Here is a 57671-nt window from a genome sequence, read left to right on the forward strand (position 1 = left end):
ACATGGCCTGCGTGCGCGATTTCGGCTTCATCGTCACCGCGCAGGACTATTTCTCCGAGGAGAAGCGTGATTGCGATCACAGCGTGCAGGCGATCGAGGACGGTGTTCCGGCCTTCCGGCTCATCAATACCGCCCGTGACGGCCGCTATCGTATCACCAAGACGATCTTTTCGGATCCGGAGCGCGAGGTGGTGCTGCAGGACATCCGCTTCGAGGCGTTGACGGGCAGTCTTTCCGATCACCGGCTGCATGCGCTGGTCGCCCCGCATCTCGTCAATGGCGGCGCCGACAACACCGGCTGGTACGCTAATTTCAAACGCAAGCCGATGCTTTTTGCCGAGGGTTCCGGGCGGTCGCTCGTCATTGCCGCGTCGGTGCCCTGGCTTGCCCGGTCCGTGGGCTATGTCGGCTTTTCCGACGGCTGGCAGACATTGTCGCGCGGCGAGGGACTGCGGCAGGACTATTGCTGCGCCACGTCGGGCAATATCGCACTGTCGGGAACACTTAATATCGAGGCTGGCGAGGGAAGGGCGCTGATCGCCATCGGCTTCGGCACGCAGCCGGAGGAGGCTGCCCTGCGCACGCTGCTCAGCCTGGAACAGGGTATGGAGCCGGCACTGAAGCATTACCGCAACGGCTGGCGGGAGTGGCAGGCCGGTCTGCTGGCGCTCGACGAACCGCATGACCCTGACAAGCTTAACCGCTACCGCGTCAGCACCAGCGTGCTTGCCACCCATCGCGACGATGCCTCCGGCGCCATCATCGCCAGCCTCTCCATCCCCTGGGGCTTCAACAAGAGCGATGACGACCTTGGCGGCTATCACCTCGTATGGACACGCGATCTGGTGGAGACGGCGGGCGGGCTGCTTGCGGCCGGGGCGGCGGCGGACGCACGTTCGGTGCTCGACTATCTCACCGTCATCCAGGAAGCGGACGGCCATTGGGTGCAGAATGCCTGGCTCGACGGACGGCCCTATTGGAACGGCATCCAGATGGACGAGACGGCCTTTCCGATCCTGCTCTACGACATGCTGCTGCGGTCAGGCGAAATCGGTGCCTCGGAGGCCCGCCGCTACCTGCCGATGATCGAGGCGGCGGCGGGCTATATCGTTCGAAACGGTCCCGCCACGCAGGAGGATCGCTGGGAGGAGGATGCCGGCTATTCGCCCTTCACGCTTGCCGTCGAGATCGCCGGCCTGCTCGCGGCGGCCGACGCTGTGGAAGCGGCAGGGCGGCTGGATGCGGCGCATTATCTGCGCGAGGTGGCCGATGGCTGGAACGAGCGCATCGAGGAGTGGACCTACGCCACCAATACCGAATTGTCGCGCCGTCTCGGCGTCGAAGGCTATTATGTGCGCATCGCTTCGGCGACCGACGGTAGCTTGTCACTGCGGCGTGACTTTATTCCGATCCGCAATCGGGACGATCTCGGCGAAGTGGTTGAAGCGGACCTGCTGATAAGCCCGGATGCGCTGGCACTGGTGCGCTTCGGCCTGCGGGCCGCCGATGACCCGCGCATCCTTGGCACGGTGGCGGCGATCGATGCGCAGTTGCGGCGCGACCTTCCGGCCGGGCCGTACTGGTATCGCTACAATGACGACGGCTATGGCGAGCGCGTCGGCGGCGCCCCCTTTGCCGGCAGCGGCGTCGGCAGGCTCTGGCCGCTGCTGACCGGCGAGCGCGCTCATTACGAGCTTGCGGCGGGGCGGGCGGACGAGGCGCGGCGGATGCTGGCTGCGCTCGAAGCCTCGGCAAGCGAGGGCGGGCTGTTGCCGGAACAGATATGGGATAGCGAGGATGTGCCGGAACGCGAGCTTTTCCTGGGTCGCCCCTCCGGCAGCGCCATGCCGCTGGTCTGGGCGCATGCCGAACATATCAAGCTGCTTCGCTCGCTTCGAGACGGCGTGGTCTTCGACATGCCGCTCCAGACCTTTGCCCGCTATGTCGCGGCAAGGCCTGCGCCGGCACCTTTCTCCTGGCGGCTGACTGACCGGCGCGAGCGGATTCCGGCGGGCAGGGTTCTTCGCATCGAACTGCCTGCGCCGGCAAAGGTGCGCTGGTCGATCGATCAATGGACAAATGCCTCGGATGCGCCATGCGAAGACAGGGGCTTCGGCACCTACGTTTTCGACCTGCATACTGAAATGCTTCCATCCGGCTCGATCGATTTCACGATCTTCTGGACGGATGCGCAGCGCTGGGAGGGGCTGAATTTCAGGGTCGAGGTGGTGTGAGGCGAGCCATCACTGCGGATCTTGTCGCAGTGAGTAACGCCGGGGCCGCAGACTTGTTTGAGTGAGGCCTCAAACATGATATCGGGGTACCGCCAACACCGAGGAATTCGAGAATGTTCGTTTCAAGCACGCTGATCCCGTTCTTCCTGGCGCTTCTTGCCCTGCAGCTCTCGCCGGGTCCTGACATGCTGCTGGTCATCGGGCGTGGCATCGGGCAGGGTCGGCGTGTGGCATTTCTGACTGCCGTCGGCGGAACCCTTGCCGCGGGGCTGATCCAGCTTCCGCTTTTGGCACTTGGTATCGCATCGATCATCCAGAGTTCGCCTCTCGCCTTTGCGATTCTTCGCTGGGTTGGCGCCGCCTATCTCATCTGGCTTGGTTTAAAGCTTCTGCTGAAAACGCGTGGAACGCTAGATCCGACCGTCGAACGCAATCCCGTCTCCAGCTGGACGGCACTACGTGAGGGCATGGTCAGCAATTTGACGAACCCGAAGGTACTGGTTTTCATGCTGGCTTTTCTTCCGCAGTTCGTTGATCCGCACAATGGCTGGCCAGTCGCCGCCCAGCTTCTGATCCTCGGAGGGATGCAGAAACTCTCCGGTTTTGTCGTGCTTGCGCTTGTGGCTCTTGGCGCTGGCGGTCTCGGCAACTGGCTTTCCCGCCGCCCGCATCTGTTCGTCTGGCAGAAGCGCTTTACCGGGCTCGTGATGCTTGGTCTCGGCCTCCGCCTGGCGCTGACGGGTGAGGCGCGCCCAGTCAGCGCGTGACGACGCTATAGGCTGCCGGGAAAGCGCCCGATATTACGACTTGTAGATTAGCCAACTCTTGGAGAATTCCTTCTGCATGCCGTCTTCATAGACGACGGTGCAGTTGCGCCCGGCGTTCTTTGCGCTGTAAAGCGCGATATCGCTCTTGGAATAGAGGTCGCCGGCATCGCCGGCATGCGAGGCCATGCAGACGCCGATGGAAACCGTGACCGGGCCGTAGTTCACGCGGGTGCGGGAATTCTTGAAGGGGGTGGATTCCAGCGTCCGGCGAATGCGCTCGGCAATCGCCGTCACTTCGTCCAGCGTGTTGCCGTCGATGATGAGGGCGAATTCCTCGCCGCCGGTGCGCGCGACGAAAACATCGCGGCGGACATTGGTGCGGATGACGGAGGCGACCGTCGCCAGAACCTTGTCACCGACTGGATGGCCGTAGGTGTCGTTGATCTTCTTGAAATTGTCGATGTCGGCCAGGAGCAGGGCCGTCACCGGACGCAACGTTGGGTTATTAAAGACGGCGGCGAGCCTGTCGTCGAAGGCGCGGCGGTTGGAAAGGCGCGTCAGCGAGTCGGTATTGGCGATGCGCTTGTATTCGTCGAGTTCCTTGCGGACCTGATCCATCTCCTGCGAGCGCTGAACCATGTCTTCGACGGTCTTTTCGCCGTGGGTGATCGTATCGCCGGTTGCCTGGGTGAGCAGGTCGATGGCGTTTTCGATGAGGTCCGCGCTCGTCGTGCTCTTGGAACTGATGCGCTTGCAGGTCTCGTTGAGCAGCCGGTTATAGCTTTCGAGCGAAGTCTGCTCCTGGCGCAGCACCCGCAGCAGGCCTTCCAGTTCCCCAGCAATGCGGCTGTGGGCGTCGTCGAATATCTTGGCCGGTGCCGTGTGGGCGCAGTGCTGAGCGCCGAGCGCATCGAGCTCGGCCTGCGTCGCCTGGCTGCCGAGCGCGGCAAGGTCGCGGGTGAGTGCGGGATTAGAGCCGATATAGGCTTCGTAGAAGAGTTCGTAATTGCGAGGAATGGGTGCAACGCCCATGGAGCGCATGGCATAGGTAATCTGACCCGCGACATCGGGAACCTGCACCTTCGGCGCAACAGCCGTATTCATTCCGGCAACTCCTCGTCCAACTCTTAAGCAATCTTCTATTTGTTATCCTAGATTTCTTGGGAAATGATTAAGGCGACATATACCAAAGATTACATGTGATAAGTTTGATAAGCGTCAATACTACGATCAGCCCTATGATTTTTCTCAAAGATTTGTAAGTTCTACTGTAATTGAGGCACCTCCTATGCGCGAGGTGTATCAAAAAAGTTCAATCCTCTTCTCTTTTCAGGGATTGTTTTGATTTTGTTGACGTTCGGTATCTGTTGTCTGGTCTACTGGCAGGCAGGGCTAAGTGACAGATTTTGTCTTAAGAAACCGGATTACGGGCGCTAGATAGCGCCCCCTGCCGAAGGCATGAGTTCATGGAACCGTCTCGCCACACCTCGCCCGCCATTCTTGCTCTCGCCATTACATTCGGCGTTGCGTTCCTTCTGCAGCAGAGCGGCTTTTTCAACGGCATCTTCAGCACAGACATCCTCGCCAGCGTGAAGGCAGAGGATGTCCTGAGCGCTGCCGATATCGCCGCAATGGAGAAGCAGCCAGCCCCGTCCATGACGGCCGTCAATCTCGACGGGCCTCAGGCGGCTTCAGTTCGGTAGAAATGGGATTTGAGGGGGCGATCCGGCACGCGGCCAATCGCCCTTCACCTCTCCTTAGCCCAGATTCAGCTCCTGGAAGAAGTCGTTGCCCTTGTCGTCGATGACGATGAAGGCCGGGAAGTCCTCAACCTCGATCTTCCAGACGGCTTCCATGCCGAGCTCGGGATATTCCAGAACCTCGACCTTGCGGATGCAATCCTGCGCCAGACGGGCGGCCGGGCCGCCGATGGAGCCGAGATAGAAGCCCTGGTGCTTTTTACAGGCTTCGCGCACGGCGCGCGAGCGGTTGCCCTTGGCGAGCATCACCATGGAGCCGCCGAAGGACTGGAACTGGTCGACATAGCTGTCCATCCGGCCGGCAGTCGTCGGGCCGAAGGAGCCAGATGCGTAGCCGGCGGGCGTCTTGGCCGGGCCGGCATAATAGACCGGGTGCTTCTTCATATAGTCGGGCATGCCTTCGCCCCTTTCCAACCGCTCGCGGATCTTGGCATGGGCGAGGTCGCGGGCGACGATGATCGTGCCCGTCAGCGACAGGCGCGTCTTGACCGGGTGCTTCGAGAGCTCGGCGAGGATATCGGCCATCGGCTGGTTGAGATCGACACGCACCATGGATTCGGAGAGTTTCGCCTCGTCGATCTCCGGCATGTATTTCGACGGATCGGTTTCCAGCTGCTCGACGAAGATGCCGTCACGGGTGATCTTGCCTTTGGCCTGACGGTCGGCGGAACAGGAGACGCCGAGGCCGATTGGCAACGAAGCGCCGTGGCGGGGCAGGCGGATGACGCGTACGTCATGACAGAAATACTTGCCGCCGAACTGGGCGCCGACGCCGAGGCTCTGCGTCAGCTTGTGGATCTCCTTCTCCATCTCGATATCGCGGAAAGCGTGGCCGCTTTCGGAGCCTTCGGTCGGCAGCTCATCGAGGTAGCGGGTGGAGGCGAGCTTGACGGTCTTCAGGTTCATCTCGGCAGAGGTGCCTCCGATGACGATCGCCAAATGGTAGGGGGGACAGGCTGCCGTACCTAACGTGAGGATCTTCTCCTTGAGGAAGTCCAGCATGCGGTCATGCGACAGGAGCGAGGGCGTGCCCTGGAAGAGGAAGGTCTTGTTGGCCGAGCCGCCGCCCTTGGCGACGAAGAGGAAGTCGTAGCTGTCGGTACCTTCCTCATAGATGTCGATCTGCGCCGGCAGATTGTTCTTGGTGTTCTTCTCCTCGAACATCGTGATGGGGGCGAGCTGCGAATAGCGCAGGTTCTTCTTCTCATAGGCGTCCAGCACGCCCTTCGACAGAGCAGCGGTATCGCCGCCTTCCGTCCAGACGCAGCGGCCCTTCTTGCCCATGATGATCGCCGTACCCGTATCCTGACACATGGGCAGCACGCCGCCGGCCGCGATATTGGCGTTCTTCAGGAGGTCGTAGGCAACGAAACGGTCATTGTCGGTCGCTTCTGGATCGTCGAGGATCGCGGCAAGTTGCTTCAGATGTCCGGGGCGCAGCAGATGGTTGATGTCAGCGAAGGCGGTTTCGGCGAGCAGGCGGATGCCTTCGGGATCGACAGAGAGGATCTCCTGGCCCTTGAAGCTGTCGACCGAGACGTAGTCGCTGCTGATCTTGCGGTAGGGGGTGGTGTCGGCGCCAAGGGGGAAGAGATCGTCAGCCATCGAAGTGACCTTTCTAGGTGGGATAGTTTGGAACGGGTCTAATTCTGCGACGGGGTAAAAGCAATTGGGAGGGTGCGAGATCGGCGGCGAAAATGACGCGTCTCCTCCTCCCATTCCTGTGTCAAGTACAGGAATGGGAGGAGAGGTGAGGCGCTAAGCCTCAGTGGTTATACTTCCCAAAATAAAAGGCCGGCTGAGCCGGCCTTCCTGGTGTCTCAACCAGCCCAGTCACTTCGGGCTGATCATCGTCTCCGGCCGGACGATCGCGTCATATTCCTCCGGGGTCACCATCCCGCTCGCCAGCGCCTCTTCCTTCAGCGTCGTACCGTTCTTATGCGCCGTCTTGGCGATCTTGGCGGCGGCGTCGTAGCCGATCTTCGGGGCGAGCGCGGTCACCAGCATCAGTGAACGTTCGAGGCCGGCCTTGATATTGTCCTCGCGGGCTTCGATGCCGACGACGCAATTGTCGGTGAAGGAGACGGCGGCGTCGCCGAGGAGTTGGACCGACTGCAGGAAGTTATAGGCCATCATCGGATTGTAGACATTGAGCTCGAAATGGCCCTGGCTGTCTGCGAAGGTGAGCGCTGCATGGTTGCCGAAGACGTGGATGCAGACCTGCGTCAGCGCTTCGCACTGGGTGGGGTTCACCTTGCCGGGCATGATCGAGGAACCGGGCTCGTTTTCCGGCAGCGCCAGTTCGCCGAGGCCGGCGCGCGGGCCGGAGCCGAGCAGGCGGATGTCGTTGGCGATCTTGAAGAGGGCGGCCGCCGCCGCATTGATCGCGCCGTGGGCGAAGACCATGGAATCATGCGAGGCGAGCGCCTCGAATTTGTTCGGCGCCGTCACGAAAGGCATGCCGGTGATGGCGGCGATCTCTTCGGCGACTTTCTCGGCAAAACCGACCGGCGCATTCAGCCCGGTGCCGACTGCGGTGCCGCCCTGGGCAAGTTCGCAAAGGCCGGGCAGGGTCATTTCGATACGCTTGATGGCCGAGCCCACCTGCGCGGCGTAGCCTGAAAACTCCTGACCCAGCGTCAGCGGCGTCGCATCCTGCGTATGCGTGCGCCCGATCTTGATGATGTGGCTAAACTCCGTGACCTTCATGTCGAGGGCGGCATGCAGATGCTTCAGTGAAGGCAGCAGGTGGTGGGCGATCTGTTCGGCGCAGGCGATGTGCATGGCCGTCGGGTAGGTGTCGTTCGACGACTGGCTCATATTGACGTGATCGTTCGGGTGCACCGGCTTCTTGGAACCCATGACGCCGCCCAGCATTTCTATGGCACGATTGGAGATCACTTCATTGGCGTTCATGTTGGATTGCGTACCGGAACCAGTCTGCCAGACGACCAGAGGGAAATGGTCGTTCAGCTTGCCGTCGATCACTTCCTGGGCGGCATCCACGATAGATTTGCCGATGCCCGCATCGAGCTGGCCGAGCGCCATGTTGGCGCGTGCGGCCGCCTGCTTGACGATGCCAAGCGCACGCACGATCGACAGTGGCTGCTTTTCCCAACCGATCTTGAAATTGCCGAGAGAACGCTGCGCCTGCGCGCCCCAATATCGGTCGCCCGCGACTTCGATCGGGCCAAATGTATCGGTTTCGGTGCGGGTGGAACTCATGGCTTCGTGCCTTCCTGTCACATGCTGTTAAGGGCAGTCTTTGAAGATGAAGGACTTATAGGGTGGAAAGCTCTCCAAGAAAACCGGACACAGTGCGAAATATTGAAAGCCATTGTCATGTTTATTGGCGTATTTCAGCGTGTTCTTTCGGCCACGCCGGGAAATTAATGCAGAGAGCAGCGGAAGGTGCCCTTTCTCAAGCCGGAAAATTCGGTAAAAAATTAACTAATAATTTCATAATTTTGTGTGAACTGACCAGCGGCGCTTGCGTTCGACCCCGTCACACAAAGTTGAGCTGAAAGCGCTGGCTGCGCGGGCCGGTTTCTGATGAATGGGCCGCGGCTGCCGGGAATCTGAAAGAATTGATCTGAGCCTTTTTGCTCGACAACAGCATGATACTGGAACTGGAAAACAAGATGAAGTTCGTTTTGAAAAGCGCGGTTTCCGCATTGGCACTTTCCTGCGTGATGGGCGCGGTTCCTGCGCATGCCTATACGCTGATGGACATGCTGCGCGGCGACCGGGCAAGAAGCGGCCAGAGCACGATCATCATGGACCCTTCGGCTCCGGTTCGCGGCAATCCCGGCAATCGCAACGGCCTTGGCGGCGATATCGATCCGGAAGCTGCGATGCCGAAGGTTTCCAGCCCGCGCTACTACACCTACAAGGCTGAGACGCTGCAGCTCGTCGATACGACGAAGTTTGCTGATCCTGTCGTCACCGGCGCGGTCGCCGACGTCTCCGGCTCGGCCACGACCGACGGCGCTCCGCAGCGCCACTTCCTAACGGAAGCCAAGGTTCGCGCCAATGCCGATGTCGCCAAGGCCCTGCAGGCCTATTATGGCGACGGCAAGAACCCGCTCATCTGGGTGTCCGGCGAGGGCGTCAACGAGCGCGGCAAGGCTGCGCTGACCGTGCTTGCCGACGCGGCAAGCGTCGGCCTCGATCCGGCCGATTATGCCGTCTCCGAGCCGAGGATCGATCCGGCCAATCCGGCTCCCGATGTTCGCGACCGGGCGCTGACGCAGTTCGAACTGGCGCTTTCCTCAAAGGTTCTCGCCTATGTGCAGGACACGACGCGTGGCCGTGTCGACCCGAACAAGCTCTCCGGCTACCATGATTTCCAGCGCAAGGTCGTCAAGCTCGATCCAGTGCTGAAGCTTTCCCGGATGAGCCCGGATGTTGCCGCCTATCTTTCCAGCCGCAACCCCGACAGCACGCAGTTCCTGGCGCTGAAGGCGGAGCTTGCCAAGCTGCGCGCTGCCGACGGCGGCAACGAAGCGCCGATCACGATTTCGCTCGATGGCCTGCTGCGTCCAGGCGACAGCTCGCCGGAAGTCGCCAACATCGTCAAGGCGATCCAGAAGAATGGTTCGGAAGAGCTGAAGACCGCACATGCGGCAACGTTTGCGGCCTATACCGGCGGCAGCGACTATTCGCCCGAGATCGTGTCGCTGGTCGAGGACTTCCAGAAGGAACATGGGCTGAAGCCTGACGGCGTGATCGGCCAAGCAACCGTGCGCACCATGACCGGCGGCGACACCAACGCTTCCAAAATCGACAAGCTCGTCGTTGCCATGGAACAGGCGCGCTGGCTGCCTGAGGATCTCGGCCCGCGCTATGTGATGATCAACCAGCCGGCCTTCATGGCCTATTACTATAACGACTCCAAGCAACAGCTTGCGATGCGCACCGTCGTCGGCGGCAAGAACAATCAGACCTATTTCTTCGACGACGAGATCGAGACGGTCGAGTTCAACCCGTTCTGGGGTGTGCCGCAGTCGATCATCATCAACGAGATGTTGCCGAAGCTGCGCTCCGACCCGAACTATCTGGACCAGATGGGCTACGAGGTTGAAGTTGGCGGCCATGCCGTTCCGTCCTCCAGTGTCGACTGGTACGGTTCGACGCAGAATATCTCGGTCCGTCAGCCGCCGAGCAGCGACAATGCACTAGGCGAATTGAAGATTCTGTTCCCGAACAGCCATGCCATCTATATGCACGACACGCCCTCGAAGAGCTTCTTCAAGCGTGACATGCGTGCGCTCAGCCACGGATGCGTGCGCCTGTCCGATCCGCGCGCCATGGCCGCTGCCGTTCTCGGCACGACGGTCGATGAGGTTGCCAAGCAGATCGCAACCGGCCAGAACCATGCCGTGAAGGTGCCGCAGAAGATCCCGGTCTATGTGTCCTATTTCACGGCATGGCCTAATAAGGATGGCGTGATCGAATATTTCGACGACGTTTATGGCCGCGATGCTTATGTGAACAAGGCGTTCGATGTGACGACGAAGTCACGTGAGGCGCAGATCTGACGCTTGGCGTTGGATGAGTGTTTGGCGGGCGGCCGTTGGCCGTCCGTTTTGTATTTGAGGGTGAGAATTGAGAATGAGAGGGTGTGCCGTGTGCCCCCTCATCCGCCCTTCGGGCACCTTCTCCCCGCAGGGGCGAAGGGGAGCAAGCCGCACGGTTGAGTTCCATGAAGACCGTTTGCGGATAGGATAGGATAGCCGTTGCCACAAGTCCCTTCTACCCATCGGGGAGAGGTGCCGGCAGGCGGATGAGGGGGCCAAGAGCGCAAACGCTTTGGTCTGCTCTACCAGTCCTCAAACAGCAACCTTCGCCGCAGAGCCCTTCAGCAAACTTTCCACCAGTTCCACCGTCAATTCATCATAGTGCGTGATGATCACATCCGGGTCCAAACTTGACACCGGCACATCCGAATAGCCGAAGGGCACGGCGATGGAGGGTACGGCGGCATTCTTCGCTACCGCAATGTCATTGATACTATCGCCGATCATCACCGAGCGGGAAACATCCCCGCCGGCGCGTTCGATGGTGCCAGTCAGATGCCGCGCATCGGGCTTGCGGTGTTCGAACGTGTCGCCGCCGGTGATGGCGTCGAAGTAATGCGTCAGGCCGAGGTTTTCGATCAGGCCGGTCGCCAGGCCCTCCAGCTTGTTGGTGCAGACGGCGAGGCGATAGCCCGATGCCTTCAGGCGGTCCATGGCAGCGACGAGGCCGGGGTAGGGCTCGGTATGACCGGGCATGTTTGCACTATAATGAGCAACGAAACGCTCCACCAGCGCCGGCAGCTCTTCCTGTGAGATCGGTTTTCCCTGCAGCTTGCAGGCGCGTTCGATCATCACACGGGCACCCTGGCCGACAAGGTGCGTGAGGTCGTCATAGGTGACGGGCCTGAGATCCAGCGCTGCGATCGTGTAGTTCAGGCTTTCGACCAGATCGACATGCGTGTCGAGCAGCGTGCCATCGAGATCGAAGACGACGAGGCCTTTATTCTTGGGAAGAGCCTGGCCGGCATTTTCGCGAGCGGTGGTCAAAGTGGTGCCTCTTTGCGGGATAGGATTCTTAGGGAGTAGGCGATGAACGGGCGAAAAGCAACGTCGGGACGGCAGACAGAAAAGCCGCAGCCGAAACGCGTGGCTTTCAATCGCAAGACGGTGATTTTGGCTTTCGTTTGCAATACGAGCCGTGTAAACAGCACATCCAACGCAATATCAGGAGCTGGCGGCGCATGGATGCCCGCGAAATGAAGATCAAGGCCGCCGAGGCCGCGCTTGTTCATGTCGAGTACGGCATGCGCCTCGGAATCGGGACCGGAAGCACGGCGGAGGAATTCGTTCGTCTGCTCGCCGAAAAGGTTGCAGCCGGTTTCAAGGTCGAGGGCGTGCCGACGTCCGAACGTACGGCGCGGCTCTGCGTCGAACTCGGCGTTCCCCTTAAATCGCTGGATGAGCTGCCGCAGCTCGATCTCACCATCGATGGCGCCGACGAGGTCGATCAGGCGCTTCGGCTGATCAAGGGCGGCGGCGGCGCTCTGCTGCGCGAAAAGATCGTCGCAGCAGCCTCGACGCGGATGATCGTCATTGCCGACGAAAGTAAGCTGGTGCAGACGCTCGGCGCTTTCGCGCTGCCGATCGAGGTCAATCCCTTCGGCCTCGTTTCGACGCGCATCGCGATCGAAAGGACCGCCTCGCGCCTTGGTCTTTCCGGCGAACTGACGTTGCGTCAGTCCGGTGACGGAGAGTTTACCACCGACGGCGGACATCACATCATCGATGCATCTTTTGGCCGCATTCCTGATGCAGAGGCGCTTTCGAGGGAGCTGAATTCCATCCCCGGTGTCGTGGAGCACGGGCTTTTCATCAATATGGCGGCGCTTGCGATCATTGCCGGTCCTGCAGGCGCCCGCACGCTGCAGGCAAACAGATAACAGGAGCATAGAAACTCATGATGAACATTGCAGGTCTTGGCCGTCTTGCCGCTGCGACCATCGTTCTTTCCGGGCTTGCCTTCGGCTCTGCCGCAAGAGCGCAGGAGGTTTCAGAGGAGCAGTTGAAGGCTGCCCGCGCGGCCATGGACGCCATCGGCGCAACCACTCAGTACGACAATATCCTGCCGGGTCTGGCAGAGCGTCTGAAGGCCGGCCTCATCCAGGATTCGCCGAACTATCAGGATGTCATTTCCGCGACCGTCGATGCCCAGGCGCTGGCTCTGGCACCGCGCCGCGCCGACCTCGAGAAGGAAGCCGCCCTGACCTATGCCAAGGCCTTCACGGTGGACGAGTTGAAGGCGATTGCCGATTTCTACAATTCCGACGTCGGCAAGAAGCTGTTGCGCGATGGCCCGGTCGCTTCGCGTGAAACCGCCAAGGCTGCCGACATCTGGGCACAGGGCATTTCCCGCGACCTCCAAAAGCAGAGCAATGCCGAGCTTTCCAAGGTCATCAAGGCTCCGCCACCGGCAACCGACACCCCGGTGCAGCCGGCTCCGGCCGCAGCACCGGCACCGGCCAAGCAGTAAGGCCGCCCTCACTTTTCGCAAAAGCCCGGCTTCGTCCGGGCTTTTGTTTTTCTGCTGCTCTCTCCTATATGTGAACCACCCATCCAGCGATTCCCTCCGGAGATCATCATGCCATCCTTCGACTACGACCTCTTCGTCATCGGCGGCGGTTCGGGGGGCGTGCGCAGTGCGCGCGTTGCGGCCTCGCTCGGCAAGAAGGTGGCGATCGCCGAGGAATATCGCTACGGCGGCACCTGCGTGATCCGCGGCTGCGTGCCGAAGAAGCTCTTCGTCTATGCTTCGCAGTTCCACGAGCACTTCGAGGATGCGGCCGGCTTCGGCTGGACGGTCGGCGAAAGCTCGTTCGACTGGAAAAAGCTTGTGGCCGCCAAGGACGGCGAGATCGCGCGGCTGGAAGGACTCTATAAAAAGGGGCTTGCCGGGGCCAATGCCGAGATACTGGAGACCCGGGCCGAACTCGTCGAAGCGCATACGATCAGGCTGCTGAAGACGGGAAAAACAGTCACTGCCAGGACCATCGTGATTGCGACCGGCGGCAAGCCGAACCCGCATGGCGCGCTGCCCGGCCACGAACTGTGCATTTCCTCCAACGAAGCCTTCCATCTGGAAGAGCTGCCGAAATCGATCCTGATCGCCGGCGGTGGCTACATCGCCGTCGAATTCGCTAATATCTTCCACGGGCTCGGCGTCGAGACGACGCTGATCTATCGCGGTGCCGAAATCCTTTCGCGCTTCGACGAAGACCTGCGTCGCGGCCTGCACGAAGCCATGGTTGCCAAGGGCATCCGCATCCTCTGCCAGGATGTGATGGAGAAGGTGACAAAGGGAGAAAATGGCCTCGTCATCGAGACGATGAAAGGCGAGACGCTCAATGCCGGTGTCGTCATGCTGGCGCTCGGCCGCGATCCGAACACGAAAGGGCTGGGCCTCGAAAAGGCGGGTGTTGCGGTGAACGAGCGCGGCGCCGTCATCGTCGACGATTATTCGCGCACCAATATCGACAACATTTATGCGCTCGGCGATGTCACCGACCGGGTACAGCTGACGCCGGTCGCGATCCACGAGGCCATGTGCTTCATCGAGACCGAGTACAAGAACAATCCGACCAAGCCGGACTACGACCTGATTCCGACCGCCGTCTTCTCACAGCCGGAGATCGGCACGGTGGGTCTGTCAGAGGAAGAGGCGGGCAAGCGTTACCAGGAGCTGGAAGTCTATCGTGCCCAGTTCCGGCCGCTGAAGGCCACATTGTCCGGCCGGGCCGAGAAGATGATCATGAAGCTGATCGTCGATGCCGCAAGCCGCAAGGTCGTCGGCGCCCATATCCTCGGCCACGATGCCGGCGAGATGGCACAGCTTCTCGGCATCACGCTGAAAGCAGGCTGCACGAAAGACGATTTCGACCGCACCATGGCCTTGCACCCGACGGCGGCCGAAGAGCTGGTGACAATGTATGCGCCGAGCTACCGTATCAAGGACGGCGCGCGGGTGTGAGGCCTGCGCGGCCATCAGCTGGTCAGGTCAGCCGGTCAGGCGCGGCGCCCGGACGACCTTGAGGAAAAGGGCGTTCATCGCATCGCTGATGCCATCGGTCGGGCTGACCTCGAAATAGTAGCCGGGGGAGGCGCAAGCTGACATGCGGGTCGGGATCGTGGCCTGGAAGGGTTTGATCCACTTATTGTACCAGTCGTTGGTCAGCAGCGGTAGATAGGTCGTATAAAGCACGGCGATCTTGATGCCCCGGTCCTTGAGCTTTTGGCAGAAGGTGATGTCGATCGGTTCCTGGCAGCGTTGACCCGTAACAGGTTCGGTGCAGGTCGTGGCCTTGTAGCTGTCGCCGACGCCGTCGGAGACGAAGAAGACGATCTTCTGCGCGTCGGCGGAACTCGTTCCCGAACCCACGTAGGTGATTTTGTTGTTGAGCAGGGTGAGGGCGTTGTCGAAGCTCGTCTGGGTGTCGTTATTATAGCCCTGCTGGGGAATGGTCATCAGGTCCAGGACATATTCGCTGTCGCCGGGCTGCGGGTTCAGCGTCTTTTCGGAAACCTTGTTGCCCACCTTGTCGAGATCGCTCGTCAACGACACGACCTCGGTCAGTCCCGCCGCCTCTGCCTTGACGCCGAAGGTGTAGACCGCCATGCGGAACTGATTCTCGGTATCGGCCTTGGCGGTCTTAGTCAGCGCCTGCGTTGCCTGGCGCACCACGTCGATGCGCATGGTGACGCTGTTCTTCTTGGCGAGCGCATAATAGTCCTTACCCTTGTTGGCGCCGCTTTCATGGCAGGCGAAGGCGCATGAGGCGTTCGATTTGTTGCTCGCGGTGAGATTGACCATTTTGGTGACGTCGGCGGGCGTGGCGCCGACGCCCATCGAAGGCGTGTTATCGACCAGGATGTAGAAGTCCATGAAGGAGGCGGTCTGGTATTCCGCCGTCGCCGTGCCGCTGATATCGACACTGTCCTTGCCGAAGATGCGCATGAACGAGGTCGGCACCGTCGCCTTGAACGTCACCTGCGAACGCAGTTTGTTGGCGGTCTTGGTGACGTCTATGCTGGTGTCGACGTTGAGCGCGGCAAGTTCCGGGGACATCTGCCCGAAGAAGATATCGCGCGCCTCGGTCTGGCCGACGCCGACCGTCCCGTCCTGCACCATGCTGGTTGCGGCCGCGGCGGCGCTGGATTTCTGGGAGACGGCGCCGACCGCAGCGGCGTCGGCCGCCGCGTAAAGCTCACTGCGCAGGCTCAAGGCATGGGAAAAATCGATCGCAAGGCCCGCCGCCCCGACCAGCGGCGCCATCAGCAGTGCCGTCATGATACCGAAATTGCCGGACCGGTCCGACAGGAAAGCGGACGAAAGGATACCCATGTCATGCCCCTAGTTTATTAGGGTATTCTGTACATAAGAAATCTAAATTAGCTGGAAAATAGCATGGTATATACCGCCTTAACGCCGGTTCGGCATGATGTTGGAGTGATCGGAATGGCGCTGCGAGCGGCCGACGGAAACTCTCCGAGGGCGCCCCGAGTGCCCTACTAGGCAAGGGGAGGTGAAAGGTTTATAAGCCGCCGGATTATTTAACGGGCAGGCATCCGGGATCAACCGGATGGAGAAGCAGATGAGCGACATGGCACAGAATTGGACCCCGAGCAGCTGGCGGAGCAAACCGATCCAACAGGTTCCGGAATATCCCGACGCGGCTGCGCTGGCGGCGACGGAAGCCGTGCTTTCCACCTATCCGCCGCTCGTTTTTGCCGGTGAAGCCCGTCGCCTGAAGAGCGCGCTCGCCAATGTAGCCGAAGGCAATGCCTTCCTGCTGCAGGGCGGCGATTGCGCCGAAAGCTTCCTGGAACATGGTGCCGACAATATCAGGGACTTCTTCCGCGCGTTCCTGCAGATGGCTGTCGTGTTGACCTATGGCGCCCAGCTTCCGGTCGTGAAGGTCGGCCGCATCGCCGGCCAGTTTGCCAAGCCGCGTTCAGCGCCGATGGAAACGCAGAACGGCGTTTCCTTGCCAAGCTATCGCGGCGATATCGTCAATGGTATCGAATTCACGCCGGAAGCGCGTATCCCCAGCCCGGAGCGCCAGCTCGACGCCTACCGTCAGTCGGCCGCGACGCTGAACCTCTTGCGCGCCTTCGCGATGGGCGGCTATGCCAATCTCGACAATGTGCACAAGTGGATGCTCGGCTTCGTCAAGGACAGCCCGCAGGGCGAGCGTTACCGCAAGCTTGCCGACCGCATCAGCGAAACCATGGATTTCATGAAGGCGATCGGCATCACTTCGGACAACAATCCGAGCCTGCGCGAGACCGATTTCTTCACCAGCCACGAAGCGCTGCTGCTCGGATACGAAGAGGCGCTGACCCGCGTCGATTCCACCTCCGGTGACTGGTACGCGACGTCAGGCCACATGATCTGGATCGGCGACCGCACGCGCCAGCTCGACCATGCGCATGTCGAATATTTCCGCGGCATCAAGAACCCGATCGGCCTGAAATGCGGCCCGTCGCTGCAGCCCGACAACCTGATCGAGCTGATCGATGCGCTGAACCCCGCCAATGAAGCCGGCCGCCTGACGCTGATCTGCCGCTTCGGTCATGACAAGGTGGCCGACAACCTGCCGAAGCTCATCCGTGCCGTCGAGCGCGAGGGCAGGAAGGTCGTCTGGTCCTGCGACCCTATGCATGGCAACACGATCACGCTCAACAGCTACAAGACGCGCCCCTTCGAGCGTATCCTCTCGGAAGTCGAAAGCTTCTTCCAGATCCACCGCGCCGAAGGCACGCATCCGGGCGGCATCCATATCGAAATGACCGGCAAGGACGTGACCGAATGCACCGGCGGCGCCCGCGCTGTGACTGCCGAAGACCTGCAGGATCGCTACCACACCCATTGCGACCCGCGCCTCAACGCCGATCAGGCGCTGGAGCTGGCGTTTTTGCTGGCGGAGCGCATGAAGGGCGGCCGCGACGAGAAGCGGATGGCTGCTGCCAACGCCTGATGCGGGGCGAATAGTGAGTAGTAAGTAGAGAAGCCCGGCTCGTGCCGGGCTTTCTTCTGCCTATGAGGACCCAATTCCTCATCCCTATGCGTATCATACGACCCAGCTTGCCCAAACCCTTGGGAAGAACACGGAGCCCTTGTGGTCAAGGCGCCCGCCATGTATGCAAGCTGCATGACCCATATACCGACCCTTTCCGGCCTGTATTACACGCTGCTCTCATAGAGCGGCGACGGTCATCTATTTGACGTCAAAAACGCCGCACGGTCGGCGGCGTGTGTTTCAGCAAAAGGTCTCCGGCCTGATCGGCCCTCATGGAGACCCTTATGACCATCAATTTTCAGCCTTCCACCAAGCTTCGATCGGAGTTTCTCCGTGTTCTCTCCGAGCGCGGCTTCATCCAGCAATGCACTGATATCGAAGCGCTCGACATCAGACTCAACGCAGGGACCGGCACAGCCTATAACGGCTTCGACCTGACGGCCGACAGCCTGCATGTCGGGCATCTCATCCCCATCATGATGCTGCGCTGGTTTCAGAAGACCGGAAACAGGCCGATCGCGCTGATGGGCGGCGCCACGACGCGGCTCGGCGATCCGAGCTTTCGCGATACGTCGCGGCCATTGCTCAGCGAAGAACAGATCGCCGCCAATCTCGCCGGCATCCGGCGCATCTTCGAGCGGTTCCTGACCTTCGGCGGTGGGCCGACAGACGCGCTCATGGTCAACAATGCCGACTGGCTTGGTAGCCTGAAATACCTGGATTTCCTGCGCGATGTCGGTCCGCATTTCTCCGTCAACCGGATGCTGACGTCCGAGAGCGTGCGCCAGCGGCTGGAGCGAGAGCAGTCGCTCTCGCTGCTCGAATTCAACTACATGGTCATGCAGGGATATGACTTTCACGTGCTTGCCGAGACGCATGGCTGCCTGCTGCAGCTCGGCGGTTCGGACCAATGGGGTAATATTCTCAGCGGCGTCGAGTTCGGGCGGCGTGCCGGCGGGCGAACGCTGTTCGGTTTGACGGCGCCGCTGCTCACGACCGCGTCGGGTGCTAAAATGGGCAAGAGCGCATCGGGCGCGGTCTGGCTGAATGCAGATCGGCTGTCGCCCTACGAATTCTGGCAGTTCTGGCGCAACACCGAGGATGCCGATGTCGGCCGCTTCATGCGGCTCTTCACCGAGCTGCCGCTTGACGAGATTGCGCGGCTTGAAGCTCTGCGCGGCTCCGAGATCAATGTTGCGAAGAAGGTGCTTGCCGACGCGGTGACACAGCTCTGCCATGGCGCTGACGCGGCGACGCAAGCCTCCGAGACCTCTCGCCGCATGTTTGAAGAGGGCGAGGCCGCTGCAGGACTGCCGACGGTGACCATCAAGGGTGATCTGCTGCGCCAGGGCCTGCCGCTGCCGGATGCACTTGTCGCATCAGGGCTTGCAAGGTCGAAAAGCGAGGCGCGGCGGCTGATCATCGGCGGCGGCGTGCGTGTCAACAGCAGCAACGTGTCCGATGAAGCCATGCGGCTTAGCGATACCGACATGGAGGAGGGCGTCATCCGCCTGTCGGTCGGCCGGAAGAAACATGTGCTGTTGCGGCCGGAACCGTAATGCCATCGCGAGTGGGCTGCCTCACACGGCAGGCGGCCCGCTCGCCGATGTCAAAGGGCATGGTGCTGACGGAAATGCCGCTGCAGGAAAGACCGGGCCTTGAGGAAGCTCCATGTCTTGGGCGCGTTGGGCAGGAAACCATCGTCGTTCAAGATATCACTCAGCGGTGACGCGAAGAGTTCGGCCGCCTCGTTGCGGTCTGGTGCATGATGGGCGCCATCGAGGATCGCGGCTGATGTGGAGCGGCTCGATGCCAGGATGAAAAGCTCCGGGTGGCAATGGACGGGATCGTAGGCGAGGCCGATCGCGAAGGCGGTGGAGCGATCGATATCGGTGACGGCAACCTCCTCGGCAAGTTCGCGGGCCGCCTCGTCGAAGAGATCGACTTCTTCGCTGGCACCCGGTTCCGCATAACCGCCGATCAGATAAAGGGCACCTGGATTCTGCTCCGCAGTCAGGCTCCGCTTGGTGACGATCACCTGCTGGTCCGCGGTAACAAGGATAATGGTGAGCCCAAGCGGATCGGAGCGCTCGGCGTCAGGGTGCTCCGCGGCAAAGCCGGCATGGCGGGTGACGACATAGGCGGAGAAGCTCGTGCTTTGGGCCATGATGGTCAATCCGCCATTCTCGGTGCGATGCTCGGCCAAGCGCAGGAGCTGCCCGTCGAAGGCCGTTGGGTGTCTTTCGAGAAAGCGATCCCAGCCGGCCCGCCGCAGCGCCTCGACCGGCTCGGAGAGCCGGAAGGTTCCGGCGCAGCGGCAATGAATATGATCGACTGATATTGTGAATGCCTGGTCTGCGAATGTCATGCGCGCAATGTCTTTCTCAGCAATTCGATCGTCTCGGTAACGGATGGCCCCTTTATCGGTGGCGGCTCGGCCCGCTCGCAGAATTCGCGCCAGATGAAGAAGGTCAGCTCGGCCCCATCGGTCGGCGTTTCGCCCGGGCCGTCGGCAAAAGTCTGCAGCAGACGGTAGCGCTCATCCTGCCAGAAGAGGTCTTCCACCCAGCCGTAGATCGGGATGATGTGGAAGTGGATGGGAAAGCCGGGCGTGTGGCCGTAGCGGCCAATATAGACGCGCTTTGCGCCGAGCACCTTACCGAGGGCATGCTGAGCTTTTGCCAATAACGGGCCGAGCTCGCACAAGGCTTCAGCCGACAGGTCTGCGAGATCGTTGGTGAAGCTTCGCGAGCTGACCATGAGATAGCCGGGCAGGGCGGAATTGATGCGATGGTTCACCAGCCAGCCGGATGTATCGGACACATGGAACTGTGCAGGAATTTCCAAGGATGCCTTCCTCTCTTGCGTGGGCATGCGCGCAGATTCGTAAATTGGCTGACGATGACGTGCTTCGGCAAGGGCCGTGACTTTCGCTTCTTGTCGGGGCAAATTGCGGACGCACCGAGAGGGAATGTCTTGACTGAAATTGCATGCGCCATTTTCTGGCGGGAAGGCCGGGTTCTGCTGGTCCGACGTGCAGGGCACAAAGAGCGCTTTCCTGATTGCTGGGATCTGGTCGGCGGCCATGTTGAAGCCGGCGAGAGCCCCGCGGCGGCAATGGTTCGCGAGGCAAAAGAGGAAGTTGGCCTGACCCCATCCCGATTTCGAAAGCTCGCCGAGCAGCCCGAGGAAGACACGATCTATCATCTCTTCCTCGTGAGCGAATGGCAGGGTGGAGAACCTGTATTGCTTGGAGATGAGCATACGGCGGCGCAGTGGGCCACGCCCGTTCAGGCCGAGGCGCTAGACGATTTGGGCCACCCACAATGGTGTTCGATCTTCCACGAGATTCAAGAACAGTCTCTTGCCGGTGATATGCGTGGCTAATCGAAGTCAATTGCCTGAGACCGGACAATACATATAGACATATCTATATTTAAAGTGCGGGCCGGATTCCTGAATAAACGCGGCCCGCAATGTCTTACAGGCTCGTCGCAAGATCCCAGTTGTAGACGCAGCGATCAAGGCCGATGGCGATTTCCAGCACGAGAACATCCTGTTCCACAGCTGGCCCCTTCTTCGGCTGCGTCCTGTAGCGCTCGGGAAAATCCGTGCGGCGCGAGATCGAGCAGACTTCCATCCACTTGTCGCCGTTATTCACCTCGACATCTTCAGTCGTCTGCGAATAAGCCGGCAGTCGGTCCGAGGGCACGATACGGGTTGGGAAGGGTATGATTGCGGCGATCATGCGGCGCACGGGCTCGAGCGAGACGGCATGATAGTCGTTGCCGCTGTCGGCCGTGTAGGCGCACTGGAATTCCAGCTGCCAGAACTCCTTCAGGCGCATGTGCTTGATCGGCTGTTCCTGTTCGCGCCGGTAGGACCGGCCAGCCTGCCAGACGCAGAGGGGTAGACGCGTTCTCGAATGATTGCCGAGAATGTGCTGCATGTAGACATAGGTCGAGGGCGTCGTTTCCGGCCTCAGCACCAGCGGTGCTTCGGTCTCGGTCAGTTGCTCCTGCGCCCAGATATCGGCATTGGTATAGGCGTCCGAAATGAGGGGCCGCGGCGTCAGCGCCGGCGCCTCGACCCGTCTGATATCCCAGGCCGGGTTGACCGATCGGAGGAAGCTTCGCACTTCTTCGGAAAAGAAACGGACCATATGGTCGCGCATGTTGATTTCGCGCTCTTCCCAGTGGACGAGCGAATTGACATTGAAAAGATTGAGCACGGTGCCTGTCTCCCTGGCAGCCCTGAGATAATGGTGGGGGCTTTACGTCCAGCAATTCGCCGGACGCATCACAGGCATCCGGACGTTACCGCTGGACGCGGAGACCTCGTCCGCCAAAAGCGCGCAGAACGGCAACCTGCAGGCAGGTGCGGTTCAAACGGGAGATGTGCGCGCTGTCGGAGTTCATGGCAACTTCGTACTTGCGGGTCTGGCGCTTGTCAAATCGGCTTTCGGCGTTGCGGCCAATAGTCAATCCGTGCAGCATCTGGCGCCGCACGGATGAGGGCTGGAAGATCGCGTTCCATCAGGGCACACCGATAAGCTAAGCCGACACGGGCACAGCATCGATGCCGGCATTGGCGGATGGTGCGCAAAGCATCAGCTTTCCTGAAGCCTTTGATCAGCGCTTTCGATTTGACCGCCGGGTGTACGGACGTCACTCTCCGAATAGTTCAGGGGGAACGGAAATGAGCGAATATCATGCGGGTGGGTGCCTGTGCGGTGCGGTGCGGTTCGTAGCGCGGGAGAAACCCGATGTCGTGGTCGGCTGCCATTGCTCACAGTGCCGGCGGCAGACGGGGCTTTATTATGCTGCGGCCGACGTACCGGTTTCGGCCGTTACGATTGCCGGCGAGGAAAAGCTGCGCTGGTATCAGTCGAGCGATGAGGCCAGGCGCGGTTTCTGCTCGCAGTGCGGCTCGGCGCTGTTCTGGCAGGGGCTTGGCCGCCCGGTCATTTCCATCATGGCCGGCGCTTTCGACGAACCGAACGGGCTCAGCTTCGGCTACCATATCTTCTGTGCCGACAAGGGCAATTTCTACGAGATCGCCGATGGCCTTCCGCAACATGCGGGCCGCGCTTAAGCTTTGACGAAGGCAAGCAGCATGCGGCCGGCGTTCTTCCGGCGCGGTATGCTCAAGGCCGAAAATGACGTGGCCAACAGGTAGGCTCTACCCCCACAAACAAAAGGCGCGCCGCAAGGACGCGCCTTCGCAAGTCTTCGAGAGAAAACTCAGCCCTGGATGAAGGCCAGCAGGTCGGGGTTGATGACCTCGGGATGCGTGGTGCACATGCCGTGCGGGAAGCCGGGATAAGTCTTCAGCGTGCCGTTCTTGAGCAGCTTGGCGGACAGCGGCGCGGAGTCGGCATAGGGAACGATCTGGTCGTCGTCGCCGTGCATGACGAGAACCGGCACGGTGATCTTCGTGAGATCATCGGTAAAGTCGGTTTCCGAGAAGGCCTTGATGCAATCGTAATGGGCCTTTGCGCCGCCCATCATGCCCTGACGCCACCAGTTTTCGATCACGCCCTGGCTGACCTTGGCGCCCGGACGGTTGAAGCCGTAGAAGGGACCGGTCGGGATATCGAGGAAAAACTGAGCGCGGTTGGCGATGAGCGCTGCACGAAAGCCATCGAAGACCTCGAGCGGCAGGCCGCCCGGGTTTTTGTCGGACTTGACCATGACAGGCGGTACGGCACCGATGATGACGGCCTTGGCGACACGGCCTTCCTTGGCGCGGGCGACATAGTGGACGACTTCGCCGCCACCTGTGGAATGGCCGATATGGACGGCATTCTTGAGGTCGAGATGATCGGTCAGTGCGGCGACGTCGGCCGCATAGGTGTCCATCTCGTTTCCTTCGAACGTCTGGGTGGAGCGCCCGTGGCCACGGCGGTCATGGGCGATGACGCGGAAACCTTTTTCAAGGAAGAACATCATCTGGTTGTCCCAATCGTCGGCACTGAGCGGCCAGCCGTGATGGAAGACGATCGGCTGGGCATTCTTCGAACCCCAATCCTTGTAGAAAATTTCAGTTCCGTCCGCGGTCTTGATAAAAGGCATGGTCTGGCTCCGATTTTCCGTTGATGTTGAACTGGTTGCGGCAAGCGCGGCTCTGGGTACGGTGAAAGCCGCGACCGCGGCACCTCCCGCCAGAAGGACATCCCGCCGCGTGGCATCCGCCGTCAGTGCAATGCTGCGTTCATTCATGATCCCCTCCATGTGATATGCTCGCCCCTTGCGGGCTTTTCCGCCTTGCCGAGAACAAGCTGACCCATCCCGGCGGCGATAGGAGTTAACGTCGTAAATTGATGCAAAATTATAATGACGGCGATGCGCCATAAGATTGTACGAACCTCATGAACACAATAGGTCATCCGCAAGTTTTTTCCTGTCGAAGCCGCGGAAGCTGCCATGGGCGAATGGGGCCATCGTGGCTGCGAGATAGGCGAGGCCCGTGAGAAGCAATGCGGCGGACGGGCCCCAGGCATCGACCAATGCGCCGCCGACGACCCCGCCGAAGGGGAGGAGCGCCCAGCAGAGCGCGGCATTCAGCGATGTGACGCGGCCTATCAGAGGCTTCGGTGTGCGCTCGAAGAGCACGGCCGAGAGGATGGGATTGAGAAAACCCGAGGCAAAGCCGCCGATGGCGAGGATTGCGAAGATCAGGGTGAGGGGTGAATCCAGGGCAAAGACCAAAAAGCGCGGAAAGCCCGTGAGCAGGAAGGCGACGGCGTAGACGAGAAGACGCGGCATGCGATCGCCGATCAGCGCTGCAATCGCTGCGCCGATCATGGATGCGCCGGAGAAGACGGCAAACAAGCTGCCGAGCAAGGCGGGGCCATGTCCTGAATCCTGGGTCCAGACAGGCAGCAGGACGGCAAAGTAGGCCTGATCGAGCAGGTTGGTCATCGCAACCATCAACACGATTGCGACGAGCACCGCATCTCGGCGCATGAAGTGCCAGCGTTCCGCCAGCTCTCGACCGTAGGCGGAGACGCCAGCCGCTTCGGCTTTCGGGGCAGGGGGCAAGGTGGGAATGCCGATCGCGGCGACCAGGGCGGCGGAAGCGAAGGTGAGGGCGTTGACAGCCAGAGCCTGGCTCGGCCCGACAAGGGCAATCAGCGCGCCGGCGCCGGCCGCTCCTGCGATCGATGCCAGGCGCTCGATGGCGCCGACGACGCCGGTTACGCGCTCCAGAGGCACGGAGGCGAGTTCCGCGATGTCGGGGACCATGGATTGCTTGGCGGCATCCGATGGACCACGCAGCACGCCCATGGCAAAGACGATCGGAAGCAGGATCGGCATGGTGAGCAGGCCGAGAAGATGCAGCAGCGGCACGAGTCCGACCGCGATCACCGAGGCGCTGTCGCAGATGATGGCTATACGCCTGGGGCCGAAGCGATCGATCAAGGGGCCGCCGAGAGCCTTGGCGACGACATAGGGCAGCATCTCCGTCATGGCGACGAGGCCGGTCAGTACGGGACTGCCGGTCGCACTCAAGACCAGCCACGGGATGGCGACACCGGAGAGCCGTGTGCCCGAAATGGAGAGCGTTTCGGCTATCGCGAGCGCGATGAAGGGGCGGCGGCTCACGGCTCGCTCTCGTCCTCGCCATGCGGCAGCCTGCCCGGATAGGGGAAGGCGTGCAGCATGAATGTGAAGGGCACCGTGTCCGGTGGCAATGGTTCGCCGAGGGGCGGCGCTTCGCGCATCGCCTCCATGAGGAGGTCATTCAGCCGCTTCGTCAAGGCTTCGGCCTTTTCCGATGTCAGCGGGATGATGATGTCGCTCGCGGTGCTGGCGTTCCTCCACGCAAGCGGCAGTTCCGCATATTCCTCCACCGCCTTCTGCATCTGACTGACGTGCTGAGAAAGGATCGCCTGTGTGAAGGCAACGTCGACATCGAAAGCCTCGCCCTCAGTTTCCGCCGGTCGCATAGAAGTGACCTCGTGGCAGGCCCTCCACCAACGATCACGGCGGGACGGGCCCGGTGCGTCCTCGACGAAGCCGTACTGGGCAAGCTGGCGCAGATGATAGCTCGTCGCGCCGCTGTTGAGGCCGAGCCGCGTCGCAAGCTGCGTTGCCGTTGCGGGACCGTCGATGCGCAGCATGCCGAGCATGCGCAGACGCACCGGATGGGCGATTGCCTTCAGGGCAGTGACGCTGGGGACGACCTGGCTAACATCGCGGGATGTCGATGACGCCGGCGTACGGACAGGTGTTTTCATTCCGGCAGGCTAGCATTATAAATGAATCTTTGCAAAGATTCCTTTGCGGAATTAGCTGCTGCTGTGCTTCCGGGATCAGGCTTGACCTCGCTCTGTCAGGATGGCGTTCAGGCGGGAGACATCCTCGCGCAACGCAGTCAGTTCCGTCAGCACCCGCATGTCGATCTTCTGGTGCAGCGACAGAACCTCAAGCTCGGCCTTCAGGTTCACCTCGTAATCCTTGGCGGCCTCGAAACGGTCCCGTTCGGCCTGCCGGTTCTGGGACATCATGATGATCGGCGCCTGTATGGCGGCGAGCATGGAAAGGATGAGGTTCAGGAAGACGAAGGGGTAGGGATCGAAGGCCCTGCTTAACAGTATCACCGTGTTGACGATCGTCCACACCGCGAGGAAGGCGAGGAAGGCCAGAATGAAAGACCAGGAGCCGCCGACGCGCGCGATACTATCTGCCAGCCGCTCACCGAAAGAGGCTTCGGCGGAAAAGGCGGCATTGACGTCGGTGGAGATAATCTTGCGCTCATGCGCCTTGGCGAGAACGCGCTTTTCGATGTCGCCCAGTTGTTCGGCTGGCTTACCGAAATGCAGGTGGACGAAATTTGGAAGATTATACATGGCATTGCCCCGAGAATGGATCGAATTGGCGCGCAGTATTCCGCCGTCGCCGCAAATTGCAATGCGTATCGGCGTCGCGCAAGGCAAACTGAGGGATGAGCGCGGGGACCGTCCTGCCTTCATCAAATTTTTGCGGCGGATGGCTACGGCTTTTCAAGCGGCTTATTGCCGTGCACGACGGGGCGGACTAAATGAATGGCATGACACAGGAAAATGCTCTCTCCCACACGTTCAACATCGCCATCGCCCAGCTCAATCCGACAGTGGGCGATATCGCCGGAAATCTTGCCAAGGCGCGCGAGGCGCGCGCCGATGCGGCGCGCCAGGGCGCGCATCTCCTGATGATGACCGAGCTTTTCATCTCCGGTTACCCACCGGAAGATCTGGTTCTGAAGCCGGCCTTCATCCATGCTTGCTGGAAAGCGGTCGAAAGCCTTGCGGCCGACACCGCCGATGGCGGGCCGGGCGTCGTCATCGGCTTCCCGCGCCAGGACGAAACGGGGCGTTACAATTCCATCGCCGTGCTCGATGGCGGCAAGGTCATTGCCATCAGAGACAAGATCGACCTGCCGAACTATGGCGAGTTCGACGAGAAACGCGTCTTCGACCAGGGCGCCATGCCGGGTCCGGTGAATTTCCGCGGCGTGCGCATCGGCATTCCGATCTGCGAAGATATCTGGGGTGATCTCGGTGTGTGTGAGACGCTGGCCGAAAGCGGGGCGGAAATCCTGCTCGTGCCGAACGGTTCGCCCTATTATCGCGGCAAGGTCGATATCCGCCATCAGGTGGTGCTGAAGCAGGTGATCGAGACCGGGCTGCCGATGGTCTATGCTGCCCAGCTCGGCGGCCAGGACGAGCTCGTCTTCGATGGCGCAAGCTTCGCCTTCAATGCCGACAAGTCGCTTGCCTTCCAGCTCAGCCAGTTCGAACCGGCGCTCGCCGTGACGACATGGAAGCGCACAGAGAACGGCTGGCATTGCGGGCAAGGGCCGATGGCGCGCATTCCCGAAAGCGAGGAGGCCGATTATCGCGCCTGCCTGCTCGGCTTCCGCGACTATGTGAACAAAAACGGTTTCAAGAATGTCGTGCTCGGCCTCTCCGGCGGCATCGATTCGGCAATCTGCGCGGCGATCGCCGTCGATGCACTCGGTGAGGAGCGGGTGCGCACGGTCATGCTGCCGTACCACTATACGTCCGAAGACTCGCTGAAGGATGCAGCCGATTGCGCCAGGGCGCTCGGCTGCCGCTACGATATCGTGCCGATCGAAGGGCCGGTGACCGGCTTTTCCTCGGCGCTGTCGAACCTCTTCGAGGGAACGAACAGCGGCATTACCGAAGAAAACCTGCAGAGCCGCGCGCGCGGCACGATCCTCATGGCGATCTCCAACAAGTTCGGCTCGATGGTCGTCACGACCGGCAACAAGTCGGAAATGTCGGTCGGCTACGCGACGCTCTACGGCGACATGAATGGCGGCTTCAACCCGATCAAGGACCTCTACAAAATGCAGGTCTATGCGCTCGCCCGCTGGCGCAACGAGAATGTGCCGCCGGATGCGCTCGGCCCCTCGGGCGTGGTCATTCCCCAGAATATCATCGACAAGGCACCTTCGGCCGAGCTTCGTCCCGACCAGAAGGACCAGGATTCGCTGCCGCCCTATCCTGTCCTCGACGACATTCTCGAATGCCTGGTCGAACGGGAAATGGCGGTCGAGGAGATCGTGGCGCGCGGCCATGATGTCGAGACGGTGCATCGTATAGAGCATCTGCTCTATCTCGCCGAATACAAGCGCCGTCAGTCGGCACCGGGCGTGAAGATCACCAAGAAGAATTTCGGCCGCGACCGGCGCTACCCGATCACCAACCGATTCCGGGATCGCTAGAAACTCATCCGGGAGAGCGAGATGCGCAGTTCTGTCGAAATCTACAACGTCAGGAGAGGCGAAAGCCGCGTTGTTTGGCAGACGGAGGCACTGGTGGAGGCGCCAAACTTTTCCCGCGACGGAGCCTATCTGCTGATCAATGGCGACGGGTTGCTCTATCGCCTGCGGCTCGACGGCAGCGATCTTGTCGAGCGGGTCGATACCGGCTTTGCGGTCCGCTGTAACAACGACCACGGCATTTCGCCCGATGGCGAGGAGATCGTCATTTCCGACAAGACCGAGTTCGGCAAGTCGGCGATCTACATCCTGCCGATCGAGGGCGGCAAGCCGCGACTGATCACCAAGAACCTGCCGTCCTACTGGCATGGGTGGTCGCCTGACGGGCGCGAGCTTGCCTATTGCGGCATCCGCAACGACGTCTTCGACATCTATACGATCTCGGTCGATGGCGGCGAGGAGAAGCGGCTGACGCATGGCGAGGGCCGCAATGACGGGCCGGACTGGTCAGCGGACGGGCAGTGGATCTATTTCAATTCGAGCCGTACCGGGCTGATGCAGATCTGGCGTATCCATCCCGACGGCACCGGTCTTGAGCAGGTGACATCGGACAATTACGGCAACTGGTTCGCCCATCCGTCACCCAACAACGACAAGGTGCTGATCCTCTCCTACGACCCTGATGTCTTCGATCATCCGCGGGATCTCAATGTTCGCCTGCGCATGATGGACATGGATGGCGGTAACCTGACGGAACTGTTCGAACTCTTCGGCGGGCAGGGCACGATCAACGTGCCGAACTGGTCGCCCGAAGGCGACGAATTCGCCTATGTGCGGTATTTTCCAGTGAAGGCTTGAGGGCGGCGCAGCACCATTTGATGATGGGGAGGTGGGCAGTCACTGATTAGCGGGAGCTGTTTCCGCCGGACACAATGTTTCAGAAGCGCGGTGCACAGTAACTCTTGAGTGCCCTCCGATGCTTTGTAGTTGCACGGAAACAGACTCACCCCCGGAAGGGGGGAATTTTGAATCGATACTTGAAACTGTGGTCGGTCCCGACTGAAATGCCACTACGGTCGTTTCCGGTCGACCATACTTGGATGTGAAAGAATAGAACACGATCGAGGCGAACTCATCAACGCCTCCATCTCGTGTTTTCGTCACCGCGGCGATTTGGTTGTTATTGCAAACGACAAGCCCAACCTCTGCGCCATCAACATACCATTGACCGGGAAAGGCAGGTGAAAGCACTCTCACCTTCCAACCCCGCTCGCTTGAGATACGACGGACCTCATCTAGCGAACTACCTAGCTTAAAAACACTTGGGCTATCAACTGCGTCAGCATTGGCGAGCGAGGCATTGAATCCTAAAGCTGACGCTATACAGCAGGCAAAAAGCAAGCGAGCAGGAGCGGCAATCAAGTTTTCTGTCCTTAAAATATTCAATCATAAGGCGTTACGATTGCATCGCCATCGCCGACTCCACAAGCCGTTTTGTGAATTGGCGGCGGGGTTTGCCCGCCGCGATTGATGCAACGACTAGGCAGCTACAGCAGCCTTGCGGCGGTCGCGGACGGCTTTCGCCAAATCCTCGAGCACTTCGACCGACATATCCCAGCCGATGCAGCCATCGGTGATCGACTGGCCGTAGACCAGCGGTTTGCCGGGGACGAGATCCTGGCGGCCGGCGACGAGGTTGCTCTCGATCATCATGCCCTTGATGTGGTGGTTGCCGGCGACGATCTGGCCGGCGACGTCGCGGACGACCTTCGGCTGGTTCATCGGATCCTTGCTGCTGTTGGCGTGGCTGGCATCGATGAGGATGCGCGGGTCGACGCCGAGTTTGACTGCTTCTGCGATGACAGCCTGAACGTCGGCAGCCTCGTAGTTCGGGCGCTTGCCGCCGCGCAGGATGATGTGGCAGTCCTCGTTGCCGCGGGTGGAGGCGATCGCTGCCTGACCTTCCTTGGTGACAGCGGGGAAATGGTGCGGCTGGGAAGCGGCCATGATCGCGTCGAGCGCGACACGCGCGCCGCCATCCGTGCCGTTCTTGAAGCCGATCGGGCAGGAGAGACCCGAGGCGAGCTGACGGTGGATCTGGCTTTCGGTCGTGCGCGCGCCGATGGCGCCGTAGCTGACGAGATCGGCGATGTATTGCGGCGTGATCGTATCGAGGAATTCGCAGCCGGCCGGCAGGCCCATGGCGTTGATGTCGAGCAGCAGGCGGCGCGCGATGCGCAGACCTTCCTCGATGCGGTAGGTGCCGTCGAGATGCGGGTCGTTCATCAACCCCTTCCAGCCGACGGTGGTGCGGGGCTTCTCGAAATAGACGCGCATGACGATTTCGAGATCGCCGGAGAGGCGTCGTCGCTGCTCGACGAGACGGGACGCATATTCGCGGGCGGCCGCCGGATCATGGATGGAGCAGGGGCCGATGATGACCAGCTGGCGGTCATCCTGACCGGTCAGGATATTGTGGATCGTGTCGCGCGTGCTGGTCACGGTCTGCGTAACCGCGGCGGTGCGTGGGATTTCCTTGATAATATCGGCAGGCTTGGTCAGCGGGGTGATCTCGACGATGCGCAGATCATCAATGGTGTCAGTCACGGTATGCTCTCCTGTTTGGTCATACCGTGCGGAACAAAAAAGCCGCCAGGTAGACTAGCGGCTGTTCGGGTTGTCGTCGCGTTAGTTTCGGTTACGCACAGACCCGCATCCGCTGGAAGCAGCGGTACGAATAAAATCGCGGTGCGTAAACGGACGAAATCGACATGGCGCCTATCTAACTATGCCAATGCGAATTGTCACGCAGAATTTGCTGCTGTTGAGCAGGTGTGTTTGAGGTCCTGTTACGCATATCGCCCGAACCGCTTGCGTCCGGGCGATATGAATTTGCAGACGCAGGAAATTAAAGCGCGTCGACGTTTACGCCGACGGTGATGGCGCCGATCGGCGTTCCCTTGTCGTCGGAGATGGTGACGCTTGCCTGCGACTGCAGCGCCTGCGTGGATTCGTCCTTTTCGATCTCATCGACGAAAACGGCATCTTTCCCGGCGCCGAAGGATTTCTGGAACTTGGCCTCGTCGCCCTGCCAGTAGTCGGAGGTAGCGTCGCTTTGGCCGACATTCAGTCCCTTCGCGTCCATGACGAAGATCTCTGCGATCTTGCCATCGGATGCAGCCTTCTTTTCCTGGAGGAATTTGGACAATGCATTGCCAAGCACGCCGTCAATCATCGTGTGGTCGGAGCCATCGACCTCGGCACGCCACTTCTTGTCGAGGGCGTCGATGTCGGCTGCCCCCAAGCTCGCGTTCGCGGCATTTTGCGCCTTGATGGCTTCGATGACTGCGGGGTCATTAAGCCAAGGCTTTACGTCGCTCGTCACATAGTCGGCGATCGGCGCAAGCTTGGCATCCTGCGCCATGGATACGCCCATGGGGACGGCAAATGCGGCGCAGGCCATAAGATATGCGGTCACGACTTTCTTCATAACTGTTCCTTCCTGGTTATTGGCTGATGGGATGAGCGTATCGAACGACGATGGGGTCAGAATTCCTCCCAGGCACCGGGAGAAGCGGCAACCGCGGCACTTCCTACATGCCGTTTCCCGGAAACTCTCGGCTCCGGGCGAGGTTGACGAGGGACCGGCTGAACGGGTGCATACAGGCTGGCGGCAGCCGCGCTGACAGTGAACCTGCCGGCCGAGTCCTGCAGAAGGCGTCCCTGGGTGAGCAATTCCTGGCAGGCGGCGTTCGTTTCCTCGACCATTGCCGCATTCTGTTGCGTGGCCTGGTCCATCTGGTTGATCGCACCATTGATTTCCTGCAGGCCCGTCGCCTGTTCGCGGTAGGACTGAACGATGGAAGCGATGCTGTCGCTGATGCGGTTGATCTGCTCCTCGATTTTCAGGAGAGCATCCCCGGTCTCGTTCACCAGCCCGACGCCTGCTGCAACTTCCTGGCCAGACACGGTGATCAGGTTCTTGATTTCCTTTGCCGCGTTTGCCGAGCGCTGTGCGAGCTCACGCACTTCCTGCGCGACGACCGCAAAACCCTTGCCGGCTTCGCCGGCGCGCGCCGCCTCGACGCCGGCATTCAGCGCCAGCAGATTGGTCTGGAACGCGATCTCGTCGATGACGCCGATAATGCGGCCGATCTGGCTCGACGAGGTCTGAATCCGGTCCATGGCTCCGATGGCATCACGTACCACGGTCGCCGAGACATGAGCGCTCCGCTTCGTTTCCTCGACCTGTTTTCCGGCAGTTTCGGCCCGCTGCGACGACGTTCTGACCGTCGTCGTTACCTCATCCAGAGCGGCGGCGGTCTGTTCCAGCGCTGCTGCCTGTTGCTCGGTCCGCTTGGCGAGCTGATCCGCTGAAGAGGCCAGTTCGCTCGATCCGCTTTCAACAGCCACGGAGGCGGTCTTGATCTCCGTCAGCGCGGCAGCGACTGCCTGGACCATATTGTTGAAATCCTGCCGCAGTTTATCGAATTCGGGGCCGAGATCGGCGAGATTTATCGAGAAATCGCCCGCGGCGAGCTTTTCCAGCGCATTGGCAAGAGCGGTCATGACAAGTCGCTGCGTTTTGCTGGCTTCTTCCGTCAACAATGCGTTGCGAGCCCGTTCGGAATCAAGCGAAGCACTCTGCTCGGCAGCGGCTTGCTCTCTTTCGACCTTTGCAATCGCCTCGTTACGGAAAACTTCCAATGCGCGGGCCAGAAAGCCGATTTCATCGCCGTTTTCCCGATAGGTGACGGGAGAGGCGAGATCGCCTTTCTGCAAGGCGCTGATTCGCTCGCTGAGAATCCTGATCGGCCGGCCAACGAGACTGCGCATGGCGAGAAGAAATGCGACAATGGCAATAGCGGTGATCAGGGACTGCGTCAGCACCGAAATGAAGACCTTCTGCCTGACTTCGGACGCGATCTTCTCGACGGACCAGTTCGTGACGACGTAGCCGGTGGCCTTGCCCGACTTATCGAGTGGTAGCGGTGCTGTGATCGTCACGACGCCGGCGGATATTTCGCTGTCGTCAATCGTCGTTTTTTCCGGCTTCGCGCTCAGGCGCTTTGCAAGATCTGCCGATGCAGGCAGACCATTGACGCCGTCGCGTGTCCACCTATCGACGGCGGTGAGTTCCGCATTGAATGCTGAGAATTGAACAAGGTCGAGCGAGGGATCGTCGCGGTAGAGAGAATAGGCATCTCGAACGGCATTCGCCTTGCCCCACTTCACGCCGCCTGCGGCCAGAGATGCAAACTGCTCCGCGTCCTTGGACCAGTTGGCCTTGGCGCCATCGATCAATGCTCGGGTTTCATATAACCAGGTGTACGTCGCAAAGGCTGATATGCCGCAGAGATTGACGGCAACGATAATCGCCGCCAGCTTCGCTGTCAGAGGCATCGTCTTCAAAAATTGGAACATCCCGCGGGGGCCTCGAAATGCGGCTCAGTCGGACACGTTCTCGACCGGCGTATCAATACGGGCATCGACGCTGGCGGCCGCATCATGAACGCTCATGCCCATGTCCTCACTGCAACCCAGAACGCGCAGATGCAGTGTGTATTTCATGTGTGAATAAATTATAAAGTAGAATGGGATACCGGTGCCCACCGCTGAATTGAACCCCATACGGGCGCTTCGGGAGCCGGTATCTCGAATAGGCGTCGCGTGCCGCTTGCCGCCACGCCGTTTCCACGCCATAGATCGCCGGTCAGGTGCCCGCCGTTACAAGCGGGAGAATCGGGAATCCGGTGCAAAGCCGGAACGTGCCCAACGCTGTAAGGCCGACGCTTGCCGCTCATCACGCCACTGGCCGCGAGGCCGGGAAGGCTGCGGTCAGGCGAAAGACGCCAAGTCAGAAGACCGGCCTGACGAGATAGACCCAACCCGCGCGGACGGCGGGCGGTTGCGTTGTTGGGGATTTGACGATGCGACCCATTGATGATGCCGTTTGCACGGCATCCAGCTTTTCTGCGGCCGAACGCGAGGCCGTTTATCACGCGATCATGACGCGGCGCGATGTGCGCAGCCAGTTCCTGCCCGATTCCTTGCCGGACGACCTCGTCATGCGATTGCTGACAGCGGCCCATCACGCGCCTTCGGTCGGTTTCATGCAGCCGTGGAATTTCATTCTGGTGAAGAGTGGCGAGGTGAGGGCGCGTGTGCGCGACGCCTTCGCCAAGGCCAATGAGGAAGCCGCGCAAATGTTTACGCGCGAGCGGCAGGAAAAATACCGGTCGCTGAAACTCGAAGGGATCGTCGAAGCGCCGCTTGGCATCTGCGTGACCTGCGACCCCTCGCGCAGCGGCAGCGTGGTGCTGGGCCGCACGCATAATCCGCGCATGGACAGCTATTCCACCGTCTGCGCCGTCCAAAACCTGTGGCTCGCGGCACGGGCCGAAGGCGTCGGCATCGGCTGGGTCAGCATATTTCGCGAAGGCGATCTGAAGGAGATCCTTGGCATTCCCGACCATATCGAGGTGGTTGCCTGGCTCTGCGCGGGGTTCGTCGACCGGCTCTATGACGAGCCGGAACTGGCGGTCAAAGGCTGGCGGCATCGGATGCCGCTGGACGAACTCATCTTCCATGACGGCTGGGGCCAGATAAAGACCTGAGCCATTATTGCTGCTGCGGCTGAGGGCCTGATGTTGCCGGATTGGCGAGATCGATCTTGCCCTGATCACCCGCCAGGAATTGCGGGCCGACCTGGCGCACCTTGTTGCCGGCCGGATCATAGGGACGATCCGGCACCTGCGCCTGCGGGGCACTTGCGGCTTTCGGGGCTTCGGTGCGGATCGTGGTGATCGAACCCTTCGGCTCGGGCACCGGCGCAGAGGCCGTCTGGCTCTTGCGCATTTCCTCGTAATAGGCGCTGAGATTGCAGGAGCAGGCGGATTTTTCGCCGGGCGCGCGGGTCTTGTAGGCGAAGGCGTTCTTCATTGCGCCATAGGGGGCGCCCGTCGCCGTCGAAATCATGTTTGCGGCTTCGGTGCTGGAAATGTCGCGATAAAAGAGTTCCGTCTCCACGCCAGGGCACATCTTGGCACAGGTTGCGGCATCGCGGCCGAAATCAACCGAGGTGGCATTGTTGCTGATCGGGAAGAATCCGCCGTCGCAGGTGCGCACACAGATCGTGCTGACCGGCGAGAGCATTTCTGCCCGCGGCAGGCCGTAGCGTTCACCGCCGCCGAGCGGGATGAACGTGTCGCCACGCATAGCTTGCTCATCGATCGAAGGAGCCGGCGCATAGGCGTCACCCTGCACAGGTTCACTGAAGCTGTCGCTGTTGCAGCCATTGTCTTCGAGCGCGGCCATCAGCTCCTCGCGGGCCGGATCGGCACCACCCTGGCGCAACGCGTTGCGGCGATCCTGCAGGTAGCGGACATTGTCTACCATCTTCGCTTCGGACTGCGCGAGCTCCTCGCAGAATCCGGCGTTCTCGCCGCCGACGACGATCACGCTGCCCGACGTGCAACCATAGCGGCGCAGATCGCCGCGCACCTTGCGCAGTTCGAGATTCTGCTCGGCAAGCGCGCCTGCGTACTGGCGCATCTCCGCTCCATTGCTGCCGATCGATTGCGGCAGGTCGGCAAGGCGGCCACGCAGATCCTCGCAGATCGCATTGGTCTGCGCCTCCGCCGGGACCGCGAAAGCCAGAAAAAGGAGGAGAGACAGGTTTCGGCGCTTCACGACGTCGTCCCGGAATGAGAAAAGTATCTGTCGGTCGATTGCGGCTTCATCCACCGCGCTTTGTCCTAACCTATTTCCCTTAATAAGCTCAGAGTAATTCCTAGCGCATTTTTGCGATCTTATCTAGCAAGACAGATGTTCCGCCTCCGCCTCACCCGCAATCGCGCGGGAGATCGTTGATAGCTAAATAGATGATATGACAAAAATTTCAGACCGCACCCACTTCTCCGGAAGGACACCGGATATCCCGGAAACCCGCGGCCTTCACGTTTTCGTGGATGGCTGTTTCGAGCCGCGATCCGGGCAGGGCGGGTGGGCCTTCGTCGCCTACCGCGACGGTGTGGAAATCGCGTCCGGCTTCGGCAGCCTGGAGGACACCGCCAATAATGCGATGGAACTGACTGCCGTGATCGAGGCTGCAATCTGGATCAGCCGCACGGCACCGGGCGTAGCAGCAGTCATCTGGTCCGATTCCGTCTACGCCGTCGAAGGCTGCAACCGCTGGCGACCTATCTGGAAGAACAATGGCTGGAGGAAGAGCAACCCGAACGGCAAGGCCAGAAACCGGGCGATATCAGATGCGGAACTCTGGAAAGCCGTTGATGGCGAGCTGTCCAAGAATCCCCTGATATATATTGCCTGGTGCAAGGGCCATTCCGGCATCGAAGGCAACGAACGGGCGGATGAGCTGTCGGATCAGAGACGCCGAGCAATACGGCGCCGCTGATATTCCAGAGCCAACGGTCTCGTTTCGCAGACGGTTACGCCGGCTGCGATGCCTCGACGACAGCAAGCGCTGCCATGTTGACGACGCCGCGCGAGGTCACGGACGGCGCCAGGATATGGGCGGGCATCGCGGTGCCGAGCAGGATCGGGCCGACATGCAGGCCGTCGGTCATCGACTTGACGACGCCGAGCGTGATATTGGCGGCATCGAGGTTCGGGAAGACCAGCAGGTTGGCTTCGTCATGCAGCGTGGTGTGTGGCATGACACGGCGGCGCAGCTCATCGGAGATCGCGCTTTCGCCGTGCATTTCGCCGTCGACTTCGAGATCGGGAGCCGCTTCGCGCACCAGCTGCAGCGCATTGCGCATCTTGGTGGCGCTTTCGGATTCGCGCGAGCCGAAGTTCGAATGCGAGACGAGGGCCGCGCGCGGGGTGATGCCGAAACGCTTGATTTCCTCAGCTGCCAGAACCGTCGCCTCGGCGATTTCCTCAGCCGTTGGGTTGAAGGTGACGTAAGTGTCGGTGAAGAAGGTCGCGCCGCGTTGCGAGATCAACAGGCTGAGTGCCGAGAAATCGCGCACGTTCGGGCGCTTGCCGATGATCTGGCGCACATCGCGCAAGTGCTTCTCGTAACGGCCTTCAAGACCGCAGATCAGTGCGTCGGCCTCGCCGCGCTTGAGTGCCAGCGCACCGATGACGGTCGCGTTGGTGCGCACGATGGTGCGGGCCGCTTCCGGAATGACGCCGCGGCGGCCGACGAGCTGCAGATAGAGATCGACATATTCGCGAAAGCGCGGATCGTCTTCGGGGTTGATGACATCGAAATCCTGTAACGGGCGGATGCGCAGGCCGTAGCGCTTCAGGCGCGTTTCGATGACCTGCGGACGGCCGATGATGATCGGCTCGGCAATGCCTTCTTCGAGCAGCACCTGGGCGGCACGCAGCACGCGCTCGTCTTCGCCTTCGGAGAAGATCACGCGCTTGCGCTCGGCCACCTTTGCGGCCGTGAAGATCGGCTTCATGACGAAGCCCGAGCGGAAAACGAAGCGGTTCAACTGGTCGAGATAGGCATCGAAATCGGTAATCGGCCGGCGCGCGACACCGCTTTCGGCAGCGGCCCTGGCGACAGCCGGTGCGATGCGCAGGATGAGGCGCGGATCGAAGGGCGAGGGAATGAGATAGTCGGGGCCGAAGACCGGGGTTTCGCCGGAATAGGCGCGGGCGGCAACGTCGGACGGCTCCTCACGGGCAAGGGCCGCGATGGCACGCACGGCCGCCATCTTCATTTCCTCGTTGATCGTCTCGGCGCCACAGTCCAGCGCACCCCTGAAAATATAGGGGAAGCAGAGGACGTTGTTGACCTGGTTCGGGAAGTCGGAACGACCGGTGCAGATCATCGCATCCGGGCGGGCGGCGCGAGCCAAATCCGGCATGATCTCGGGCGTGGGGTTGGCGAGAGCCATGATCAGCGGCTTCTCAGCCATCTGCGCCAGCAATTCCGGTTTCAGCACACCGGCGGCTGAAAGACCGAGGAAGACGTCGGCGCCGCCGATATTGTCGGCGAGGGTGCGCGTGTCGCTCTTTTGCGCGTAGACGGCCTTCCACTCGTCCATCAGCTCGACGCGGCCTTCATAGACGAGGCCTTCGAGGTCGTGGACCCAGATGTTTTCGCGCTTGGCGCCGAGCGTCACCAGCAGATTGAGACAGGCAAGGGCTGCCGCACCGGCGCCGGAGGCGACGATCTTGACCTCGTCGATCTTCTTGCCGGCGAGTTCGAGACCGTTGAGGATGGCGGCGGCGACGATAATCGCGGTGCCATGCTGGTCATCGTGGAAGACCGGGATCTTCATCTTTTCGCGCAGCTGCTTCTCGACGCGGAAGCATTCCGGCGCCTTTATGTCCTCGAGGTTGATGCCGCCGAAAGTCGGCTCGAGCGAGGCGACGGTGGAAACCATCTGCTCGACATCATCGGCATCCACTTCGATATCGAAGACGTCGATACCGGCGAATTTCTTGAAGAGGACAGCCTTGCCTTCCATGACCGGCTTGGAGGCAAGCGGACCGATATTGCCGAGGCCGAGTACGGCGGTGCCGTTGGAGATCACGGCAACGAGATTGGCGCGCGACGTATAGTCTGCGGCCTGTTCCGGATTGTCACGGATCGCGAGACAGGGGGCGGCAACACCGGGTGAATAGGCAAGCGCCAGATCGCGCTGGTTGCCCAGCGGCTTTGTCGCCTGGATTTCCAGCTTGCCGGGGCGCGGATAGCGGTGGAAGAAAAGCGCCTGTTCGTCGAGGCTTCCGCCTGCCGAATTCTTTTCCGTTTTGGATTTTTCCTGGTGATCCATCGCCGCCTCCAGCGTTGTTCGAAGTCTTTTGGAGACTTCTCCATACATCAATCGACCGGTCGGAACAGTACGGAAATGGCTGCGGCGGAACTTTTTGACCTGCTGGCGACAGCGATCTGACGGAAGGCCTTCCCTGCTCAGATTGCAGCATTCAGACCGGGAAGGCTCTAACCGGTGGATTGAGCGGCTTTGCAGGCCTTTCCTGCGGTTTGTCATCTTCCTGATACACGAGTCTGATTTTGGAAGACCACACGAAGAACGATGGGACACGAGCGGAAAGGCTTGTGATAGACATGATGGAACCTCGGCGCTTCCGCACTCTCTTCATTTCCGATGTGCATCTCGGCTCGAAGGCCGCCAAGGCGGATTTCCTGCTGGATTTCCTGAGATATCACGAAGCCGACACGATCTACCTCGTCGGCGATATCGTCGACGGCTGGCGCCTGAAGCGCAGCTGGTATTGGCCGCAGGTCTGCAACGACGTGGTCCAAAAACTCTTGCGCAAGGCGCGCAAGGGTACGCGGGTGGTCTATATCCCCGGCAATCACGACGAGTTCCTGCGCGCATTCCCAGGCACGCATTTCGGCGGCATCGAAGTCGTCGACCGCATCATCCACGACGGCGCAGACGGTAAGAAATATCTGATCCTACATGGCGACGAATTCGACGTCGTCGTGCGCAACGCCCGGCTGCTCGCCTATCTCGGCGACTGGGCCTATGACACAGCGATCCGCATCAATATCGTTCTCGCTGCCGTGCGCCGCCACCTCGGCATGCCTTACTGGTCGTTTTCGGCCTGGGCCAAGCTGCAGGTCAAACACGCTGTCAATTTCATCGGCGAGTTCCAGCGCGTGGTAGCAGAAGAAGCCCGCAAGAGCGGCGCCGACGGCGTCATCTGCGGCCATATTCATCACGCCGTGATCGAGGATATGGATGGCATCCGCTACATCAACACCGGCGACTGGGTCGAAAGCTGCACAGCGATCGCCGAACATGAAGACGGCACGTTCGAACTCATCACCTGGCGCGCGCTGACCAGCAACGTGCCGGCACTGACATCAGTCGAATTGCTTGAAGAGGGCAACCTCACCCCACAGGCTGCCTGAATAATGCGCGCCTACCGCATCGGCGACTTCCGCCGGTGCACCAGGAATTTAGCCGTTGCCGCTTGGCGACAGGCCCAATTTATTTTTTAAATCGTTTCGAACTATTTCCGAAACGTTTCAGTGAGGCTATTTCTCGCAATAGTCGTGTCGGATTGGATGTGTTAGGCAACGAATAGTTTCCTTCAGGTCCATCATGATTCCCGCACAAAATCCCTTAACGGGTGAGGGAGCGCCACCGCGCTTCCGGCAGCTTAGCGCGCTTTGCTACAGCGCGCCGCTACTGGTTAACGGTATCGTCCTGCCCTTCTTCCCCGTCTGGCTCGCGACTCACCAGTTCAATGATCATCAGATCGGCACGATCCTCGCCGTGCCGATGGTGGTGCGCGTTCTCGTGGCACCGATCGTGGCAGTCTTTGCCGACCGCATGCAGGAGCGGGCGCATGTCCTCCTGTGGTCGGGCGCCCTGTCGCTGCTGACGGCTATCGCGCTCTACTGGACGACGAATTTCTGGCAGGTGCTGATCGTCTTTGCGCTGCAGGGTGCGACCTTTGCCCCTTATGTGCCTGTCGTCGAATCGATCGTGATTTCGGGGGTACGCCGCTGGGGCCTCGATTACGGCTCGATGCGCGTCTGGGGCTCGATCGCCTTCATCATTTCCACGCTCATCGGCGGAGAATTGGTCGGCCGCTGGGGCGGCGGCATGGTGCTGCCCGTGATGATCTTCGGCTTCCTGCTGACCATTACGATGGCGGTCTTCTGTCCGCGTATCGGACCGACACGGCGGCGCGGCCAGCCGATCAACCTTCCGGCAACGACGGGCAGCGGGCTACGCGAGCCGCACCTGCTGCTTTTGCTGCTCGGTGTGTCCATCCAGCAGGCAAGCCATGCGCTGCTCAACGCCTTCTCCTCGATCTATTGGCACCAGCTCGGTTTTTCGGGCACCGAGGTCGGAATTCTCTGGAGCGCCGGTGTCGCCTCCGAGGTGACGGTCTTCTTCCTGTCGCGGCGCCTCAACCGCCGCTTCAATGCCTGGACGCTGATCCGTTTCGGCTGCGCCGTCAGCATCTGCCGCTGGGTGTTCTTCCCGACGCAGACAAGCTTCATCGGTTTCCTTGCGCTGCAATGCCTGCACGGCTTTACTTATGCCTTCGTGCATACCGGCGTGCAGCGGCGCATCGTCGCGACGGTGCAGGAAACCCAGGAGGCCTCGGCTCAGGGCGCCTATTTCTTCTATATCGGCATGGCTTCAGGCCTGATGACGATCGCCTCCGGCTATATTTATTCCGCGCTCGGCCTCGACAGCTACTATGTCATGGCCTGTGTCGCAGCCTTCGGGCTCGCCCTTGTCATCATCGCCTATTACCTTCAGCCCCAGAGGCTTCCTTCGGGCGGGAATACGAGGGAACCAGCATAATTCAGGCCAGGTTCGCGGTCGCGCGCAAGCAGCAAGGGGCCGTCGAGGTCGACGAAATCGGCATCCTGCGCCAGGAGCACCGCTGGTGCCATCGCAAGCGATGTGCCGACCATGCAACCGATCATGATGGAGAAGCCGAGCCGCTGGGCCTCCTCCTTCATCTCCAGCGCTTCGGTCAGACCGCCGGTCTTGTCGAGCTTGATGTTGATCGCGTCGTAGCGATCGGCAAGGCTTGCAAGATCGCCGGTGTGATGGACGCTTTCATCGGCGCAGACGAGGATGTGGCGGGCGATCTCGGCCAGCATGTCGTCGCGTCCGGCCGGCAGCGGCTGCTCCACCAGCGCGACATTGGCTTCGGCAGCGATGCGAAGGTGATGCTCCAGCCTGTCTTCCGGCCAACCTTCGTTGGCATCGAGAATGATGGCGGAATTAGGAGCGGCAGCACGCACTGCCCGAATGCGGCTTTCGTCGTCGTCGGTGCCGACCTTGACCTTCAAAAGCGGGCGCTGCGCATGTTCACGCGCCTGTGCCGCCATGACATCGGGTTCGCCGAGCGAGATCGTGTAGGCTGTCGTCAGCGGCTTCAGCTTGCGCAGATCGAGCCGGTCGGCAACGCTCCGGCCTGAAAGTTTGGTTTCGAGATCCCACAGCGCGCAATCGACGGCATTGCGGGCCGCTCCCGGCGGCATTGCATGCAACAACGCGGCGCGGGAGATGCCATCCTCGATCAGCGGGCGGGCCGCTTCGATATGCGCCATCACGCTTTCGGTCGTCTCGCCATAGCGGCGGTAGGGCACACATTCTCCCCATCCTTTGGCACCTGATTCCGTCAGCGTGCAGGTGATCACCTCCGCCGAGGTCTTTGCCCCGCGCGAGATGGTGAAAGTTCCCGCAATCGGGAATGAATTCATCTGGATATCAAGATTGCGCGGCATATTTGCTCTCCTGCGAGCATGGAAATTGCGCGTTGCTTCTGTATATTAACGCGCCGGGCGGCGAATATCACGTTCGCGAGTCGGGACTGTCGCTGCAAGCATTGAAAGACACAAGTATTTTGAAGTCCGAGAAACGCAACGCCGCCTCGCTGCATGTCGACGACCGAGCCGAGGGCTCGGGTCAGCATGTGCATCTTGAAGGCAATTGGCGCAGCGCCAACATCCATCTCGTCCTGCAGGATTTTGAGAAGCTCGCGCGCAGCAATAGCGGCGACCTGACGCTTGATCTTTCTGATGTTACCGATATCGACACGGCCGGCGTCTGGTTGCTTTGCCGGCTAAAGAAACAGCAGGAAGAAGCAGGACGAGCGGTTCGTTTTGAAGGTACAAACCAGCACATCGACGAGCTGATCGCCACCTTCTCCAAGGAGCCCGAAAAGCAGGAGCCAGAGCAGAAGGAGAAGCTCTCGGTCGTCGAGCACATTTTTGCGCCGATCGGTCGGATGACCTTCGATGTCTGGGACAATGTCGCCGCCTCCATGTATATCCTGGGATCGGCGGTGCGCGGCGCGCAGATGAAGTTCGGCCGCGGCAGCGGCGTTTCGCCGGCCTCGATCGTCAACCAGATCGACCATATGGGTGTGCGGGCCGTTCCGATCATCCTGCTGATGTCCTTTCTGATCGGCGCGATCATCGCGCAGCAGGGCGCCTTTCAGCTTCGTTATTTCGGCGCGGAAATCTTCGTCGTCGACCTCGTCGGCATTCTGCAGCTGCGTGAAATCGGCGTGCTTCTGACCGCCATCATGATCGCCGGCCGCTCGGGCAGTGCGATCACCGCCGAGATCGGCTCGATGAAGATGCGTGAAGAGGTCGACGCGCTGAAGGTCATGGGCCTCAACCCGATCGGCGTGCTTATCTTCCCGCGGCTGGTGGCGCTGACGGTTGCTTTGCCGCTCCTGACCGTGATTGCAAACTTCGCTTCGCTCGCGGGTGCTGCTGCAGTCGCCTATGCCTATTCCGGAATTACTTTTGCCACTTTTCTGTCGCGCTTGCATGAGGCCGTGACGCTCTCCACTGTGCTTGCCGGTATGATCAAGGCGCCGTTCATGGCGCTCGTTATCGGCATTGTCGCGGCGGTCGAAGGCCTGAAGGTCGGCGGCAGCGCCGAATCGCTTGGCCAGCATGTGACGGCTTCGGTCGTGAAAGCGATTTTCGTCGTCATCCTGATGGACGGGCTTTTTGCGATGTTCTATGCAGCGATCGATTTCTGACATGGCGGGCGACGTGGATCAGCAACCGATCGAGACGACGAAGAACGACAATCGCGACGTCGTGCTGTCGGCGCGAGACGTCACCGTCGGCTTCGGCTCCAAGGTGGTGCTCGACAAGCTCAATCTCGATATTTACCGCGGCGAGATCCTCGGCTTCGTCGGTGCTTCAGGCACCGGCAAATCGGTGCTGATGCGCACGGTGCTTCGCCTGCTGCCACGCCGATCCGGCACCATTAAAATCCTCGGCCAGAATTTCGACGAACTGAACGAGCCGGAGCGCAATGCGCTCGACATGCGTCTCGGTGTCCTCTTTCAGCAGGGCGCGCTCTTCTCCTCACTGACGGTGAAGGAGAATATCCAGGTACCGATGCGCGAATATCTCGATCTGCCTGTCACGCTGATGGATGAGCTCGCGCATCTGAAAATCCGCATGGTGGGGCTCGCAGCCGACGCAGCCGACAAATATCCGTCCGAGCTCTCTGGCGGCATGATCAAGCGCGCAGCGCTCGCCCGCGCGCTGGCGCTCGACCCGGAACTCGTCTTCCTAGACGAGCCGACATCCGGCCTCGATCCCATTGGTGCTGCGGAGTTCGACGAACTGATCGCCAATCTGCGCGATAGCCTGGGATTAACCGTCTATATGGTCACCCACGACCTCGACAGCCTGTTTTCCGTCTGCGACCGTATTGCCGTGCTCGGAAAGAAGCGGGTAATGGTGGAGGGCACGATCGACGACATGCTGGCCTACGACGATCCGTGGGTTCAGGCCTATTTCAAGGGCAAGCGCGCGCGTTCGATCGTGCCGCAGGAAGACGCGCCTGTAAGGGCGCAGCATGACAGCGGGAAGTGACCGGAGACGATGGAAACCAGAGCCAATTATACGATCGTCGGCTTTTTCACCGTTCTGGTGATCGCGGCCGCATTCGGCTTCGTCTACTGGATGGCTGAATATGGTCGGAGTGGCCCGATGGCCGAGCTGATCGTGCGCATCCCGGGCTCCGCCAACGGCCTCAGCGTCGGTTCCCCCGTTCGCTTCAACGGCATTCAGGTGGGCTCGGTGCAGACGCTTTCCATCGACGCGGACGATCCGCAATATTCGCTGGCTTTCACCGAGGTGCGCTCGGATGCGCCTATCTATCCGTCCACCAAGGCGGCCCTTGAAATCCAGGGCCTGACGGGTGCGGCCTATATCGAGCTTTCGGGCGGCCGCAAGGAAGACAAGAACATTTTACAGCAGGCGCTGGAAAGCGGCAAACGCGCCGTCATCGTCGCCGACCAGTCGAGCGTGACCAACCTGCTCGCAACAGCCGACAAGATCCTCGACCGCGCTAACGACGCCGTCGGCGACGTGCAGGGCTTCGTGCGCGACGCCCGCGGGCCGCTGACCAAAACCCTGCAGAATGCCGAAACCTTCTCGGATGCGCTCGCCAAGAATTCCGGCAATATCGACAATTTCCTGCAGAGCGTCGGCGACCTCTCCAACACGGTGCGCAACGTCTCGGGCCGGGTCGACTCGACGCTTGCCGCCGTCGAGGATCTCGTGAAGGCGGTCAATGCGCAGAAGATCAATACGATCCTGTCCAACGCCGAGAAAGTCAGCCGCGATGTGGCCGATGCCTCGGGCGATCTGAAGAGCCTCGTCGCCAAGGTCGACCAGACCGTCACGACCTACAACGAATTCGGCAAGCAGGCCCAGCAGACGCTTGATCGCGTCGATACGCTGGTCGCGGCTATCGACGCCAATAAGGTCAAAGGTTCGGTCGACGATATCGCCCAGGCAACGAAGGATGCGCGCTCTGCGGTCGCCTCGATCCGCGATGTCACCGATACGGTCAAAGGCCGAAAGAAGGACATCGACCAGACGATCCAGGACGTTCAACAGATGGCCAACAAGCTGAACTCTGCGTCGACCCGCGTCGACGGCATTCTCATCAAGGTCGATGCGCTACTCGGCTCCGACAATACGAACTCGCTCTTTACCGAAGCGCGTGCGACGCTCGAATCCTTCAAAAAGGTTGCCGATAACCTCAATTCGCGTATAGGACCGATCGCTGACAATCTGCAGCGCTTCTCGGGCAGCGGCCTGAAAGACGTCCAGACGCTCGTCAACGAGCTGCGCGGCACGGCCAATAATCTGAACAATGCCATTTCCAATTTCGACCAGAACCCGCAGCGGATCATCTTCGGCGGGCCGACGGTCAAGCAATATGACGGGCGCACGCGGCGCTAGCGCAATTCCAGGAAAAGTGTGTAGCGGTTTACGTCCGGAATTGCGGAAAGAAAAACAGAGGTCAGGGGTAGCGTAATATGGGTCTATCGCATGTGATGTCGCGCCGTTCCTGGATCCGCGGAACGGCGGTTATTTTGCCGCTGACGGCCGCACTCCTGGCAGGCTGCGGAACAACGGCAAAGAACGACACCTACGATCTCTCGGCAGCCACGGTCGATGGCACCGGCCCGTCGGCCAAGAACAAGCAGATTCTGATCGCTGATCCGACGGCCCTGAAGGCGCTGAACAGCGATCAGATCGTCATCCGCGTTTCGCCCTCGGAAATCCAGTATCTGTCACGTTCCCAGTGGAGCGATACGCTGCCGCGGATGGTGCAGTCGAAGCTCGTCGAAGCCTTCGAAAATTCCGGCAAGCTCGGTGGCGTCGGAAAGCCGGGGCAGGGACTGGCAATCGACTACCAGGTGGTCAGCGACATCAGATCCTTCGAGATCGACGCCTCCTCCGGCAACAGGGCCGTGGTGGAAATCTCCGTCAAGATCCTCAACGACCGTAACGGCACGGTGCGCGCCCAGCAGGTCTTCCGCGCCACGTCTTCGGCCGGCGGCGACAATGCGGGCTTCGTGAAAGGGCTAGACCACGCCTTTACGGCAGTGACCGACCAAATCGTCGGCTGGACGCTGAAATCGATCTGAACCTTCATTTTCAACGATAAGGCTCGAAACCGTCAGGCGGCTTCGGGCTTTTTCGTTCTTGGCTTACTTTGTCGGTTGAGCATCCGTCATCGTCGGGCTGCCGCCCGTTGCCGACGCCGTCGCGCTTGAGGCCGAGGGCAGGTAGCTGTCGAGCAGGCCGGCCATCTTGTCGTCGCGCAGGCTAGCGGTCTTTTCACCCATGACGACGCCGACGACGCGGCGGCCATCTTTGGCGGCTGAGGTGACGACGTTGTAGCCGGAAGCGTCGGTAAAGCCCGTCTTGATGCCGTCGACGCCGTTGTAGCGGTACATGAGGTTGTTGTGGCCGCGCAGTTTCATGCCGCGGAACTGGAAGCCGCGCATGGAGAAGAGCTTGAACTCCTCGGGAAAGTCGCGCATCAGCGATACACCGAGGGTCGCCATATCGCGCGCCGTGGTGACCTGCCCCGGATCCGGCAGTCCCGATGGGTTCTTGAAGACGGTGTTCGCCATACCGAGCTGGCGGGCCTTGTCCGTCATGAGCGTGCCGAAGGCCTGCTCGGAGCCGCCGAGCTGTTCGGCGAGCGCCACAGCGGAATCATTGGCCGAGAGAACGACGATGCTTTCCACGGCTTCCTTGACCGTGACCTTGCGGCCGACGCCGATGGCGAGCTTGAAGGGCTCCTTGCTCTCGGCATTTTCCGACATGGTAATCTTCTGATCCCAGCTCAGGCGTTTCTCATGGAGTGCCTGGAAGGTGAGATAGAGCGTCATCATCTTGGTGAGCGATGCCGGGTAGTTCAAATCGTCCTGATTGGACGCTTCCAAGACCTGTCCGGACTGCACGTCCACGAGGAAGCTTGCCTGGCCGGCTTCGGCCCGAACGAACGCGCCCAGAAGAATTACGGACGAGAAGGCGGCGGCCCTGAGCCGGAGAGTCGTCTTGGTCATCAATGTCTGCTGTCTCTGTCGTGGCAAGCGATTGGCTTTGGCAACCGGCTTGGCAAATGGTCTGGCGGATCGCGGTCTGACGTGTCTTCCGGCAATCCGGCTTAGCGAATGCGGATCGGGAATGTTTGTGACGGAATGAAGGAGCCGAGGCAATAAAAAAGGGCCATCCACAGATGACCCCTTTTGTCTCACCGTGTTGGCTTCCGCCCCTCCAGGCCGGAATTCAGCTCAGCCGGCCCGCGGCATGGGCCAGCATCGTGTAAACTTTGCCGGTATCCGACGTGAGATAAGACTGCGTGACGGTGCGGTTCGGATCAGTGCGCGCGACATCGGCGAGTAGCTTTTCGAAATCGCCGATATAGCGGTCGACGGCGGTGCGGAATTCCGGCTCGCGGTCGTACTTGCGCTTGATCTCGTCGAAAGTCTGCTGACCCTTCAGCGTGTAGAGCCGACGCGTAAAGACGTCTCGTTCGCCACGCTGGTAGCGGCGCCACAGCTCGACTGAAGCGTCGTGATCGATGGCACGGGCGATATCGACCGAGAGCGAGTTCAGCGATTCAACGACATGGCGCGGGTTGCGGCTGTCATTGGCGCGCTGGGCAGGAGCAGGGGCCGGAGCGGCGGCTTCCGCTGCCGGGCGGGCCGGGGCCGCACGCGGTGCTTCCTCGGCCTCTTCACGCGATGCGCCGCGCAGCAGATCGCTGATCCAGCCGCCGCTGCTCGCTTCCGTGCGCGGAGCTTCCTGCCTGACTGAAGCAGGGGCAGGCGACGGCTGGGGAGCCTGAGCGACCGGGCGCTGCTGAGCGGGGGCTGGAGCGGGCGCCGGCGTCGGTGCAATGGTGCCGCGCAGGCCCATGGATTCGATCGACTGGCGTGCCGTCGGGGCCGGCTGCGGGGCAGGCGCCGTCGGGATTACCGGCTGAGTGACACGCGGTGCAGGTTCGGCTTGGGCGAGCGTGCGGGCGACCGGCTCGGAGAGTTCCAGACGCTGGCTGGAGCGGCCGACGATCTGCGAAATATCCTGCAGGGCCTTGATCTGCTCGGAGACGGCGCGGCGCATGGCGGACGCGCTTTCCTTGGCTTCTTCCGGCAGATCGAAGGCGCCGCGCTTCAGCTCCGCGCGGGTGGCATCGAGTTCGTTGCGGATATCGGCAGCGGAGCGGCGGATATCTTCCGTCGCGCCCGAGAAGCGGCCGACTGCTTCCTCGATCGCGTCGCGGAGCGACTCGCGCAGGTTTTGCGCCGCATTGTCGGAGGCTCGGCCGGCCTCGCCGAGCATGCGCTCGACTTCCGACAGCGAGGCCGTCAGGCCGCCACGCAGGCGGTTGGTGAGATCGCCGGAGCGACGTTCGACATTGGCAAAGCTGCTGTCTATCGTCGCATTGGCTTCCTCGCCGGCGCGGTTGATCGCTTCGCGCATATTGGATGCGGCTTCCTCTGCGCGCTTCTCGGTGTCCGAAAGCACACGGCCGATATCGGCAAACGAAGCCTGCACGCTCTGGCGCAATGTACCAGTGACCTGGTTGGAGCGCTGCTCGGCGCGCTCGAAGACCGCTTCGATCATTCCGCCGAGGCCGCGCATGGTCTTTTCGATTTCGCCCGAACGCTGCACGAGGCCGGCTGCCAGCGTCTGCAGGGCAGTCTCACGCTCTTCCAGTGTAGAAACGAGGCCGGACTGGGCGGCGGCGAGAAGCTGCGAAGCCTGGCCAAGAACCTTCGAATGGTCGTCGAAGCGGCCGATGATGCCGCCGACCTGGGCGAGTGTCTGCCCGGAAATATCCGACAGGCGATCGACCTTGCCTTCGAGAAGGCGGGTCGAAGCCGAAACCATTTCGGCGGCCTTGGCGGCAGAGTCCGTGAAGCGTGTGGTCGTGTCGCCGAGGCGGCTGTCGACGCCGCTCAGCTGATCGGCGGCGCGCGTCATCATGTCAGCCATTACGGCGCTGCTTTCCGACAGGCGCTGGACGAGGCCGTTGACATTGTTCGTCAGGCTGTTCTCGATGGTAGCGACGGCATTGGCGACGTTTTCGGCACGGGCGGCGACAGCCTGGGTGAGTGCGTCATTTTCGGCACGCAGGCGCTCGGCGCTGAGGTTCGCCGCCGCGGTGATACGGGCTGCGGCTTCCTGGCCGGCATCCATATAGCGGTCGATGAGCGGCCGTGCCGTCTCATCCAGGATGCGGGTCAGCTCGGTGGAACGGCCGGCGAGCGTGGAATTCAAGTCGCGGGTACGCTCTTCGAGCGTTGTGCGGATCGAATTGCCGCGCGCTTCCAGTGCCTTGTCGATATCGCTGAGGGTGGTGTCGATTTCGCGGGCACGCTGCTCCAGGCTGGAGCGGATGATGCTGCTGCGGGCCTCCAGCGCGCGGTCGACCTCGGCCATGCTGGATGTGATCTGGCTGCCGGCGTCGGTCAGCGTCGAGCGGATCGAATTGCCATGCGCTTCCAGCGTCTGGCCGGCATCGGCGAGCGCATGATTGATGGCGCTGACCTGGCTGCTGACGATGTTTTCCGCTTCCGCAACCTTGCTGACGATGACGTTACCGGCCTCGGAGAAGGTCTGGGCAACGGCGGCAGCCTGGCCGGCGAGGCGGTTCTGCGCCTCGGCGACACGGTTGACGATCTGCGACGAACGTTCGTCCATGGCTTCGGCGAACTGCTGGCCGGTGCGGCTGAGCAGCTCCGAGGACTTGGCGGCTTCGCCATCCATGCCTTCGGCGGCTTCGGCAACGGCGTTGCGCAGGCTTGCGGCGAGACCGGCTGCCTTGCCCTCAATCGTGCGATTGACGGCATCGAGACCGACGGTCAGGGCGCGGTCCATGGTGGAGAGACGCTCTTCGATGCGCGCGGTGCCGCGATCCATCATGTCGCTCAGGGCCGAGGTCCGGCCGTCGATCGACTGGGCCATGGTCGAACTGCCGTGGTCGAGCGTTTCGGCAAGATGCGCCCTGCGGCTATCCAGAGCCTGGGTGAGATTGGCGCTATGGCTCTCGAGAGCGTGCGTGAGGTTTGCGCTGCTGTTGTCGAGGGCCTTGGCGAGGTTGGCGCTGCCGGCATGCAGCGCATCCGTCAGGCTGGCGGCGCGGCCGTCGAAAGCCTCCGTCAGGCTGGCGGTACGGCTGTCGAGGGCCTCGGTCAGGTTTGCGGCGCTGGTGCCGAGCGTTGCAGCGATGCGCTGAGCTGCGTCGTCGCCGATCGAACCCAGACGGGAGATTCCGTCATCCAGAACGCCGGAGAGATGGCTGCCTGCGGCATCGACCTTGTCGACCACGCCGCCGACGCCGTCGGCAATACGGGCTTCGATGGCGGCAAGGCTGGCTTCGACGCGGGCACCGGTCTCAGTGAAGCGGCCCGTGAGATTGTCGACGGAGTGGTCGAGACGGCCCGAGAAATCGGCGGCCGAACGCGAGATCGTGTTGGCGGCCTCCTGAAAGCGGCCGGCGATCTGGCCGGCACCTTCGCGCATGCGATCCTCAAGCGTCTGTGCGCTCTTATCGATCGCATTGCGGATCGCAGCCTCGCGATCTTCCAGAGACATTTCGAGCATGCTGATGCTCGTCGCAACCGATGTGCCGATCGAAGTCGCCTGTTCGGAGAGCGTGTCGTTGATGAGATTATGGGCCTCGGTCAGCGTCAGCGTGATGGCATTGGTGCGGTCGTCAAGCGTAGTGCGGATACGGTCATGCGCGGCGGCGAGACCGCCTTCGACGTTGTTGGCGGCATCGTTGGCGAGGGCGGCCATACGCTGCTGAGCGTCGGTAAGACCATCTTCGATGCGGCCCGTCATGCTGCCGATGATGCCTTCCATGCGGACGCTGCCGGCATCGAGGGCTTCGGACAAGTTGGAGGTGTGCTCCGCGAGCGCGGTTTCCAGACGTGCCTGATTGTCCGTATAGGCGGCGCGGATCGCTTCCGTGCGGTCGGCAAAGGCCCCGGCAACACGCTCTTCGGCGTTTGCAACGGTGTCCATGATGGCATTGCTGCGGTTTTCAAGCGCGGATTCGAAGCGGCTCTGGCCGTCGTCGAGCGAAATGGCGAGCGCCATGGTCTTTTCATCGAGCGTATCGGACAGGCGGTCGGCGCTGTTCGCGACGGCGTTGACGATTGATTCGGCGCGGCTGGTGAGTGCTTCCTCGATGCGGAGCTGGCTTTCGCCGAGCGATGCGGCGATCCGGTCATGCGTGCCGGTGGCCGCATTGACGAAAGCATCGGTACCCGCCGTTAGCGTGTCTTCCAGCCGGCTCTGACTTTCGTTCAGCGAGATGGCAAGCGCCATCGCCTTTTCGTCGAGCGTTTCGGAGAGGCGGTCATGCGTGCCCGACACGGCGCCAAGCAACGCTTCCGAATGGGTCGACAGCGTTTCTTCGATACGCGACTGCGTCTCGTTCAGCGAAATGCCGAGTGCCATGGCCTTTTCGTCGAGCGTTTCGGCGAGACGGTCATGCGTGCTCGAGACGGCATTGATCAACGCTTCCGAACGGGTCGAGAGCGTGTCTTCGATGCGCGACTGCGTTTCGTTCAGCGAGATGCCGAGCGCCATCGCCCTTTCATCGAGCGTATCGGCGAGACGGTCGTGCGTGCTGGAAACGGCGCTGAGCAGCGCCTCCGAACGGGTCGCGAGCGTGTCGTCGATGCGGGCCTGGCCTTCGTTCAGCGAGATGGCAAGCGCCATCGCCTTTTCATCAAGCGTCTCGGCTAGGCGGTCATGCGTACCGGAGACGGCATTGATGATCGCCTCCGAGCGGGTCGCCAGCGTGTCGTCGATGCGGGCCTGGCCTTCGTTCAGCGAGATCGCCAACGCCATTGCCTTTTCATCGAGCGTATCGGAAAGACGGTCATGCGTACTGGAGACCGCGTTAAGGAAGGACTCCGACCGGGCCGCAAACGTATCCTCGATACGAGCCTGATTTTGCTGCAGCGTTTCAGCGAGGCGGTCATTGGTGCCGGAAACAGCATTGATGAGCGATTCCGAATGGGTCGAGAGCGTGTCTTCGATGCGCGACTGCGTTTCGTTCAGCGAGATCGCCAGCGCCATCGCCTTTTCATCAAGCGTTTCGGCGAGACGGTCATGCGTACCCGAGACAGTATTTATGATCGCTTCGGAACGGCTGGTGAGCGCTTTCTCGAAGCGGGTGTGGTGGTCGGCAAGTGCGCCGATCAGCGCTCCGCCACGTTCGGCCATCACGCCGTCAAGGTCGGTATGCGCAGTCTTTAGCGCATCGGCGATTTCGGCGGCGCGGGCGGCGAGAACGCCGCTCAGCTCTTCGGCGCGACCGCCGAATGCCCCCGTTACCTTTTCGGTGCCGCTATTGACGGCGGTGGCGAGTTCGCTCGTGGTCGTTTGCAGCGTATCGCGGAACTCGGCTGTCCGGGCAGAGAGGTTGTTCTGCAGTTCGGAAGTGCCGGCTGCAAGCGCCAGCGAGATTTCCGACGTGGCGTTGCTCAGCGCCGAGCCAAGCTCGCCGGCGCGGGCCGTCAATGTGGAGGTGATTTCATCCACGCGGCCGGAAAGCGTGCCTTCCAGCACTTCCTGGCCGGTCGCAAAGGCGGTTGCCAGCGCCAGCGACTGGTCGGTCACCGCCGTGCCCAGGCGATCAATATTGGCGCTGAGTAGGTTTTCAATCGACTCTGCGTTGCCAGACAGCGTCTCATTGATGCGGGCGAGGCTTTCGATGAGCTTAGTGTCGAGCGAGCCGGAGCGCTTATCGAAGGCATCGGTGAATTGGGCGACACGTTCGTCGAAGGCCGTCGAAAGCTGGGCGACAGTCGTCTGCAGGCGTTCCTCGAAGAAGCCGGACCGCACGTCGAGATCCATGACGGCGTCGTCGGCCGTCGACTGCAGGCTCTGGCGAAAGCTTGCGCCCTTTTCATCGAGTGCGGCGTTCAACCTGGAGAGCACGTCGTCGAGGGTGCCGCCGATCGTGCGTTCGCCTGATGTCAGGCTCTGATTGATCTCGCGGGTGCGGGAAACCAGGATTTCGTTGAGCTGCTGGGTGCGCTCCTGAAGGGCGGCATTCAAGCGCTCGGTGCTCGCATCCATCGTCGAGGCGCGTGTCTCGAACTGGGTGAGCAGGCGTTCGCCATGTTCGTTGATCGTATTGGTCAGCGCGTCCAAGCGGTTGTCGAATTCATTGCCGATCGCAAGGCCGGACGCGGTCAGCGTATGGAGCAGCGTATCGGTCTTAGCGGCCAGCAGCGTGCCGAGCGACTGTATGGCGCTGTCCGACTTTTCCATGATCGCCGCAGCGCGCGTATCGATCAGCGAGGCGAAGGCTTCGCCCGAGGTCGCAAGGCGGATGGCGATCTCTTCGGTGGCAAGCGACAGTTCCTCCTTGAGCTGGTCGTGGACGCCGGCAATCGAGGAACGGATGCGGTCGGCATGGTTGACGATCGCTTCGCGCTCGGAGCCGAGCTCGTGAACGAGGCCGCGCACGCGCAGCTCGTTGTCCGCATAGGAACGCTCCAGCGCATTCACTTCGGAATGCACGAGCGTTTCGAGTTCGGAAGCGCGCGCGATGGTGCGCTCGATGCCTTCGTTCATCGCCGAGACTTCGCGGCGCACGGCCTGGCCGACCGTCAGGATGCGTTCGGAGGCGATGGTTTCCGGCTCCGAAAGGCGCAGTGCAACCTCGGCCATGGAGCGGGCGGCGTTGCGCATGTCCTGGGCGCGCGCGATCATGATGGCGAAGGCATAGAACATCATGACGGGCACTATGATGCCGACGATTCCGGCGATTACGCCCGGCAGCGCGGCAAGATCGGTGAGCGAGCGGATCTGGGCGATCTGCGGCGCATAGAGCATGAACATCAGCCCAAGACCGATGACCACCCACAGGATGGAGACGAGAGCGGCCGTGCGCAGGGCAGGGCGGCTGGAGCCGTTTTCCAGCGACTTCAGAAGCGAAGCGGGCGAATTACGGCTGGCATCGTTGGCGGGAGAGAAGGCCGGTGCCCGCGGAGCCTGTTGGTCGCCTGTGCGGGCCGCGCGGCCGCGGCGGCGTTGTGCTTCTTCCTGGGACTGATTACGGGCATTGGATGGGTCAGTCACATTAGCCTCCGGGGCATGGGGCACGTTGCCGCGGCGAGACGGCACGTTCTCCTGGCCGAAATCGATCTGAAGCGCCTCGTCCAATGCCTTGAACGCCTTATCCTCGATCGATTCATTGTACTTGTTATTCGCCATTCCGATATGCCTCGTAATTCCCGGCCGGTCCGGCAGCGCATCCGGGCCACCGCCTGCGCCCGGAAAGAACCTTCGCCATTCCAGCCTTCCATCCAAGACGGACGGATAAGCATGTCATTTCAGAGTAGATAGCCGATTTTTCAAACGAAAGGTATCAAAACACTACCATTATCCACTCTGTCGGCAAAGGCGCGCGGCATGAGCCCGCCTCAACAGTATCGTAGTGACACATCTGGGCTTCCCATACAATTAATGAACCCTTGCGTTTCCGCTTCTCTTAACCTGTTGTTAACACCTTTAAATTTCGAAAGCGCCCTAAAAGCCGATATTTTAGCGATGTTTAAGGGACATTAACCATATGGCCAGATTTTTATCTCGAATGCGCCCGAATTTAACGGGATCGCCATTCTCCCACCGCACAACGATAGCAAGCGCGGAGATCTACGACGGGAGAATTGGCAAAATGGCAGCAGTGAGTATCGCGTTCGAAGCACCTGACAACTCTGCGGGACCTTCGCCTTCCAAGATCCGGCCGATCGACCTTGTCCATCTCGCGCGCCAAACCATGGGCGACAAGACGGTGGAAATCGAAGTTCTCCAGATGTTTGCACGCCAGGCGCGCGCCTGCCTGCAAGACATCGCAAGCGGCGAGTCTGGCAAGGTGGGTGCTGCGGCACACCGTCTGAAGGGAGCCGCAAGCTCCGTCGGCGCCTTCCGGGTTTCGCAGTCGGCGGAAGCCGTGGAGGAGAACAATGGTGACGTCGCCGCCATGGCGGCATTGGGCGCAGCCGTCGTCGACGCCGAGAATTTCATTCTGAAACTCTGCCGCGGATAAGGCAGGACAGATCGGGAAGAACCTAGGCCCGCTGTTTCATTAGGGAACGGCGGGTCTTTTTGCGACCTGTTCGATGACGCATTGAGAACGGCGGAACTCCGAACGATCTGCGAGGTTCGCGGGGGTCGGCAATGTTGACTGATGCGCCGAATTGTCGGAAGAAAATCCGCCCACCTATTACGAAAGACCGGAAATAATCCCGATGCCCAAACTTACCATCGTCGCCTTTGACGGAACGCGCTTCGATCTTGAGGTCGATCAAGGCTCCACCGTAATGGAGAATGCGGTCCGCAATTCCGTGCCCGGCATCGAGGCCGAATGCGGCGGCGCCTGCGCCTGTGCAACCTGTCATGTCTATGTCGACGAACAATGGACGGAAATCGTCGGTCCGCCGGAAGCGATGGAAGAGGATATGCTGGATTTCGCCTTTGACGTGCGTCCAACTTCACGCCTTTCCTGTCAGATCAGGATGAAGGCTGCCTATGACGGCCTTACCGTGCATGTGCCGGAACGGCAGGCCTGATTTCTCACTGTTTTTGAGAACCATCCTTGAGAGAATGGGGGAGCTTTCCCAAAAAGAGAGCCTCGCACGCCGGAGGCGAGCGAGGCGAGGCGGGCGCATTACCTACGGATGAGGGAGGAACACCCGCGGCTTCGGAACGCGCCAGGAGAACACAGTCACGAAAGCCAGCTGCCTTACTGCACTTTCGAATATAGTCATATTACCGCTTTCCGGTTGAGTCCACCAGAATGAAAAATGACCGGTAAAAGGCTGGGAAGCGCACAAGTTTCGCACAAGTTTCATTGTGCAGCTAACGATCTCTACTCGTCTTGAGGCTGAAAAGAGCTTATCTTTCGCCGCCTTTGCCCTTGAGTCTATTGTTGAGCAGTCTCAACATGCGATTCTGGAAATTGACGGCTTCGACGCGATCGAATCGGGCCTGCAGCTTGTCATGCTCCTCTATTCCGCGAGCCGACTCATTCGAGACGAGTTCCTGCATGGCCTCGCAATTACGCTGCGACGGGAGCGCTTTGAGTTCGCGCTCCATGACGCGGGCCTGGGTGCGGGCGATCTCGGCATGGCGCTCCTCGTGACGCCTGATATCGCTCGACAGCGCATCCCAGATCATCGACAGCTCGCGGCTCGTACCCTTACGATTGCCCCACCGCGGCATGATGATCTGCGTGTGGACAGTGACCTTGACGTTGCCGACGCGGCAACGTCCATTTTCCTGGATATAGGTGGCCTCGCCGCCGAAACGGATCTTGGTGGCGCCGGGATGGCGGGCGGAGGAGCCGTTCGCTGTCGGGCCACGGCGGCTCAGCTCATCGTCCAGCTCGTCGGCCGTCTTTCCTTTGATATCGAAATAGGAATAGCTTTTCGTTGCAATGACTTCGGCTGCCGCGGGGCTGCAGAGGAAAAGGGCAATCATGGAAAAGGCGATGGGAAGGCGCATATAACGCAACGCAAGCGGCATTCTTGAACTGAACCTGTGTTGAAGTTTGGCGGAGCTTGGGGCATAGCCACGGTAAGCGCAATATCGGATAGCGGCTTTTTTCGTTAGTGACGGGATTAGACTGGTGAATCAGCTCGATAGCAGTTTCTGGCGTGTGGCCCATGGTCGCGAGATCGAGCTCGGCAAGCGCTCAGTGATCATGGCGATCGTCAACGTGACGCCGGATTCCTTCTCCGACGGCGGGCGTTATCAGACGGTCGACAGCGCCGTCGAGCACGCGCTGCAGGCAGTCGCGGACGGCGCCGAAATCCTCGATATCGGCGGCGAGTCGACGCGGCCGGATGCGGTTTCCGTCAGCCCGGCGGAGGAACAGGCGCGGGTACTGCCCGTCATCGAGGCGCTCAGCAGACGCACGCAAGCGTTGATTTCCATCGATACCTATCGCGCGGAAACGGCGCGGCTTGCCATTAGTGCCGGCGCCCATATCGTCAACGACGTCTTCGGCTTGCAGAAGGAGCCTGATATCGCCGCGCTGTCGGCTGAGACCGGGGCGGGGCTCTGCATCATGCATACGGGCCGCGACCGACAGAAGCTTGCCGGTATCATCGATGACCAGATCTTCTTTCTCGAGCGTTCGCTGGAGATCGCTTCGGCTGCCGGCGTCCTGCGTGACCGTATCGTGCTCGATCCCGGCTTCGGTTTTGCCAAGGAGACGCCGGCAGAAAATCTGGAACTGATGGCGCGTTTCGAAGAGCTGCACCGCTTCGG

The 57671-nt window shown here is 61.0% G+C and carries 46 protein-coding genes and 1 riboswitch (2 of these 47 running past the window's edge); of the genes, 24 read left to right on the forward strand and 22 right to left on the reverse strand.

Features of this window, described 5'->3' with window-relative positions; translation table 11 throughout:
- Together FHT92_RS25635 and FHT92_RS25640 are read left to right on the forward strand one after the other, a co-directional pair.
- On the forward strand, positions 1 to 2234 hold the 3' portion of the coding sequence (locus FHT92_RS25635) for a glucan 1,4-alpha-glucosidase (RefSeq protein WP_183830660.1). It extends 175 nt beyond the left edge of the window; the window shows 2234 of its 2409 coding nt (coding positions 176-2409); the start codon falls outside the window, past its left edge; it ends in the stop codon at positions 2232 to 2234.
- A 113-nt stretch (positions 2235 to 2347) separates the two neighbouring features.
- Positions 2348 to 3001 carry a LysE family translocator gene (locus FHT92_RS25640; RefSeq protein WP_183830662.1) on the forward strand — a complete coding sequence of 218 codons (654 nt, stop codon included), beginning with the start codon at positions 2348 to 2350 and terminating at the stop codon, positions 2999 to 3001.
- A 33-nt stretch (positions 3002 to 3034) separates the two neighbouring features.
- Here FHT92_RS25640 and FHT92_RS25645 read toward each other — a convergent pair whose 3' ends face one another.
- Positions 3035 to 4105: a GGDEF domain-containing protein gene (locus tag FHT92_RS25645; RefSeq protein WP_183830669.1), complete on the reverse strand. Its 1071-nt coding sequence runs from the start codon at positions 4103 to 4105 to the stop codon at positions 3035 to 3037.
- A gap of 362 nt (positions 4106 to 4467) precedes the next feature.
- Between FHT92_RS25645 and FHT92_RS25650 the strand changes: the two genes are divergently transcribed.
- Entirely contained in the window at positions 4468 to 4704 is a 237-nt protein-coding gene (locus tag FHT92_RS25650) for a hypothetical protein (RefSeq protein ID WP_183830671.1), read from the forward strand.
- A 54-nt stretch (positions 4705 to 4758) separates the two neighbouring features.
- On the opposite strand, the gene FHT92_RS25655 is transcribed toward FHT92_RS25650, so the two are convergent.
- Together FHT92_RS25655 and fumC are read right to left on the reverse strand one after the other, a co-directional pair.
- Positions 4759 to 6366: a fumarate hydratase gene (locus FHT92_RS25655; protein ID WP_183830673.1), complete on the reverse strand. Its 1608-nt coding sequence runs from the start codon at positions 6364 to 6366 to the stop codon at positions 4759 to 4761.
- Positions 6367 to 6594: 228 nt separating this feature from the next.
- Positions 6595 to 7986, reverse strand: a complete 1392-nt coding sequence (gene fumC, locus FHT92_RS25660) for a class II fumarate hydratase (protein WP_183746669.1) — start codon at positions 7984 to 7986, stop codon at positions 6595 to 6597.
- Between the two features lie 416 nt (positions 7987 to 8402).
- Between fumC and FHT92_RS25665 the strand changes: the two genes are divergently transcribed.
- Positions 8403 to 10301 carry a murein L,D-transpeptidase gene (locus FHT92_RS25665; protein ID WP_183830674.1) on the forward strand — a complete coding sequence of 633 codons (1899 nt, stop codon included), beginning with the start codon at positions 8403 to 8405 and terminating at the stop codon, positions 10299 to 10301.
- A gap of 291 nt (positions 10302 to 10592) precedes the next feature.
- Here the strand turns inward: FHT92_RS25665 and FHT92_RS25670 are convergent, their stop codons facing one another.
- Complete coding sequence (locus tag FHT92_RS25670; RefSeq protein ID WP_183830677.1) at positions 10593 to 11327, reverse strand: HAD family hydrolase; 735 nt, start codon at positions 11325 to 11327, stop codon at positions 10593 to 10595.
- 194 nt (positions 11328 to 11521) lie between these two features.
- Between FHT92_RS25670 and rpiA the strand changes: the two genes are divergently transcribed.
- The 3 genes from rpiA to gor all read left to right on the forward strand — a co-directional run bounded on the left by rpiA (position 11522) and on the right by gor (position 14304).
- On the forward strand, positions 11522 to 12220 hold the full coding sequence (gene rpiA / locus FHT92_RS25675) for a ribose-5-phosphate isomerase RpiA (RefSeq protein ID WP_183830679.1): 699 nt from the start codon (positions 11522 to 11524) through the stop codon (positions 12218 to 12220).
- 17 nt (positions 12221 to 12237) lie between these two features.
- Entirely contained in the window at positions 12238 to 12810 is a 573-nt protein-coding gene (locus FHT92_RS25680) for a DUF2059 domain-containing protein (protein WP_183746682.1), read from the forward strand.
- 108 nt (positions 12811 to 12918) lie between these two features.
- Positions 12919 to 14304 (forward strand): glutathione-disulfide reductase, encoded by a 1386-nt coding sequence (gor, locus tag FHT92_RS25685; RefSeq protein WP_183830681.1) that lies wholly within the window; start codon positions 12919 to 12921, stop codon positions 14302 to 14304.
- 27 nt (positions 14305 to 14331) lie between these two features.
- Here the strand turns inward: gor and FHT92_RS25690 are convergent, their stop codons facing one another.
- Positions 14332 to 15675: a pilus assembly protein TadG-related protein gene (locus FHT92_RS25690; protein ID WP_183830683.1), complete on the reverse strand. Its 1344-nt coding sequence runs from the start codon at positions 15673 to 15675 to the stop codon at positions 14332 to 14334.
- A gap of 259 nt (positions 15676 to 15934) precedes the next feature.
- Between FHT92_RS25690 and FHT92_RS25695 the strand changes: the two genes are divergently transcribed.
- A complete protein-coding gene (locus FHT92_RS25695; RefSeq protein ID WP_183830968.1) occupies positions 15935 to 17311 on the forward strand; it encodes a class II 3-deoxy-7-phosphoheptulonate synthase in 1377 nt (458 codons plus the stop codon).
- Positions 17312 to 17637: 326 nt separating this feature from the next.
- Entirely contained in the window at positions 17638 to 18912 is a 1275-nt protein-coding gene (gene tyrS / locus FHT92_RS25700) for a tyrosine--tRNA ligase (protein WP_183830685.1), read from the forward strand.
- A gap of 50 nt (positions 18913 to 18962) precedes the next feature.
- Here the strand turns inward: tyrS and FHT92_RS25705 are convergent, their stop codons facing one another.
- Entirely contained in the window at positions 18963 to 19721 is a 759-nt protein-coding gene (locus FHT92_RS25705) for an NUDIX hydrolase (RefSeq protein WP_183830687.1), read from the reverse strand.
- Complete coding sequence (locus FHT92_RS25710) at positions 19718 to 20200, reverse strand: HIT family protein (RefSeq protein WP_183830689.1); 483 nt, start codon at positions 20198 to 20200, stop codon at positions 19718 to 19720. The genes FHT92_RS25705 and FHT92_RS25710 overlap by 4 nt, the downstream gene beginning before the upstream one ends.
- A 129-nt stretch (positions 20201 to 20329) precedes the next feature.
- Here FHT92_RS25710 and FHT92_RS25715 point away from each other — a divergent pair, with 129 nt between their 5' ends.
- Complete coding sequence (locus FHT92_RS25715; protein WP_162729912.1) at positions 20330 to 20740, forward strand: NUDIX hydrolase; 411 nt, start codon at positions 20330 to 20332, stop codon at positions 20738 to 20740.
- A 94-nt stretch (positions 20741 to 20834) separates the two neighbouring features.
- Here the strand turns inward: FHT92_RS25715 and FHT92_RS25720 are convergent, their stop codons facing one another.
- Complete coding sequence (locus tag FHT92_RS25720; protein WP_183830691.1) at positions 20835 to 21584, reverse strand: aminoacyl--tRNA ligase-related protein; 750 nt, start codon at positions 21582 to 21584, stop codon at positions 20835 to 20837.
- Between the two features lie 467 nt (positions 21585 to 22051).
- Here FHT92_RS25720 and FHT92_RS25725 point away from each other — a divergent pair, with 467 nt between their 5' ends.
- Complete coding sequence (locus FHT92_RS25725; RefSeq protein WP_183746698.1) at positions 22052 to 22447, forward strand: GFA family protein; 396 nt, start codon at positions 22052 to 22054, stop codon at positions 22445 to 22447.
- Positions 22448 to 22596: 149 nt separating this feature from the next.
- Here the strand turns inward: FHT92_RS25725 and FHT92_RS25730 are convergent, their stop codons facing one another.
- The 4 genes from FHT92_RS25730 to FHT92_RS25745 all read right to left on the reverse strand — a co-directional run bounded on the left by FHT92_RS25730 (position 22597) and on the right by FHT92_RS25745 (position 26207).
- Positions 22597 to 23427 (reverse strand): alpha/beta fold hydrolase, encoded by an 831-nt coding sequence (locus tag FHT92_RS25730; protein ID WP_183747580.1) that lies wholly within the window; start codon positions 23425 to 23427, stop codon positions 22597 to 22599.
- Between the two features lie 294 nt (positions 23428 to 23721).
- Positions 23722 to 24960 (reverse strand): MFS transporter, encoded by a 1239-nt coding sequence (locus FHT92_RS25735; RefSeq protein ID WP_183830693.1) that lies wholly within the window; start codon positions 24958 to 24960, stop codon positions 23722 to 23724.
- Entirely contained in the window at positions 24957 to 25595 is a 639-nt protein-coding gene (locus FHT92_RS25740) for an ArsR/SmtB family transcription factor (RefSeq protein WP_183830695.1), read from the reverse strand. The genes FHT92_RS25735 and FHT92_RS25740 overlap by 4 nt, the downstream gene beginning before the upstream one ends.
- Before the next feature lie 75 nt (positions 25596 to 25670).
- Entirely contained in the window at positions 25671 to 26207 is a 537-nt protein-coding gene (locus tag FHT92_RS25745; protein WP_183830697.1) for a DUF1003 domain-containing protein, read from the reverse strand.
- A 200-nt stretch (positions 26208 to 26407) separates the two neighbouring features.
- On the opposite strand from FHT92_RS25745, the gene FHT92_RS25750 reads away from it, so the two are divergent.
- Together FHT92_RS25750 and FHT92_RS25755 are read left to right on the forward strand one after the other, a co-directional pair.
- Entirely contained in the window at positions 26408 to 28087 is a 1680-nt protein-coding gene (locus FHT92_RS25750) for an NAD+ synthase (protein ID WP_183830969.1), read from the forward strand.
- Between the two features lie 21 nt (positions 28088 to 28108).
- Positions 28109 to 28942 carry a TolB family protein gene (locus tag FHT92_RS25755; protein WP_183830699.1) on the forward strand — a complete coding sequence of 278 codons (834 nt, stop codon included), beginning with the start codon at positions 28109 to 28111 and terminating at the stop codon, positions 28940 to 28942.
- A 681-nt stretch (positions 28943 to 29623) separates the two neighbouring features.
- On the opposite strand, the gene FHT92_RS25760 is transcribed toward FHT92_RS25755, so the two are convergent.
- The 4 genes from FHT92_RS25760 to FHT92_RS29700 form a co-directional block, all read right to left on the reverse strand.
- A complete protein-coding gene (locus FHT92_RS25760) occupies positions 29624 to 30691 on the reverse strand; it encodes a 3-deoxy-7-phosphoheptulonate synthase (RefSeq protein WP_183830701.1) in 1068 nt (355 codons plus the stop codon).
- A gap of 301 nt (positions 30692 to 30992) precedes the next feature.
- Positions 30993 to 31574, reverse strand: a complete 582-nt coding sequence (locus FHT92_RS25765; protein ID WP_183830703.1) for a hypothetical protein — start codon at positions 31572 to 31574, stop codon at positions 30993 to 30995.
- Between the two features lie 56 nt (positions 31575 to 31630).
- The gene (locus FHT92_RS25770) at positions 31631 to 33508 is read right to left on the reverse strand and encodes a methyl-accepting chemotaxis protein (RefSeq protein WP_183830705.1); all 1878 of its coding nucleotides are present in this window, start codon (positions 33506 to 33508) and stop codon (positions 31631 to 31633) included.
- Between the two features lie 24 nt (positions 33509 to 33532).
- Positions 33533 to 33655, reverse strand: coding sequence for a hypothetical protein (locus FHT92_RS29700; RefSeq protein WP_281413046.1), 123 nt, complete (start codon positions 33653 to 33655; stop codon positions 33533 to 33535).
- 127 nt (positions 33656 to 33782) lie between these two features.
- Positions 33783 to 33973, forward strand: a riboswitch (cobalamin riboswitch).
- A gap of 41 nt (positions 33974 to 34014) precedes the next feature.
- On the opposite strand from FHT92_RS29700, the gene bluB reads away from it, so the two are divergent.
- Positions 34015 to 34701, forward strand: coding sequence for a 5,6-dimethylbenzimidazole synthase (gene bluB / locus FHT92_RS25780; protein ID WP_183830716.1), 687 nt, complete (start codon positions 34015 to 34017; stop codon positions 34699 to 34701).
- Positions 34702 to 34705: 4 nt separating this feature from the next.
- Here the strand turns inward: bluB and FHT92_RS25785 are convergent, their stop codons facing one another.
- Positions 34706 to 35776: a DUF2865 domain-containing protein gene (locus FHT92_RS25785; RefSeq protein ID WP_183830717.1), complete on the reverse strand. Its 1071-nt coding sequence runs from the start codon at positions 35774 to 35776 to the stop codon at positions 34706 to 34708.
- A 196-nt stretch (positions 35777 to 35972) separates the two neighbouring features.
- On the opposite strand from FHT92_RS25785, the gene FHT92_RS25790 reads away from it, so the two are divergent.
- On the forward strand, positions 35973 to 36503 hold the full coding sequence (locus FHT92_RS25790) for a ribonuclease H (protein ID WP_183830719.1): 531 nt from the start codon (positions 35973 to 35975) through the stop codon (positions 36501 to 36503).
- A gap of 34 nt (positions 36504 to 36537) precedes the next feature.
- Here the strand turns inward: FHT92_RS25790 and FHT92_RS25795 are convergent, their stop codons facing one another.
- Positions 36538 to 38850 carry an NADP-dependent malic enzyme gene (locus FHT92_RS25795; RefSeq protein ID WP_183830721.1) on the reverse strand — a complete coding sequence of 771 codons (2313 nt, stop codon included), beginning with the start codon at positions 38848 to 38850 and terminating at the stop codon, positions 36538 to 36540.
- Positions 38851 to 39143: 293 nt separating this feature from the next.
- On the opposite strand from FHT92_RS25795, the gene FHT92_RS25800 reads away from it, so the two are divergent.
- Together FHT92_RS25800 and FHT92_RS25805 are read left to right on the forward strand one after the other, a co-directional pair.
- Entirely contained in the window at positions 39144 to 39956 is an 813-nt protein-coding gene (locus tag FHT92_RS25800; protein ID WP_183747586.1) for a UDP-2,3-diacylglucosamine diphosphatase, read from the forward strand.
- A gap of 193 nt (positions 39957 to 40149) precedes the next feature.
- On the forward strand, positions 40150 to 41370 hold the full coding sequence (locus tag FHT92_RS25805) for an MFS transporter (protein WP_183830723.1): 1221 nt from the start codon (positions 40150 to 40152) through the stop codon (positions 41368 to 41370).
- Here FHT92_RS25805 and dgcA read toward each other — a convergent pair.
- A complete protein-coding gene (gene dgcA / locus FHT92_RS25810) occupies positions 41322 to 42305 on the reverse strand; it encodes an N-acetyl-D-Glu racemase DgcA (RefSeq protein ID WP_183830725.1) in 984 nt (327 codons plus the stop codon). The two genes, FHT92_RS25805 and dgcA, sit on opposite strands and share 49 nt — an antisense overlap.
- 101 nt (positions 42306 to 42406) lie before the next feature.
- Between dgcA and FHT92_RS25815 the strand changes: the two genes are divergently transcribed.
- From FHT92_RS25815 to FHT92_RS25830, 4 genes are all read left to right on the forward strand, one after another.
- Positions 42407 to 43576 carry an ABC transporter permease gene (locus FHT92_RS25815; protein ID WP_183830972.1) on the forward strand — a complete coding sequence of 390 codons (1170 nt, stop codon included), beginning with the start codon at positions 42407 to 42409 and terminating at the stop codon, positions 43574 to 43576.
- 1 nt (position 43577) lies between these two features.
- Positions 43578 to 44426, forward strand: a complete 849-nt coding sequence (locus FHT92_RS25820; protein ID WP_183746747.1) for an ABC transporter ATP-binding protein — start codon at positions 43578 to 43580, stop codon at positions 44424 to 44426.
- Between the two features lie 9 nt (positions 44427 to 44435).
- The gene (locus FHT92_RS25825) at positions 44436 to 45806 is read left to right on the forward strand and encodes an MlaD family protein (protein WP_183830727.1); all 1371 of its coding nucleotides are present in this window, start codon (positions 44436 to 44438) and stop codon (positions 45804 to 45806) included.
- 77 nt (positions 45807 to 45883) lie between these two features.
- A complete protein-coding gene (locus FHT92_RS25830; protein WP_183830729.1) occupies positions 45884 to 46498 on the forward strand; it encodes an ABC-type transport auxiliary lipoprotein family protein in 615 nt (204 codons plus the stop codon).
- Positions 46499 to 46561: 63 nt separating this feature from the next.
- Here FHT92_RS25830 and FHT92_RS25835 read toward each other — a convergent pair whose 3' ends face one another.
- Both FHT92_RS25835 and FHT92_RS25840 read right to left on the reverse strand, forming a co-directional pair.
- Positions 46562 to 47428 carry a D-alanyl-D-alanine carboxypeptidase family protein gene (locus FHT92_RS25835; protein WP_183830730.1) on the reverse strand — a complete coding sequence of 289 codons (867 nt, stop codon included), beginning with the start codon at positions 47426 to 47428 and terminating at the stop codon, positions 46562 to 46564.
- 223 nt (positions 47429 to 47651) lie between these two features.
- On the reverse strand, positions 47652 to 54611 hold the full coding sequence (locus tag FHT92_RS25840) for a hypothetical protein (protein ID WP_183830732.1): 6960 nt from the start codon (positions 54609 to 54611) through the stop codon (positions 47652 to 47654).
- Between the two features lie 463 nt (positions 54612 to 55074).
- On the opposite strand from FHT92_RS25840, the gene FHT92_RS25845 reads away from it, so the two are divergent.
- Both FHT92_RS25845 and FHT92_RS25850 read left to right on the forward strand, forming a co-directional pair.
- The gene (locus FHT92_RS25845; RefSeq protein ID WP_183746762.1) at positions 55075 to 55446 is read left to right on the forward strand and encodes an Hpt domain-containing protein; all 372 of its coding nucleotides are present in this window, start codon (positions 55075 to 55077) and stop codon (positions 55444 to 55446) included.
- A 202-nt stretch (positions 55447 to 55648) separates the two neighbouring features.
- Positions 55649 to 55969, forward strand: a complete 321-nt coding sequence (locus FHT92_RS25850; protein WP_183830734.1) for a 2Fe-2S iron-sulfur cluster-binding protein — start codon at positions 55649 to 55651, stop codon at positions 55967 to 55969.
- Between the two features lie 325 nt (positions 55970 to 56294).
- Here the strand turns inward: FHT92_RS25850 and FHT92_RS25855 are convergent, their stop codons facing one another.
- A complete protein-coding gene (locus tag FHT92_RS25855) occupies positions 56295 to 56924 on the reverse strand; it encodes a DUF922 domain-containing Zn-dependent protease (RefSeq protein WP_183734903.1) in 630 nt (209 codons plus the stop codon).
- A 67-nt stretch (positions 56925 to 56991) separates the two neighbouring features.
- On the opposite strand from FHT92_RS25855, the gene folP reads away from it, so the two are divergent.
- On the forward strand, positions 56992 to 57671 hold the 5' portion of the coding sequence (folP, locus tag FHT92_RS25860) for a dihydropteroate synthase (protein ID WP_409527176.1). 250 nt of this gene lie beyond the right edge of the window; only the first 680 of its 930 coding nucleotides appear in the window; the start codon lies at positions 56992 to 56994; its stop codon lies off the right edge, out of view.

The organism is Rhizobium sp. BK377, assembly GCF_014193935.1.
Taxonomy (GTDB): Bacteria; Pseudomonadota; Alphaproteobacteria; order Rhizobiales; family Rhizobiaceae; genus Rhizobium.

Bases quoted from the DNA above. Each gene is read 5' to 3' on its own strand.
- FHT92_RS25640 (WP_183830662.1), top strand. From the start codon at position 2,348: ATGTTCGTTTCAAGCACGCTGATCCCGTTCTTCCTGGCGCTTCTTGCC.
- FHT92_RS25645 (WP_183830669.1), bottom strand. From the start codon at position 4,105: ATGAATACGGCTGTTGCGCCGAAGGTGCAGGTTCCCGATGTCGCGGGT.
- FHT92_RS25650 (WP_183830671.1), top strand. From the start codon at position 4,468: ATGGAACCGTCTCGCCACACCTCGCCCGCCATTCTTGCTCTCGCCATT.
- FHT92_RS25655 (WP_183830673.1), bottom strand. From the start codon at position 6,366: ATGGCTGACGATCTCTTCCCCCTTGGCGCCGACACCACCCCCTACCGC.
- fumC (WP_183746669.1), bottom strand. From the start codon at position 7,986: ATGAGTTCCACCCGCACCGAAACCGATACATTTGGCCCGATCGAAGTC.
- FHT92_RS25665 (WP_183830674.1), top strand. From the start codon at position 8,403: ATGAAGTTCGTTTTGAAAAGCGCGGTTTCCGCATTGGCACTTTCCTGC.
- rpiA (WP_183830679.1), top strand. From the start codon at position 11,522: ATGGATGCCCGCGAAATGAAGATCAAGGCCGCCGAGGCCGCGCTTGTT.
- FHT92_RS25680 (WP_183746682.1), top strand. From the start codon at position 12,238: ATGATGAACATTGCAGGTCTTGGCCGTCTTGCCGCTGCGACCATCGTT.
- gor (WP_183830681.1), top strand. From the start codon at position 12,919: ATGCCATCCTTCGACTACGACCTCTTCGTCATCGGCGGCGGTTCGGGG.
- FHT92_RS25690 (WP_183830683.1), bottom strand. From the start codon at position 15,675: ATGGGTATCCTTTCGTCCGCTTTCCTGTCGGACCGGTCCGGCAATTTC.
- FHT92_RS25695 (WP_183830968.1), top strand. From the start codon at position 15,935: ATGGCACAGAATTGGACCCCGAGCAGCTGGCGGAGCAAACCGATCCAA.
- tyrS (WP_183830685.1), top strand. From the start codon at position 17,638: ATGACCATCAATTTTCAGCCTTCCACCAAGCTTCGATCGGAGTTTCTC.
- FHT92_RS25705 (WP_183830687.1), bottom strand. From the start codon at position 19,721: ATGACATTCGCAGACCAGGCATTCACAATATCAGTCGATCATATTCAT.
- FHT92_RS25725 (WP_183746698.1), top strand. From the start codon at position 22,052: ATGAGCGAATATCATGCGGGTGGGTGCCTGTGCGGTGCGGTGCGGTTC.
- FHT92_RS25730 (WP_183747580.1), bottom strand. From the start codon at position 23,427: ATGCCTTTTATCAAGACCGCGGACGGAACTGAAATTTTCTACAAGGAT.
- FHT92_RS25740 (WP_183830695.1), bottom strand. From the start codon at position 25,595: ATGAAAACACCTGTCCGTACGCCGGCGTCATCGACATCCCGCGATGTT.
- FHT92_RS25745 (WP_183830697.1), bottom strand. From the start codon at position 26,207: ATGTATAATCTTCCAAATTTCGTCCACCTGCATTTCGGTAAGCCAGCC.
- FHT92_RS25750 (WP_183830969.1), top strand. From the start codon at position 26,408: ATGACACAGGAAAATGCTCTCTCCCACACGTTCAACATCGCCATCGCC.
- FHT92_RS25755 (WP_183830699.1), top strand. From the start codon at position 28,109: ATGCGCAGTTCTGTCGAAATCTACAACGTCAGGAGAGGCGAAAGCCGC.
- FHT92_RS25765 (WP_183830703.1), bottom strand. From the start codon at position 31,574: ATGAAGAAAGTCGTGACCGCATATCTTATGGCCTGCGCCGCATTTGCC.
- FHT92_RS25770 (WP_183830705.1), bottom strand. From the start codon at position 33,508: ATGTTCCAATTTTTGAAGACGATGCCTCTGACAGCGAAGCTGGCGGCG.
- FHT92_RS29700 (WP_281413046.1), bottom strand. From the start codon at position 33,655: ATGAAATACACACTGCATCTGCGCGTTCTGGGTTGCAGTGAGGACATG.
- bluB (WP_183830716.1), top strand. From the start codon at position 34,015: ATGCGACCCATTGATGATGCCGTTTGCACGGCATCCAGCTTTTCTGCG.
- FHT92_RS25790 (WP_183830719.1), top strand. From the start codon at position 35,973: ATGACAAAAATTTCAGACCGCACCCACTTCTCCGGAAGGACACCGGAT.
- FHT92_RS25795 (WP_183830721.1), bottom strand. From the start codon at position 38,850: ATGGATCACCAGGAAAAATCCAAAACGGAAAAGAATTCGGCAGGCGGA.
- FHT92_RS25800 (WP_183747586.1), top strand. From the start codon at position 39,144: ATGATGGAACCTCGGCGCTTCCGCACTCTCTTCATTTCCGATGTGCAT.
- FHT92_RS25805 (WP_183830723.1), top strand. From the start codon at position 40,150: ATGATTCCCGCACAAAATCCCTTAACGGGTGAGGGAGCGCCACCGCGC.
- dgcA (WP_183830725.1), bottom strand. From the start codon at position 42,305: ATGCCGCGCAATCTTGATATCCAGATGAATTCATTCCCGATTGCGGGA.
- FHT92_RS25820 (WP_183746747.1), top strand. From the start codon at position 43,578: ATGGCGGGCGACGTGGATCAGCAACCGATCGAGACGACGAAGAACGAC.
- FHT92_RS25825 (WP_183830727.1), top strand. From the start codon at position 44,436: ATGGAAACCAGAGCCAATTATACGATCGTCGGCTTTTTCACCGTTCTG.
- FHT92_RS25830 (WP_183830729.1), top strand. From the start codon at position 45,884: ATGGGTCTATCGCATGTGATGTCGCGCCGTTCCTGGATCCGCGGAACG.
- FHT92_RS25835 (WP_183830730.1), bottom strand. From the start codon at position 47,428: ATGACCAAGACGACTCTCCGGCTCAGGGCCGCCGCCTTCTCGTCCGTA.
- FHT92_RS25840 (WP_183830732.1), bottom strand. From the start codon at position 54,611: ATGGCGAATAACAAGTACAATGAATCGATCGAGGATAAGGCGTTCAAG.
- FHT92_RS25845 (WP_183746762.1), top strand. From the start codon at position 55,075: ATGGCAGCAGTGAGTATCGCGTTCGAAGCACCTGACAACTCTGCGGGA.
- FHT92_RS25850 (WP_183830734.1), top strand. From the start codon at position 55,649: ATGCCCAAACTTACCATCGTCGCCTTTGACGGAACGCGCTTCGATCTT.
- FHT92_RS25855 (WP_183734903.1), bottom strand. From the start codon at position 56,924: ATGCCGCTTGCGTTGCGTTATATGCGCCTTCCCATCGCCTTTTCCATG.